The sequence below is a fragment of the Caulobacter sp. 17J80-11 genome, assembly GCF_014349105.1.
Lineage (GTDB): Bacteria > Pseudomonadota > Alphaproteobacteria > Caulobacterales > Caulobacteraceae > 17J80-11.
Window position 1 is genome coordinate 1 of the sequence record NZ_JACSJI010000018.1, and the last position, 55,218, is coordinate 55,218.

At 70.3% G+C, this 55,218-nt stretch carries 55 protein-coding genes and 2 pseudogenes (1 of these 57 only partly in view); 27 read left to right on the forward strand and 30 right to left on the reverse strand.

Going from position 1 to position 55,218, the window contains the following annotated elements; translation table 11 throughout:
- Positions 1-638, reverse strand: a pseudogene (locus tag H8B08_RS15890) (hypothetical protein); the annotation flags it as partial.
- 209 nt (positions 639-847) lie between these two features.
- Between H8B08_RS15890 and H8B08_RS15895 the strand changes: the two are divergent.
- On the forward strand, positions 848-1,243 hold the full coding sequence (locus H8B08_RS15895) for an NADH:ubiquinone oxidoreductase subunit NDUFA12 (RefSeq protein ID WP_187451173.1): 396 nt from the start codon (positions 848-850) through the stop codon (positions 1,241-1,243).
- A gap of 11 nt (positions 1,244-1,254) precedes the next feature.
- Entirely contained in the window at positions 1,255-1,869 is a 615-nt protein-coding gene (locus tag H8B08_RS15900) for a DUF2155 domain-containing protein (protein WP_187451174.1), read from the forward strand.
- On the opposite strand, the gene aat is transcribed toward H8B08_RS15900, so the two are convergent.
- The 4 genes from aat to H8B08_RS15920 all read right to left on the reverse strand — a co-directional run bounded on the left by aat (position 1,836) and on the right by H8B08_RS15920 (position 4,898).
- A complete protein-coding gene (gene aat, locus H8B08_RS15905; protein WP_187451175.1) occupies positions 1,836-2,486 on the reverse strand; it encodes a leucyl/phenylalanyl-tRNA--protein transferase in 651 nt (216 codons plus the stop codon). The genes H8B08_RS15900 and aat overlap by 34 nt on opposite strands.
- Before the next feature lie 104 nt (positions 2,487-2,590).
- Positions 2,591-3,934: an acetyl-CoA carboxylase biotin carboxylase subunit gene (gene accC / locus H8B08_RS15910; protein WP_187451176.1), complete on the reverse strand. Its 1,344-nt coding sequence runs from the start codon at positions 3,932-3,934 to the stop codon at positions 2,591-2,593.
- Between the two features lie 3 nt (positions 3,935-3,937).
- Positions 3,938-4,429 (reverse strand): acetyl-CoA carboxylase biotin carboxyl carrier protein, encoded by a 492-nt coding sequence (gene accB, locus H8B08_RS15915; RefSeq protein ID WP_187451177.1) that lies wholly within the window; start codon positions 4,427-4,429, stop codon positions 3,938-3,940.
- A 16-nt stretch (positions 4,430-4,445) separates the two neighbouring features.
- Positions 4,446-4,898, reverse strand: coding sequence for a type II 3-dehydroquinate dehydratase (locus tag H8B08_RS15920; protein WP_187451178.1), 453 nt, complete (start codon positions 4,896-4,898; stop codon positions 4,446-4,448).
- A 77-nt stretch (positions 4,899-4,975) separates the two neighbouring features.
- On the opposite strand from H8B08_RS15920, the gene thiS reads away from it, so the two are divergent.
- Positions 4,976-5,173 (forward strand): sulfur carrier protein ThiS, encoded by a 198-nt coding sequence (gene thiS / locus H8B08_RS15925; RefSeq protein ID WP_163263031.1) that lies wholly within the window; start codon positions 4,976-4,978, stop codon positions 5,171-5,173.
- The gene (locus H8B08_RS15930) at positions 5,173-5,961 is read left to right on the forward strand and encodes a thiazole synthase (RefSeq protein ID WP_187451179.1); all 789 of its coding nucleotides are present in this window, start codon (positions 5,173-5,175) and stop codon (positions 5,959-5,961) included. The genes thiS and H8B08_RS15930 overlap by 1 nt, the downstream gene beginning before the upstream one ends.
- A gap of 171 nt (positions 5,962-6,132) precedes the next feature.
- Here H8B08_RS15930 and H8B08_RS15935 read toward each other — a convergent pair whose 3' ends face one another.
- From H8B08_RS15935 to H8B08_RS15945, 3 genes are all read right to left on the reverse strand, one after another.
- Entirely contained in the window at positions 6,133-6,840 is a 708-nt protein-coding gene (locus H8B08_RS15935) for a DsbA family protein (RefSeq protein WP_187451180.1), read from the reverse strand.
- A gap of 15 nt (positions 6,841-6,855) precedes the next feature.
- Positions 6,856-8,247 carry a M48 family metalloprotease gene (locus tag H8B08_RS15940; RefSeq protein WP_187451181.1) on the reverse strand — a complete coding sequence of 464 codons (1,392 nt, stop codon included), beginning with the start codon at positions 8,245-8,247 and terminating at the stop codon, positions 6,856-6,858.
- A 79-nt stretch (positions 8,248-8,326) separates the two neighbouring features.
- On the reverse strand, positions 8,327-10,846 hold the full coding sequence (locus H8B08_RS15945; protein WP_187451182.1) for a ribonuclease E/G: 2,520 nt from the start codon (positions 10,844-10,846) through the stop codon (positions 8,327-8,329).
- 394 nt (positions 10,847-11,240) lie between these two features.
- Between H8B08_RS15945 and H8B08_RS15950 the strand changes: the two genes are divergently transcribed.
- From H8B08_RS15950 to H8B08_RS15965, 4 genes are all read left to right on the forward strand, one after another.
- A complete protein-coding gene (locus H8B08_RS15950; protein WP_187451183.1) occupies positions 11,241-12,455 on the forward strand; it encodes an N-acetylmuramoyl-L-alanine amidase in 1,215 nt (404 codons plus the stop codon).
- Between the two features lie 111 nt (positions 12,456-12,566).
- Positions 12,567-14,966 (forward strand): penicillin-binding protein 1A, encoded by a 2,400-nt coding sequence (locus tag H8B08_RS15955; RefSeq protein ID WP_187451184.1) that lies wholly within the window; start codon positions 12,567-12,569, stop codon positions 14,964-14,966.
- A 127-nt stretch (positions 14,967-15,093) separates the two neighbouring features.
- Positions 15,094-16,210, forward strand: a protein-coding gene (gene prfB / locus H8B08_RS15960; RefSeq protein WP_187451185.1) for a peptide chain release factor 2 whose coding sequence is annotated in 2 segments (ribosomal slippage) — positions 15,094-15,162 and positions 15,164-16,210 — 1,116 coding nt in all. Because the reading frame shifts where the segments join, the coding sequence is not laid out codon by codon here.
- Between the two features lie 82 nt (positions 16,211-16,292).
- Positions 16,293-16,814 (forward strand): GNAT family N-acetyltransferase, encoded by a 522-nt coding sequence (locus H8B08_RS15965; protein WP_370545502.1) that lies wholly within the window; start codon positions 16,293-16,295, stop codon positions 16,812-16,814.
- A 46-nt stretch (positions 16,815-16,860) separates the two neighbouring features.
- On the opposite strand, the gene H8B08_RS15970 is transcribed toward H8B08_RS15965, so the two are convergent.
- From H8B08_RS15970 to H8B08_RS15990, 5 genes are all read right to left on the reverse strand, one after another.
- Positions 16,861-17,508 (reverse strand): glutathione S-transferase family protein, encoded by a 648-nt coding sequence (locus H8B08_RS15970; protein WP_187451187.1) that lies wholly within the window; start codon positions 17,506-17,508, stop codon positions 16,861-16,863.
- A gap of 162 nt (positions 17,509-17,670) precedes the next feature.
- Entirely contained in the window at positions 17,671-18,117 is a 447-nt protein-coding gene (locus H8B08_RS15975; RefSeq protein ID WP_255500893.1) for a polymer-forming cytoskeletal protein, read from the reverse strand.
- A 100-nt stretch (positions 18,118-18,217) separates the two neighbouring features.
- Complete coding sequence (locus H8B08_RS15980) at positions 18,218-19,369, reverse strand: peptidoglycan DD-metalloendopeptidase family protein (protein WP_187451189.1); 1,152 nt, start codon at positions 19,367-19,369, stop codon at positions 18,218-18,220.
- A gap of 270 nt (positions 19,370-19,639) precedes the next feature.
- The gene (locus tag H8B08_RS15985; RefSeq protein WP_222934529.1) at positions 19,640-20,788 is read right to left on the reverse strand and encodes an alpha/beta fold hydrolase; all 1,149 of its coding nucleotides are present in this window, start codon (positions 20,786-20,788) and stop codon (positions 19,640-19,642) included.
- Positions 20,789-21,008: 220 nt separating this feature from the next.
- The gene (locus H8B08_RS15990; RefSeq protein WP_187451190.1) at positions 21,009-21,485 is read right to left on the reverse strand and encodes a peroxiredoxin; all 477 of its coding nucleotides are present in this window, start codon (positions 21,483-21,485) and stop codon (positions 21,009-21,011) included.
- Positions 21,486-21,580: 95 nt separating this feature from the next.
- Between H8B08_RS15990 and H8B08_RS15995 the strand changes: the two genes are divergently transcribed.
- The gene (locus H8B08_RS15995; protein ID WP_187451191.1) at positions 21,581-25,675 is read left to right on the forward strand and encodes a DUF3971 domain-containing protein; all 4,095 of its coding nucleotides are present in this window, start codon (positions 21,581-21,583) and stop codon (positions 25,673-25,675) included.
- Between the two features lie 9 nt (positions 25,676-25,684).
- Here H8B08_RS15995 and tyrS read toward each other — a convergent pair whose 3' ends face one another.
- Complete coding sequence (gene tyrS, locus H8B08_RS16000) at positions 25,685-26,947, reverse strand: tyrosine--tRNA ligase (protein WP_187451192.1); 1,263 nt, start codon at positions 26,945-26,947, stop codon at positions 25,685-25,687.
- A gap of 236 nt (positions 26,948-27,183) precedes the next feature.
- On the opposite strand from tyrS, the pseudogene H8B08_RS19645 reads away from it, so the two are divergent.
- From H8B08_RS19645 to H8B08_RS16015, 4 genes and pseudogenes are all read left to right on the forward strand, one after another.
- Positions 27,184-27,327 (forward strand): annotated as a pseudogene (locus H8B08_RS19645) (hypothetical protein); the annotation flags it as partial.
- A 20-nt stretch (positions 27,328-27,347) separates the two neighbouring features.
- Positions 27,348-27,881 (forward strand): DOMON-like domain-containing protein, encoded by a 534-nt coding sequence (locus H8B08_RS16005; protein WP_187451193.1) that lies wholly within the window; start codon positions 27,348-27,350, stop codon positions 27,879-27,881.
- Positions 27,882-27,889: 8 nt separating this feature from the next.
- Positions 27,890-29,092 carry an exo-beta-N-acetylmuramidase NamZ domain-containing protein gene (locus H8B08_RS16010; protein ID WP_187451194.1) on the forward strand — a complete coding sequence of 401 codons (1,203 nt, stop codon included), beginning with the start codon at positions 27,890-27,892 and terminating at the stop codon, positions 29,090-29,092.
- A 443-nt stretch (positions 29,093-29,535) separates the two neighbouring features.
- A complete protein-coding gene (locus tag H8B08_RS16015) occupies positions 29,536-29,793 on the forward strand; it encodes a hypothetical protein (protein WP_187451195.1) in 258 nt (85 codons plus the stop codon).
- Here H8B08_RS16015 and H8B08_RS16020 read toward each other — a convergent pair.
- A complete protein-coding gene (locus tag H8B08_RS16020) occupies positions 29,757-30,407 on the reverse strand; it encodes an alpha/beta hydrolase (protein WP_187451196.1) in 651 nt (216 codons plus the stop codon). The two genes, H8B08_RS16015 and H8B08_RS16020, sit on opposite strands and share 37 nt — an antisense overlap.
- Before the next feature lie 165 nt (positions 30,408-30,572).
- On the opposite strand from H8B08_RS16020, the gene H8B08_RS16025 reads away from it, so the two are divergent.
- The 10 genes from H8B08_RS16025 to H8B08_RS16070 are packed head-to-tail and all read left to right on the forward strand — an operon-like array spanning position 30,573 to position 38,078.
- Positions 30,573-31,016 carry an Rrf2 family transcriptional regulator gene (locus H8B08_RS16025; RefSeq protein WP_187451197.1) on the forward strand — a complete coding sequence of 148 codons (444 nt, stop codon included), beginning with the start codon at positions 30,573-30,575 and terminating at the stop codon, positions 31,014-31,016.
- Entirely contained in the window at positions 31,016-32,152 is a 1,137-nt protein-coding gene (locus H8B08_RS16030) for a cysteine desulfurase family protein (protein ID WP_187451198.1), read from the forward strand. Before H8B08_RS16025 ends, H8B08_RS16030 begins: the two co-directional genes overlap by 1 nt.
- A 9-nt stretch (positions 32,153-32,161) precedes the next feature.
- Positions 32,162-33,631 (forward strand): Fe-S cluster assembly protein SufB, encoded by a 1,470-nt coding sequence (sufB, locus tag H8B08_RS16035; protein WP_187451199.1) that lies wholly within the window; start codon positions 32,162-32,164, stop codon positions 33,629-33,631.
- The gene (locus H8B08_RS16040) at positions 33,631-33,987 is read left to right on the forward strand and encodes a hypothetical protein (protein ID WP_187451200.1); all 357 of its coding nucleotides are present in this window, start codon (positions 33,631-33,633) and stop codon (positions 33,985-33,987) included. Before sufB ends, H8B08_RS16040 begins: the two co-directional genes overlap by 1 nt.
- Positions 33,984-34,286, forward strand: coding sequence for a hypothetical protein (locus H8B08_RS16045; RefSeq protein ID WP_187451201.1), 303 nt, complete (start codon positions 33,984-33,986; stop codon positions 34,284-34,286). Before H8B08_RS16040 ends, H8B08_RS16045 begins: the two co-directional genes overlap by 4 nt.
- Positions 34,279-35,028 carry a Fe-S cluster assembly ATPase SufC gene (gene sufC / locus H8B08_RS16050; protein ID WP_187451202.1) on the forward strand — a complete coding sequence of 250 codons (750 nt, stop codon included), beginning with the start codon at positions 34,279-34,281 and terminating at the stop codon, positions 35,026-35,028. The genes H8B08_RS16045 and sufC overlap by 8 nt, the downstream gene beginning before the upstream one ends.
- Complete coding sequence (sufD, locus tag H8B08_RS16055; protein WP_187451203.1) at positions 35,025-36,062, forward strand: Fe-S cluster assembly protein SufD; 1,038 nt, start codon at positions 35,025-35,027, stop codon at positions 36,060-36,062. Before sufC ends, sufD begins: the two co-directional genes overlap by 4 nt.
- Positions 36,059-37,303 carry a cysteine desulfurase gene (locus H8B08_RS16060; protein WP_370545501.1) on the forward strand — a complete coding sequence of 415 codons (1,245 nt, stop codon included), beginning with the start codon at positions 36,059-36,061 and terminating at the stop codon, positions 37,301-37,303. The genes sufD and H8B08_RS16060 overlap by 4 nt, the downstream gene beginning before the upstream one ends.
- 35 nt (positions 37,304-37,338) lie before the next feature.
- Positions 37,339-37,695 (forward strand): SUF system Fe-S cluster assembly protein, encoded by a 357-nt coding sequence (locus H8B08_RS16065; protein ID WP_255500899.1) that lies wholly within the window; start codon positions 37,339-37,341, stop codon positions 37,693-37,695.
- Complete coding sequence (locus tag H8B08_RS16070) at positions 37,695-38,078, forward strand: iron-sulfur cluster assembly accessory protein (RefSeq protein ID WP_187451205.1); 384 nt, start codon at positions 37,695-37,697, stop codon at positions 38,076-38,078. Before H8B08_RS16065 ends, H8B08_RS16070 begins: the two co-directional genes overlap by 1 nt.
- 179 nt (positions 38,079-38,257) lie before the next feature.
- On the opposite strand, the gene H8B08_RS16075 is transcribed toward H8B08_RS16070, so the two are convergent.
- From H8B08_RS16075 to H8B08_RS16085, 3 genes are all read right to left on the reverse strand, one after another.
- Positions 38,258-38,848, reverse strand: coding sequence for a putative glycolipid-binding domain-containing protein (locus H8B08_RS16075; RefSeq protein WP_187451206.1), 591 nt, complete (start codon positions 38,846-38,848; stop codon positions 38,258-38,260).
- Positions 38,849-38,880: 32 nt separating this feature from the next.
- On the reverse strand, positions 38,881-39,654 hold the full coding sequence (locus H8B08_RS16080; RefSeq protein WP_187451207.1) for an arginyltransferase: 774 nt from the start codon (positions 39,652-39,654) through the stop codon (positions 38,881-38,883).
- Between the two features lie 69 nt (positions 39,655-39,723).
- A complete protein-coding gene (locus H8B08_RS16085; protein ID WP_187451208.1) occupies positions 39,724-40,635 on the reverse strand; it encodes a flagellar motor protein MotB in 912 nt (303 codons plus the stop codon).
- A 229-nt stretch (positions 40,636-40,864) separates the two neighbouring features.
- Between H8B08_RS16085 and H8B08_RS16090 the strand changes: the two genes are divergently transcribed.
- Positions 40,865-41,341: a flavin reductase family protein gene (locus H8B08_RS16090; RefSeq protein WP_187451209.1), complete on the forward strand. Its 477-nt coding sequence runs from the start codon at positions 40,865-40,867 to the stop codon at positions 41,339-41,341.
- A gap of 2 nt (positions 41,342-41,343) precedes the next feature.
- On the forward strand, positions 41,344-42,207 hold the full coding sequence (locus tag H8B08_RS16095; protein ID WP_187451210.1) for an NAD(P)-dependent oxidoreductase: 864 nt from the start codon (positions 41,344-41,346) through the stop codon (positions 42,205-42,207).
- Here H8B08_RS16095 and H8B08_RS16100 read toward each other — a convergent pair.
- The 5 genes from H8B08_RS16100 to H8B08_RS16120 all read right to left on the reverse strand — a co-directional run bounded on the left by H8B08_RS16100 (position 42,204) and on the right by H8B08_RS16120 (position 46,797).
- Positions 42,204-43,220, reverse strand: a complete 1,017-nt coding sequence (locus H8B08_RS16100; RefSeq protein WP_187451211.1) for a S1/P1 Nuclease — start codon at positions 43,218-43,220, stop codon at positions 42,204-42,206. The two genes, H8B08_RS16095 and H8B08_RS16100, sit on opposite strands and share 4 nt — an antisense overlap.
- 99 nt (positions 43,221-43,319) lie before the next feature.
- Positions 43,320-44,198, reverse strand: coding sequence for a hypothetical protein (locus H8B08_RS16105; protein WP_187451212.1), 879 nt, complete (start codon positions 44,196-44,198; stop codon positions 43,320-43,322).
- Between the two features lie 40 nt (positions 44,199-44,238).
- On the reverse strand, positions 44,239-45,036 hold the full coding sequence (gene mazG, locus H8B08_RS16110) for a nucleoside triphosphate pyrophosphohydrolase (RefSeq protein ID WP_187451213.1): 798 nt from the start codon (positions 45,034-45,036) through the stop codon (positions 44,239-44,241).
- Between the two features lie 11 nt (positions 45,037-45,047).
- Positions 45,048-46,418, reverse strand: coding sequence for an MFS transporter (locus H8B08_RS16115; protein ID WP_187451214.1), 1,371 nt, complete (start codon positions 46,416-46,418; stop codon positions 45,048-45,050).
- 100 nt (positions 46,419-46,518) lie between these two features.
- Complete coding sequence (locus H8B08_RS16120) at positions 46,519-46,797, reverse strand: hypothetical protein (protein WP_187451215.1); 279 nt, start codon at positions 46,795-46,797, stop codon at positions 46,519-46,521.
- Between the two features lie 247 nt (positions 46,798-47,044).
- Here H8B08_RS16120 and H8B08_RS16125 point away from each other — a divergent pair, with 247 nt between their 5' ends.
- Entirely contained in the window at positions 47,045-47,989 is a 945-nt protein-coding gene (locus H8B08_RS16125; RefSeq protein WP_255500894.1) for a M15 family metallopeptidase, read from the forward strand.
- Here the strand turns inward: H8B08_RS16125 and H8B08_RS16130 are convergent.
- From H8B08_RS16130 to H8B08_RS16145, 4 genes are all read right to left on the reverse strand, one after another.
- On the reverse strand, positions 47,961-49,295 hold the full coding sequence (locus tag H8B08_RS16130; RefSeq protein ID WP_187451216.1) for a PepSY domain-containing protein: 1,335 nt from the start codon (positions 49,293-49,295) through the stop codon (positions 47,961-47,963). The two genes, H8B08_RS16125 and H8B08_RS16130, sit on opposite strands and share 29 nt — an antisense overlap.
- 12 nt (positions 49,296-49,307) lie before the next feature.
- Positions 49,308-51,368: a TonB-dependent receptor gene (locus H8B08_RS16135; protein WP_187451217.1), complete on the reverse strand. Its 2,061-nt coding sequence runs from the start codon at positions 51,366-51,368 to the stop codon at positions 49,308-49,310.
- A gap of 169 nt (positions 51,369-51,537) precedes the next feature.
- Positions 51,538-51,951 carry a DUF2946 family protein gene (locus H8B08_RS16140; RefSeq protein WP_255500895.1) on the reverse strand — a complete coding sequence of 138 codons (414 nt, stop codon included), beginning with the start codon at positions 51,949-51,951 and terminating at the stop codon, positions 51,538-51,540.
- A gap of 120 nt (positions 51,952-52,071) precedes the next feature.
- A complete protein-coding gene (locus H8B08_RS16145) occupies positions 52,072-52,401 on the reverse strand; it encodes a hypothetical protein (protein ID WP_187451218.1) in 330 nt (109 codons plus the stop codon).
- A 70-nt stretch (positions 52,402-52,471) separates the two neighbouring features.
- Here H8B08_RS16145 and H8B08_RS16150 point away from each other — a divergent pair, with 70 nt between their 5' ends.
- A complete protein-coding gene (locus H8B08_RS16150) occupies positions 52,472-53,461 on the forward strand; it encodes a YafY family protein (RefSeq protein ID WP_187451219.1) in 990 nt (329 codons plus the stop codon).
- 100 nt (positions 53,462-53,561) lie between these two features.
- On the opposite strand, the gene H8B08_RS16155 is transcribed toward H8B08_RS16150, so the two are convergent.
- The 3 genes in view from H8B08_RS16155 to H8B08_RS16165 are tightly spaced (at most 19 nt apart) and all read right to left on the reverse strand, a layout consistent with a single transcriptional unit that may run on beyond the window.
- Positions 53,562-54,374 (reverse strand): MBL fold metallo-hydrolase, encoded by an 813-nt coding sequence (locus tag H8B08_RS16155; protein WP_187451220.1) that lies wholly within the window; start codon positions 54,372-54,374, stop codon positions 53,562-53,564.
- Complete coding sequence (locus H8B08_RS16160) at positions 54,371-55,150, reverse strand: TatD family hydrolase (protein ID WP_187451221.1); 780 nt, start codon at positions 55,148-55,150, stop codon at positions 54,371-54,373. Before H8B08_RS16160 ends, H8B08_RS16155 begins: the two co-directional genes overlap by 4 nt.
- Positions 55,151-55,169: 19 nt before the next feature.
- Positions 55,170-55,218, reverse strand: partial view of a DNA polymerase III subunit delta' gene (locus H8B08_RS16165; RefSeq protein ID WP_187451222.1) — the 3' end only. Its footprint extends 944 nt past the window's final position; the window shows 49 of its 993 coding nt (coding positions 945-993); its start codon lies beyond the right edge, outside the window; its stop codon occupies positions 55,170-55,172.

A 55,218-nucleotide genomic window follows, 5' to 3' on the forward strand; every position in this document is an offset into this window, starting at 1 on the left:
GCCCAGGCGGCGCGCGCCAGGGCCGGGTTGCGGGCCGGATCGGCGCAGGCGTCCGTGCCGCCCCCGCAGCGGGCGACCGCGTCGCGCACGGCGTCCAGCCGCTCTGCCAGACGCTCGGCCGCGGCCGAGGCCAGGTCGGCGGCGCGGCAGGCGGCCAGGCGGGCTTCCAGGGCGGGACGGAACTCCACGCCGTCCAGGCGGAGCACCGGGGTGTCGGCCACGGCCGGCAGGCGGTCGTCGGCCACCGGGTGGACGCGTTCGCCGCCGGCGCGCTGGGCGGCCGGGGCGGCCAGGCCCGCGGCGATCACGGCCCAGAGCTCTTCGGCGAACAGTTCGGCGTCGGCTTCCTGGGCGAACAGGCCGGTGGCGTAGCCCCAGGCGGCCAGGCGACGGGCGTAGCGGTCGGGCCCGCCGGCCAGCAGCGGATCGAACGGCTTGTCGGGCGACAGGCTGGCGGGGGCGTTGGCCGGCCAGTCCCCGGGCAGGCTCGCCGCCCAGTCCAGCCAGGCCTCGACCCGGGCGTTGGTCCAGTCCTGCGGGGCCTCGACCTCGACCACCCCGCGCACGGTCTCGATCCGCCGTGACTGGCGTTCGAACCGAAGGCTTTCGGGGCGCGTGAACAGTTTTTCGAAACGCATGGCCGATTCCGTCGAGAGCGCTCTCGACCCACGGTAGAAGTGTTAATCGAGGGTTGGCAATAAACCTTGAGGCCGCGGAGCCAGTTACCCACAATATCTAGCGTGGCCGCGCCCTTCCTCGACGGCTGGACGGGGCGGGGGGCGGCGCCTATAGTCCGCGTCGCGCGGCCGCCCGGCGCGCGCCTTGGTTTTTCTCAGGTTTCAGCGACGTGTTGGACAAGATCTTCACCTGGTGGAACGGCGCCACCCTCGGCACCCTGTTCACGGTCAAGCGCCGCGGCGTGTTCGTCGGCCAGGACGAGTTCGGCAACCGCTACTACGAAGCCAAGGACGCCAAGTGCTCGTACGACGGGCGCAAGCGCCGCTGGGTCCTGTTCAACGGCTACGCCGAGGCGTCCAAGGTGTCGCCCGATTGGCACGGCTGGCTGCACTACACCTTCGCCGAGCCGCCGACCCGTGCGCCTTTGCCGCGCCGCCGCTGGGAAAAGGAACATCTCCCCAACCTGAGCGGAACGCCGTACGCTTATCGTCCGAAGGGCTCGCTGGCCCGTGGCGGCAAGCGCGCCGCGGCCACCGGCGACTACGAGGCCTGGAAGCCGGAGTGAGGGGTGGCGGCATGCGGATGCTGAAGGCGGTCGGCGCGGCGGCGCTCCTGGCGTCGCTGGGCGCGGGGCTGGTGCAAGCCCAGACTGTGCAGCCGCCCGCGCCGCAGGCGCCCCAGCCGACGGCCGCGCCCCAAAACGATTCCTCGGAAGAGCCGCCGCCGGCCCCGGGCGAGGTGACTCCGCCGGCGGCCTACAAGCAGCCCGTTCCGACCCCGATCTATCCGGAAGAGCCCGAGCCGCCGGTCCAGCCGGAGAAGAAGGCCGAGGCTCCGCCGCCCGCGCCCGAGACGCCGGTCGCCCCGGACAAGCGGGCGCGCCACCAGGCCGCCGTCATCCAGGCTCTGGACAAGATCACCGCCGAGACCATGCGCTTCGAGGCCAAGGTCGGCGTGCCGGTCCGCTACAAGGGGCTGGTGTTCACCGTGCGCGCCTGCGAGACCAGCGCGCCGGACGAGCCGATGAAGGACACCGCGGCCTATATCGAAGTGCGCGCCGAACCGCGCGCCCAGGCCGAGCAGCGGCCCTCGCGTCAGGTGTTCAAGGGCTGGATGTACGCCAGCTCGCCGGGCCTGAACCCGTTCGAGCACCCGGTCTACGACGCCTGGCTGATCGCCTGTAAGGCCTGAGCCCCGCCCGAACGGGTGGGCAGGGCGAAGAAGTCCCCCTCGACCTGAATGGCGCGCGCCAGCCGGCGGCGGTATTCCGCGCGCCCGATCTCCTGAGCCCCGAACTGGGCCAGGTGCGAGGTCATGAACTGGGCGTCCAGCAGCTGGAAGCGCCCGGCGGTCAGGCGGCCGATCAGGTGGACCAGCGCCACCTTGCTGGCGTCGCGCTCGCGCGAAAACATGCTTTCGCCGAAGAAGGCCCCACCCAGCGCCACGCCGTACAGGCCGCCGACCAGCCGACCCTCGCGCCAGCATTCGACGCTGTGGGCGTGGCCTCGCGCGAACAGGGCCACGTACAGCTCCTGGATCGGGCGGTTGATCCAGGTCTCGTCGCGTTCCTCGGTGGGGGCCGCGCAGGCCTCGACGACCTCCTCGAAGGCGGTGTCGATGCGCACCTCGTAGCGGTCCGAGCGGACCGTGCGGGCCAGGCGTCCGGGGATATGGAAGGCGTTGAGCGGCATGACCCCGCGACGCTCGGGGTCGATCAGGAAGACGCGCTCGTCGTCGCGCGCGTCGGCCATCGGGAAGACGCCCCGCGCATAGCAATCGATCAGGTCGTCGACGGTGAAGGCCTGCACGGTCGGTCCGCTCGGGCGTCCTAGGCTTCCAACGCTTCGGCCGGGATGGCGGCCGTTCAAAGGCGACAGCCCTCCCCGCGAGGGGAGGGCTGCTCAACAGCGCGTCAGCCGCCCTGTTTGATCCAGTTTTCCAGCCAGTGGATGTTGTACTCGCCCTTCAGGATGTCGGGCTCGACCAGCAGGTCCTGGAACAGCGGGATGGTCGTGTCGATGCCGGCCACCACCATTTCGCCCAGCGAGCGCTTCAGGCGGGCGATGCACTCGGCGCGGTCGCGGCCGTGCACGATCAGCTTGCCGGCCAGGCTGTCGTAGTAGGGCGGGATCGAATAGCCGGTGTAGAGCGCGCTATCGAGGCGCACGCCCAGGCCGCCCGGGGCGTGGAAGTCGGTGACCAGGCCCGGCGAGGGCGTGAAGGTGCGCGCGTTCTCGGCGTTGATGCGGCACTCGATGGCGTGGCCTTCGAACACCACGTCGTCCTGGGTGAAGCTGAGCTTCTCGCCGGCGGCGATGCGCACCTGCTCGCGGACCAGGTCGATGCCGGTGATCTGCTCGGTCACCGGGTGCTCGACCTGCAGGCGGGTGTTCATCTCGATGAAGAAGAACTCGCCGTCCTCGTACAGGAACTCGATGGTGCCGACGCCGAGGTAGCCGATCTTCTTGATCGCATCGACGACGGTCTTGCCGATCTTGGCGCGGGCGGCGGCGTCGATGACCGGGGAGGGGGCCTCCTCCAGCACCTTCTGGTGGCGGCGCTGCAGCGAGCAGTCGCGCTCGCCCAGGTGCACCACGTTGCCGTAGGCGTCGGCGATCACCTGGATCTCGATGTGGCGCGGCTTCTGGAGGTAGCGCTCCATGTAGACCGTGCCGTCGCCGAAGGCCGCGGCGGCCTCCGCCTGGGCGGTCGACACCGCTTCGGCCAGGCTTTCGCGGTCCTTGGCCACCTTCATGCCGCGGCCGCCGCCGCCGGAGGCGGCCTTGATCAGCACGGGGAAGCCGATCTTCTCGGCCGCCGCCATGGCTTCCTCGACCGTGGCGACGCCGCCGTCGGAACCCGGAACGACGGGAATGCCGGCTTCCATGGCCGTCTGCTTGGCGGTGATCTTGTCGCCCATGATCCGGATGTGCTCCGGCTTCGGGCCGATGAAGGTCATGCCGTGCGCGCCGACGATCTCGGCGAAGCGGGCGTTCTCGGACAGGAAGCCGTAGCCCGGGTGGATCGCCTGGGCGCCGGTGATCTCGGCCGCCGCGATGATCGACGGGACGTTCAGGTAGCTTTTGGCGGCAGGGGCGGGGCCGATGCAGACGCTCTCGTCGGCGAGGCGCACCCACATGCCGGACGCGTCGGCCTCGGAGTGGACCGCCACGGTGGCGATGCCCATTTCCTTGCAGGCGCGGTGGACCCGAAGCGCGATCTCGCCCCGGTTCGCGATCAGAACCTTGTCGAACATGGCCTACTCGATCACGACCAGCGGTTCGCCGTACTCGACCGGCTGGGCGTCGCCGACCAGCACCTCGAGCACGACGCCGTCGCGCGGGGCGGGGATCGGGTTCATGGTCTTCATGGCTTCGACGATCAGCAGGGTCTGGCCGGCCTTCACGCGGTCGCCCGGCTTCACGAAGGAATCGGCGCCCGGCTGCGGCTGCAGGTAGACGGTGCCGACCATCGGCGACTTCACCAGATCGCCCTTGGCCGGAGCCTCGGCGGCCGGCGCGGCGGCGGCGACCGGCGCGGCCGCCGGAGCCGGCGCGGCCATCGGAGCGGCCATCGGCGCGGCGGCGTACATGGCGGGAGCCGCGGCCACGGCGCCTTGGCGGGCGACGCGAATCTTCAGTTCGCCCTGCTCGACCTCGATCTCGGTGAGCTCCGTATCGCGGAGGATGTCGGCGAGCTTGCGCACGAGACGTGCGTCGATCTGATCGCCAGGAGCTTTACCGTTGGACATGCAAGAAACCTTAGGCTTACGCCGCGCGGACCGCGCCGCACAGGCGCAGCGCCGCGTCGACGGCGAGTTCGTAGCTGAGCGGGCCGAAGCCCGAGATCGTCCCGGCGGCCGCCAGGGCGACAAACGAATGCCGCCGGAAATGTTCCCTAGCGGCAGGGTTGGACAAATGACACTCCACGACCGGAATAGGCAAGGTCCGGAGCGCGTCCAGGAGGGAAACCGAGGTGTGGCCGTAGCCCGCGGGATTGAGGACCAGGGCGCAGGCCTGCTCACGCGCCTCCTGAACCCAGTCGATCAGCTCCCCCTCGTGATTCGTCTGGCGGAACACCACCTTGCGTCCGAAGGCGTCGGCCCGCGCTTCGCAGAGCTCGCGCACCTGCTCCAGCGTGGCCTTGCCGTAGACGGTCGGCTCCCGGACTCCCAGCAGATTCAGGTTGGGCCCGTTGAGCACGTAGATGGGTTTGGACATTCGCCCCCCGCGCAAACGCCGGGCACTTGTATCGTCGGGCGTCCGGGGTCACAAGCTCCGCTCCCGGAGTGAGCCTTATGAAGCTTCTGATCAACGGCGAGGAACGCGAGGTGGCCGCGGCCGACGTGGCGGGCCTGGTCGAGGAGCTGGGCCTGGACGTCCGCAAGGTGGCGGTCGAGCGCAACCTGGCCATCGTGCCCCGCTCGACCTACGCCATGACCGGCCTGACCGAAGGCGACCGGATCGAGATCGTGCAGTTCGTAGGAGGCGGTTGATGGACGGTTCTATGCAGACCCAGGACACCTGGACGGTTGCGGGCCGGACCTTCCGCTCGCGCCTGATCGTCGGCACCGGCAAGTACAAGGACTACGCCACCAACGCCGCGGCGGCTGAAGCCGCCGGCGCCGAGATCGTCACGGTGGCGGTGCGGCGGGTGAACCTGTCGGACGTCAGCCAGCCGATGCTGACCGACTTCGTGAAACCGGACCGCTTCACCTATTTGCCCAACACGGCGGGCTGCTTCACCGGCGAGGACGCCATCCGCACCCTGCGCCTGGCGCGCGAGGCGGGCGGCTGGAACCTGGTGAAGCTGGAAGTGCTGTCGGACGCCAAGACCCTCTACCCGGACATGGAGGAGACGCTGCGCGCCCTGAAGCTGCTGGTCGCCGACGGCTTCGACGTGATGGTCTACTGCTCCGACGACCCGGTCTATGCGCGCAAGCTGGAGGACGCGGGCGCCGCGGCCATCATGCCGCTGGGCGCGCCGATCGGCTCGGGCCTGGGCATCCAGAACCCGGTCAACATCCGCCTGATCGTCGAGCAGACCACCGTCCCCGTGCTGGTCGACGCCGGCGTCGGCACCGCCTCGGACGCCGCGGTGGCCATGGAGCTGGGCTGCGACGGCGTCTTGATGAACACCGCCATCGCCGAGGCCAAGGACCCGATCCGCATGGCCAACGCCATGAAGCACGCGGTCATCGCCGGCCGCGAAGCCTATTTGGCCGGCCGCATGCCCAAGAAGCGCTACGCCGACCCGTCCAGCCCACTGGCGGGGCTGATCTGAGCCCATGCGCCTTCTCCCCTTGCGGGAGACGGTGGCCGGCGGAGCCGGCCGGATGAGCGGTGTTCGCGCCAAGGCGTCAGAATCGAGTGGGTGAGAGGGGCAAGCGTCGCGCTTTCACCCATGATCCGACTCGCTTCGCGCGCCACCTTGTCCCGCTAGGGGAGAAGGAAATCAGGTCGATTTCTTCTTCGCTTCCGCGATCGCCGCGGTCAGGGCCGGCATGTCGGCGCCGTGGACGATCTGGTCGCCGACCACGAAGGCCGGCGTGCCGTCGATGCTGAGGTCGGCGGCCAACTTCTCGGTCTCCAGGATCTGGGCATCGGCCTTGGCCCCGGCCTTGGCGATCATCGCCGCGGCGTTGAGGCCGTGGGCTGCGAACACCCGGGCGAGCGCCTCGTCGTCCAGCGACTTCTCGGCCATCAGCGCCTTGTGCAGCTCCAGGTACTTGCCGCTGTCCTTAGCCCCGATCATGGCCTTGGCGGCCCGGTCGGAGACGTCGCCGAAGATCGGGTACTCCTTGAACACGAACCGCACGTTCGGGTCGGAGCGGATCAGCTCGGCGATCTGCGGGGTGGCCGACTTACAGAAGCCGCAGCGGTAGTCGTAGAACTCCACGACCGTGACCTTGCCGTTCGGGTTGGCCACGAAGTCGCGCTTGTCGGCGGTCAGCTCCTTGGCGTGCTTGCGCAGCAGGTCGCCGGCCTTGGCCTTGGCCTCGACGGTGCGCTTCTCCTGCAGCTTGACCACCGCCTCCTCGATCACCTCGGGATGGGTCAGCAGGTAGGCGCGGACCTTGTCGCCGAAGTCCTTCTCCACCGCCGGCTCGCGCGAGCAGGCGGCCAGCAGCAAGGCGGCGGAGAGGGCGGTCGCAAGGCGCATGGGCTCAGGTCCGGGTCAGTTGGAGGGAGACGGGCCGCGGTCCTCGCGGGCGATCGTCTTCAGGTCGTCGTCCGACGGGTCCGACACCAGCACGATGTCGGTGGCGCGGCGCCAGTCGGGGGTGTTCTTCTCGAGGTGCTCGCGGGCGCGCATGGCGAACACGCGGGCTTCGCGCAGTTCGCCCACGGCGTAGTGGTACTCGGCCGCGGCCAGACGGGCCTGGCCGGGCATCCCCTTGGAATCGAAGGCTTCGGACAGCAGGCGCCAGGCGAAGGCGTTGTCCTTCTCGGCGGTCAGCGCCTTGCCGAGCTCCTGGATGGCCTGTTCGGTCTTTTCCGGAGTGTTCTCGGCCAACAGGGTCTGGGCCAGGTTGATGCGCAGCAGCGGCGCGTCGGGCTTCAGCTCCACCGAGCGACGGTGGGCCGGTTCGGCGTCGCCTGCGCGGGCGCTCTCGAACAGGATCTGCCCCTTCAGCTCCCACAGGTACGGGTTGTTCGGCTGCTCGGCCAGCAGGGCGTCCAGCGACTTCAGCGCCTTCTCAGGCTCGGTGGCCTGGTAGTAGGCGATGGTGCGCGCGTAGCGGGCCGGGAAGGAGGTGTCCTTCTCCGAGTACTTGATGAAGATCTGCTGCGGCGGGCTCAGGAAGGCGTCGAGCTTGGCCTTCATCAGCGCGTGGGCGGCCATCGCCTCGGCGGAGTCGGTCTGGTCGTAATGCGGCTGCGCCTCGACCCGCCGGCGCAGGCCCTCGATGCGTTCCGACGACAGCGGGTGGCTGCGGAAGAACTGGTAGCGCTTCGCTTCGGAGAAGACTTCCTGGTAGCGGAAGTTGTCGAAGAACTCGACCAGGCCGCGGCCCGACAGGCCGGCCTTTTCCAGCGCGGCCACGCCCGCCTGGTCGGCGGCGGCTTCCTGGACGCGCGAATAGTTCAGGGCGCCCAGGGCGCCGAAGTACTGCGAGCTGCCGATCAGGGCCCCGGCCGCGTCCGGCGCGCCCAGCGCCGCGGCCAGCACGCCCAGGCCCATGGTCAGCAGGAAGGGCTTCATCCCGGCCCGGTTCATGTCGCCGGAGCGGATCATGTGGCCGCCGGAGATGTGGCCGGCTTCGTGGGCGATGACGCCCAGCAGCTGGTTGGGGTTCTCCGTCTCCTGGATCAGGCCGGTGTGGATGAAGATGTTCTGACCGCCGGTGACGAAGGCGTTCAGCTCCTTATCGGCCACCAGGTAGAAATCGACGTCGTCCGCGTTCAGGCCGCTGGCCGTGAGGACCGGGTTGGCCTCCTTGCGGATGATCTCCTCGATCTCGGTGTCCCGGATCATGTTCATGGCCTGGGCGGCCGGCGCCGCCAAGGCGACGCCGACCATCAGCAGGCCGGCCACGAGCTTCGACGCGCGCTTGGAGGAAATCATGGGCGATTTTAGCTCCTGCTTTCCCCTAACCGCGCCGTTGCGGCATTCAACACCGCGCCTCGTGGCCGAATTTAGTCCGTCAGCCGCGGCCGCGCCACCAGCCGCGTTTGGGCGTGGCCGGCGGGGCCGAGATCTGGTGCGGATCGGGTTCCGGCGCGGCGACCGGCTCGATCGTAGTCGGCGGCGTCTCCAGCACGACCGGCTGGAAGTGGGCCAGCACGACCGGCTCCTCGACCGGCTGGGCCGCCGGCTCGGCGACGGCTTCGACCGTTTCGACCTCGACCTCGGCGACGAGCGCTTCGGGCGCGGCTTCGGTCGCGACCGGGGCGGCGGCCTTGCGGCGCACGCGGCGACGCTTCGTCGGCGCCTCCTCGGCGACCGGCTCCGGCGCGGCTTCGATCGGTTCGGCGGCCTTCTCGACGACCGCCGGGGCGGAGGTCTCGACCACGGTCAGCACCGGCTCGCGCCGGGGCTGGCGTTCGCGCTCGCGCTCGCGTTCGACCGGGGCAGGGGCCTCGCGGGCTTCCTGGCGCTCCAGCGGGTCGAACCAGACGTACGGGTCCTCCAGCGACGGCGTGCGGGCGCGGGTCCAGGTGTAGGGATCGCGCGTGCGGCCTTCCTCGCGCATGCGACGCCCGCCGCGGCGACCGCGACGGCGACGGCGGCGACGGCCGTCCTCGTCCTCGTGCTCGCCGGCGACCGCTTCGCCTTCTTCCTCTTCCTCGCCTTCGTCTTCCTCGCCGGCTTCGGCTTCGGCTTCGACGAGGCGCGGACCGCGAGCCTCGAACTCTTCCCGGCGACCGCCGCGACGGCGACGGCGACGACGACCGCGGCGGCCTTCGGCCTCGCCGGAGACGGCGGCGGCGGCGCGCTCTTCGCCCTCGGCCTCGGCCTCGGCCTCGGCCTCGTCCTCGGTTTCGTCCTCTTCTTCCTCTTCCTCGACCTCTTCGATCTCCGGCGCCTCATAGAGCTGGCGGACCGGCGCGGCCTCGATCAGGGCCGGCGGACGTTCGGAGGTTTCGGTGCGCTCGATAGCGTGTTCGGCGTGGGCGAGGTTGTCGTCGACCACCACGCTGACGAACAGGCCTTGGGTCTGATGCAGGCGCATCAGGAAGGCGCGCTTCTCGTTCAGCACGTAGAGGGCCACGGCGGCCGGCAGGCGCAGCGTGATGGCCCCGGCGCCGCCGCGGACGGACTCGATCTCGACCGCGCGCAGCGCCTGCAGCGCCGCGGACTCGGCCGAGCGCACGCGACCGGCGCCCTGGCAGTGTTCGCAGACGTGGGTGGTGCCTTCCAGCACGCCGGTGCGGCGGCGCTGGCGGCTGATTTCCATCAGGCCGAAGGGCGAGATCTTGCCCATCTGGATGCGGGCGCGGTCGTCCTTCAGGGCGTCCTTGAGCCGCTTCTCGACGGCCCGGTTGTTCTTCGACTCCTCCATGTCGATGAAGTCGATGACGATCAGGCCGGCCAGGTCGCGCAGACGCAGCTGGCGGGCGGCTTCGTCGGCCGCCTCCAGGTTGGTCTTCAGCGCGGTGGCTTCGATGTTGCGTTCCTTGGTCGCGCGGCCGGAGTTCACGTCCACGGCGACCAGGGCTTCGGTCTGGTTGATCACCAGATAGCCGCCGGACTTCAGCGGCACGACCGGCGAATAGATCTGCGCCAGCACGTCCTCGACCCGCTCCTTCACGAACAGCGGGGTCGGCTCGCGGTAGTGCTGAACCTTCTTGGCCTGCGAAGGCATCAGCATGCGCATGAAGTCGCGCGCTTCCTTGTAGGCCTCGTCGCCCTCGACGAGGACCGCGTCGATGTCCTTGTCGTACATGTCGCGGATGGCGCGGCGGACGAGGCTCTCCTCCTCGTAGATCAGCGCCGGGGCGATCGAGTGCAGGGTGGTCTCGCGGATGTTCTCCCACACCCGCAGCAGGTAGTCGTAGTCGCGCTTGATCTCGGCCTTGGTGCGGGCCGCGCCGGCGGTGCGCACGATCAGGCCCATGCCCTGCGGCACTTCGAGGCTCTGGACCACGGTCTTCAGGCGCTTGCGGTCGGTGGCCTGGGTGATCTTGCGGCTGATGCCGCCGCCGCGGGCGGTGTTGGGCATCAGCACGCCGTAGCGGCCGGCCAGCGACAGGTAGGTGGTCAGCGCCGCGCCCTTGTTGCCGCGCTCTTCCTTGACGACCTGCACCAGCAGCACCTGGCGGCGCTTGATCACTTCCTGGATCTTGTAGCGCTTCATCATCCGACGGCGCAGGCGCGCCTCTTCGGCCGGAAGCTCTTCGTCCTCGTCCTCGCCGCCCGCCTCGAGGTCGTCGTCCTCGTCGTCGGCCTCGGCCATCAGCGCTTCCCGGTCGGCGACCGGGATCTGGAAGTAGTCGGGGTGAATTTCGTTGAAGGCGAGGAAGCCGTGCCGGTTCCCGCCGTACTCGATGAAGGCGGCCTGGAGGCTGGGTTCGACCCGCGTCACCTTGGCCAGATAGATGTTGCCGCGCAGTTGCTTCTTGGCGCGGCTTTCGAAGTCGAATTCCTCAACCCGGGGACCGTCCACCACGGCGACGCGGGTTTCTTCCGCATGCGCCGCGTCGATCAACATGTTCTTGGGCATTCAAAGGGTCTCCACGGCGCGCATCGGGCACGAGGGCCGGGCGCCGGTGTTGCTGTCGGAGGGCGCGCGCACGGTCCGCCCCGCCGCGCGGTGCGCGGTCGGCGTCAGGCCGGAGATGAGCGGGTGCGACGCTGCCCATAAGGCTCAAAGTTTCCCTGTCGCGCCGGTCGGCGCGTCGGATGAAAGTGGGCGTCGAGGTGTGCTTTGGAAAGTACATACGACGCGGGTGCGCGCGCTTCAGCGGCGGATTACGCCTCAGCCGGTCGCGCGCCAGGTGACTTTAGCAACACTCGCGCGGAAAATGAAAGCGCCTCGGCAACCGCGCCGTGTGTTAACCCATTATGAATCCGCCTGAGCCATCTATGCTGGCTCCAGCGACTTGTCGGAGCGTGGGATGTTCGGCCGGCTGAGGCCCCTGTTCGGCGGAGGTGGGCGACTTCTCGCCGTCGTCGCCGTAGCGGCCGCTGTCGCCCTGGGCGTCGGCGCGGGTCGCGGCTCGGCCTCCGGCGGCGTGCTCAAGGTGCGCCTGGGCGGCGACGCCGTCAGCACGCGCGTCGTCGTCGACCTCGACCGTTCCGTCAAAGGTCAGATCGTCGGGGCCGATCCGCGCAGGGTCGTGTTGTCGCTGCCCGGCGTCGACGCGCCCGGCGCGCTGCAGGGCAGGGGGACCGGCCTGGTCAGCGCCTGGTCGGTGGAACGCGCCGGCGGGGCGGCCCGCATCAACCTCTCGCTGTCGCGCGACGCCGTGGTCAAGCGGCGCTTCCTGCTGCCGCCCGGCGACGGCGTGGACGTCTATCGCTACGTCGTCGACCTGGAAGCCCGCCCGGGCTCGCAGCCGCGCGTCGCCGCCGCCGCGCCCGCGACGGTGCAGACCAGGGCGTCGGCCGTCGCCGCCGACCCGCGTCCGCGCTCGACCCGCCGCGTGGTGGTCATCGACCCCGGCCACGGCGGCAAGGACCCCGGCGCGCACGGCGCGGCCGCCCGCGAAAAGGACGTCACCCTGGCCGCCGCGCGCGAGCTCAAGGTGCGCCTGGAGCGCACCGGCCGCTATCGCGTGGTCATGACCCGCGAGAGCGACGTCTACATCCCGCTCGAGACGCGCGTGGCCCAGGCCCGCCGGGCCGAGGCGGAGCTGTTCATCTCGATCCACGCCGACGCCGGCGACAGCGCCTCGCTGCGCGGGGCCAGCGTCTACACCCTGTCCGAGCAGGGCTCCGACCGGGCCGCCCGGCACGTGCTGAACGGCGAGAACTGGGTGCGCGACGTCAACCTGCCCGGCCGCGACGCCTCGGTGAACCGCATTCTGCTGGACCTGACCCAACGGGCGACCCGCAACCGCTCGGCCGCCTTCGCCCGGGTGCTGCTGGAGCGAATCGGCGACCGCACGGCGCTCCTGCAGCGCAGCCACCGGGACGCCGGTTTCGTGGTGCTGCTGGCCCCCGACGTGCCGGCCGTGCTGCTGGAAATGGGCTTCCTGACCAATCCGGACGACGAGCGCGCCCTGAACGATCCGAAGCGCCGCGCCCGCCTGATGGACGGCGTGGGCGACGCGATCGACGCCTATTTCGAGCACGAATCCCGCTACGCGGCGGTTTCCAGCGGCCAGTGACAGGCCGCTGAGCGGTCGGCGGCAGGGCGCGGCGTCGCGCCCTAAGGACGCGGACCTCTTTGCCTCTTACGCTGGACCCGGTAAGACCCTTAGGGGGCGTCCTCTCGGAGGTTGTGGGTGAAGTCTGCCGAACGTTGGTTCGCCATGGCGGGCGTCGCGGTGATGAGCGTGGTGGCCGTGGCCGGCCTGGCGCTGGCCATCTACGCCGCCTGGCTGTTCCACGACATGCCCGATGCGGGCGAGCTGGCCGAATACCGGCCGGCGACGGCGACGCGCGTCTACGCCTGGGACGGCACGCTGATCGGCGAATTCTCGCGCGAGCGGCGAATCTTCGTGCCCTATGACGAGATCCCCCCGGTCGTGGTGCAGGCCTTCCTGGCCGCCGAGGACCGCAACTTCTTCCAGCACGGCGGCATCGACGTCGGCGGCATGGGCCGCGCCGTGGCCAAGGCGCCGCTGAACGTGGTGCGCGGCCGCCGCCTCGAAGGCGGCTCTACCATCACCCAGCAGGTCGCCAAGAACGTCCTGCTGTCCAACGAGCCGACCCTGAGCCGCAAGCTCAAGGAAGCGATTCTGGCGCGGCGCCTGGAGGCGACGCTCGAGAAGAAGCAGATCCTCGAGCTGTATCTGAACGAGATCTTCCTCGGCTACCGGTCGTACGGCGTGGCCTCGGCCGCCTACAACTACTTCGGCAAGCCGCTGAACAAGCTGACCATCGCCGAAGCCGCCTACCTGGCCGCGCTGCCGAAGGGCCCGAACAACTACCATCCGATCAAGCACAAGGCGCAGGCCAAGGCGCGCCGCGACTGGATCATCGGCGAGATGGCCCAGATGGGCTGGATCACCCGCGAGCAGGCCAGGGAGGCCATCGCCCAGGATTTGGTGGTCGAAAGCGCCCCCTCGCGCGCCAAGTACAAGGACGCCGACTTCTTCGTGGAGGAGGTCCGCCGCCGTGCGCTGGGCCTCTTGGGCGAGGAGGTCAACAAGGGCGGCTACTACATGCGCACCACCCTGGATCCGCGGCTGCAGACGGCCGCGCGGGTGGCGCTGATGGACGGGCTGGAGAACTACGACCGCCGCCACGGCTGGCGCGGCGCCTGGGGCAATGTCGAGATCGCCCCGGGCTGGGAGAAGCAGGCCCTGGCTAAGAAGCCGCCGGCCGAACGGCCGGACTGGCGCGCCGCCATCGTCGAATCCGCCGGCGCCGACGTTCGCGTGCGCCTGCCCGAGGGGGCGAGCGGCCGACTGGAGCCCCAGGACGTGACCTGGGCGCGGGCCGGCGCTGGCCTGAAGCACGGCGACCTGATCTTCGTCCAGCCGGCCGGCGGCGGCGTCTACCGCCTGCGCCAGGTGCCCGCCGTCAACGGCGCGCTGGTGGCGATGGAGCCGTATTCCGGCCGAGTGGTGGCGATGGTGGGCGGCTACAGCTACTCGCTGTCGAACTTCAACCGCGCGACCCAGGCGATGCGTCAGCCCGGTTCGGCCTTCAAGCCGTTCGTTTACGCCACGGCGCTGGAAAATGACTTCACGCCGGCCAGCATCGTGCTGGACGCGCCGATCTCGTTCACCGACCGCGCCGGCAACGTCTGGTCGCCGGAGAACTACCACAAGAAGTTCTACGGCCCGCAGACCCTGCGCAAGGGGCTGGAGCTGTCGCGCAACGTCATGACCGTGCGACTGGCCCAGCAGGTCGGCATGAAGAAGATCCGCGAGAACGCCATCCGCTACGGCGTGGTCAAGGACATGGCGCCGGTGCTGTCCATGGCGCTGGGCGCGGGCGAGACCACGCCCTACGACCTGACCGCGGCCTACGCCATGTTCAGCAACGGCGGACGCAAGATTCAGCCGCACATGATCGAGCTGGTCGCCGACCGCGACGGTGAGATCGTGCACAAGGCCGACGCCCGCCGCTGCCCCGGTTGCACCCGCGGCTTCTCCGGCGACGAGAGCCCGCGCATCGCCGCTGGCGGCGAGCAGGTGATGGACCCGATCACCGCCTACCAGATCACCTCGTATCTCGAGGGCGTGGTCCAGCGGGGCACCGCCGTGCAGGCGCGCGTGCTGGGCCGTCCGGTGGCCGGCAAGACCGGCACCACCAACGAGTACCGTTCGGCCTGGTTCGTCGGCTACACGCCCGACCTGGTGGTCGGCGTGTTCATCGGTTTCGACGACAACCGTTCGCTGGGCGAGGGCGAGGCCGGGGCGGTGACCGCCGTGCCGGTGTTCGTGAACTTCATGACCGACGCCATGAAGGGCAAGCCGGTCCAGGAATTCCCCAAGCCGAAGGACGCCAAGTTCGTCATGGTCCGCGGCATCGAGGAGGCCTTCCGCCCCGGAACCGAGCCCAAGCCGCGGGTGTTCGAGCCGGACGCCGGCGTGGCCTCCGGCCCGCAGGCCTATGACGACGTGTGGCGCGACGGCCAGGTGACCGGCGCCGGCAGCGCCGGCGAGGCGACCCAGCCCAAGCCGCCGCCGAAGAAGGTGCCCGAAGACCTCAACGGTCTGTACTGACGCGGTTGTGGCGCGGGGCGTCCCGCGCTATCTCCCGCGACCCTGCGTCGGGCCTGAGAAGGCCCGCCGCTTGATTTGAGCGAAAGCGACGGCGCGGCCTCGGGCCCGCCTGTCAGGAGCGAAGCTGATGCGCGCGGATGTCGAGGCCATGGCGGCCGACATCGAGCAGTCCGTAGGACTGCTCAGGAGGCGACTTTGACTGGGATGTCGCCCTTAGACGTCTCGACGAACTGAACGCCCGGGTCGAAGACCCGACCCTGTGGGACAAGCCTGAGGAAGCCCAGGCCGTCATGCGCGACCGCACCCGCCTCGGCGGCCAGGTCGAGACGGTCCGCGCGCTTGAGCGCGAGCTGGCCGACGCGATCGGCTACGCCGAGATGGCCGACGAGGAAGGCGACGAGGCCTCGCTCGAAGAGGCCCGCGCGCAGCTGCGTTCGATCAAGGAGCGCTCCGGCCGGGCCGAACTGGAAGCCCTGCTGAGCGGCGAGGCTGATTCCAACGACGCCTATCTGGAAGTGAACTCCGGCGCCGGCGGCACCGAGTCCTGCGACTGGGCCTCGATCCTGCTGCGCATGTACACCCGCTGGGCCGGCGCCCACGGCTACGAGGTCGACTTCATCGAAGAGACCGGCGGCGAAACCGCGGGCATCAAGTCGGCCACCATCCAGATCAAGGGCCCCAACGCCTACGGCTGGCTGAAGACCGAGTCCGGGGTGCACCGCCTGGTGCGGATCTCGCCCTACGACTCCAGTGCCCGGCGGCACACCAGCTTCGCCTCGGTCTACGTCTCGCCCGTGGTGGACGACACCATCGAGATCGAGATCAACCCGGCCGACGTGCGCACCGACACCTACCGGGCCTCCGGGGCCGGCGGCCAGCACGTCAACAAGACCGACTCGGCCGTGCGTCTGACCCACATCCCGACCAACACGGTCGCGGCGTGCCAGACCGAGCGCTCGCAGCACCAGAACCGCGACAAGGCGTGGAAGATGCTGCGCGCCAAGCTTTACGAACTGGAGCTTCAGAAGCGCGAGGCGGCCGCGGCCGCCCTCGAAGAGCTGAAGACCGACATCGGCTGGGGCCACCAGATCCGCTCGTATGTGCTGCAGCCGTACCAGATGGTGAAGGATCTGCGCACCGACGTGGAAACCTCGGACACCCAGGGCGTTCTGGACGGCGACCTCGACCCGTTCATGGCCGCCTCCCTGGCCCAGCGCGTCGGCGCCACCCGCGACGCCGCCTGACCGCGGCCGCAGCCTGAATGAACGAGCCCCGCCGGAGCGATCCGGCGGGGCTTTGTCTTGTGGGCCCGTGGCGAGCGGCTTGGTGCTGGGCTATGCCGTTAGTGCAATGACCTCGCTCACGCTGCGCCCGATCGATCTCGCGCGAGATGCTGATCTCGTCATCCGCTTCGTGCGCGAGGTGTTCGCCCTCTCGTTCGACGACGACCGGTTCACGCGCGAGTTCGGCGCGGACGGCGCGGGGTATCTCTCCTGGCTGGAAGATCGGCTCGCCGGAGATCCGGCCCAGGCGAACTTCGCTCTCGACGGGAGCGAAGACGTCGGCCTGCTGGTGACCGGCCGTTTCCATGGGGATCCGGCGGTCGGCTACGTCTACACCTATTATCTGGCGCCCGAGGCGCGCGGGCGGGGCCTCGGCGAGGCCCTGGACGAGCATGCGATGGCGGCGCTGCGTGCCCGCGGCTACGCCCGGGCGCGTCTCAGCGTCGCCGAAAAGAACCTGCCGGCCATGAGGTTCTACTCCAGGCGCGGCTGGGCGCCGGTCGGGCCCCGTCCGGACCAGCCCGGCGTGATCTACATGGAAAAGGCGACCGGGTCCGGTTCGTAAGCGAGCCCCGCCGCCCGCGGAGGCTGTGGACCTTCCCGCGCGGTCGTCAGCCGGCGGCCGCCTCGAAAACCGCCAGCTGGGCGGCGAAGGCCCGCTTGAAGGCCGGCCGCGCTTCGCCGTTGGCGACGTAGGCGAGTAGGTTCGGATGCTCTTCCAGCAGGCCCGAGCCGTTCAGCCGGCGCAGCACCGTCACCATCAGCAGGTCGCCGGCGCTGAACTCGCCGTCCAGCCAGTCGCGGCCGGCCAGGCGATCTGAGAGCTCGCCGAGCCGATCGCGGACCCGATCCTCGAGCATCGGCAGGCGTTCCGCGTGCCAGGGTTTGTCGGCTTCGAACAGGATCGCCATGCCGCGCTCGACGATCGGCGGCTCGATCGTGCTCTTCGCCGCGAACATCCAGGCGGTGGCGCGCGCCCGGGCGTCGGCGTCGGCCGGCAGCAGGCCCGCATGACGCTCCGCGATATGGAGCACGATGGCCCCGGACTCGAACAGGACGAGGTCGCCGTCCTCATAGGTCGGGATCTGTCCGAACGGGTGAAGCGCGCGATGCGCGGGCTGCTTCATCTCGGGGAAGGACAGAAGCCGGACGTCGTACGGCTGGCCGGCTTCCTCGAGCGCCCAGCGGACCGGCATGTCGCGCGCCAGCCCCCGTCCGCGATCGGGCGACCGCTCGAAGGCGGTGATGGTCGGGATCATGGGGCGAGCTCCTGCCTCTTAGCTTCTCCGCCCCAGAGGACGAACGGGGCGCGGGCCTGGCGACAGGCCGTCTGAACTTTCTTCGCGGGTCAGGGCGGAACGAGAAAGCCCCGCCGGATCGCTCCGGCGGGGCTTCGCTTGTCTTCGTGGCTCGATCGCGGCTTAGGCCGAGGCCGGCTTCAGCTCGATCAGCTGGCCCGCGTCGACCGGGGCCGGCGCGGGCACCGGCTGGGCGTAGGACGGGGTGCTGAAGCCCATCGACCCGGCGGCTTGCGGGTGGTGCGAGACCGGGGTCGGTTCGCCCTTGCGCACCTGCAGGCAGCGGCCCTGGAAGTAGGCGCCGACGTCGATCGACAGCTGTTCGTGGCTGATGTCGCCGTCGACATAGGCGGTGCCGAGCAGCTTGACCTGCTTGCCGACCACCGCGCCGACGATGCGGCCGCGGACTTCGACGATGTCGGCCTGGACGCCGCCTTCGACATTGCCGGTCTCGCCGACGGTCAGCCGGCCGACCTTCACGTCGCCGCGGACGGTGCCGTCGATGTGCAGATCGCCGGCGCCCGAGACGTTGCCCTCGAACACGAGATCGGAGGCGAGGACGGAGGCCATCTTGGCGGCCGTCGGCGTGGGAGCCTTGCGCGGGGCTTGAGCGTTGAGGTCCGGCAGCGGCGGGACCGGAACGGGAGCGCTTTCCTGGCGAACGGGCTTGCTAGTCTTGCTGAACATAGTCTCCGGCCTTCACGAAGCGAGCGGGGTTTTGAGGACGACCGTTCACCCAGATTTCGTAGTGCAGGTGAACGCCGGTGGAGCGGCCGGTGGAGCCCATCGCGGCGATGCGCTGGCCCACAGCCACACGCTCGCCCGGGCGGACCGAAAAGGCCTGCAGGTGGGCGTAGCGGGTCTTGAACCCACCCCCGTGGTCGATCTCGACGGTGTTCCCGTAGCCCGAGCGCACGCCCGTGAAGGACACGACGCCCGGCGCCGTGGCCCGGATGGGGGTCAGGAACGGTCCGGCGAAATCCAGGCCCGAGTGCAGGGCCGGGTGGTGGTTGAACGGATCGAAGCGCAGACCGAAGCCGCTGGTCTGGCGCACGTCGTAGGCGGGGCGCGCCAGCGGCAGCTTTTCGGCCGCGGTCGCCAGCGAACGCATTTCGGACAGGTTGTCGGCCGCGTTCTGGATGCGCGCGGCGAAGCCCTCGTCGACATCCAGGATGGAGGCCAGCGCCTTGGGATCGCGCGCGTCGACCAGCGGGCCGCCCAGGCCCGTGGCCCCGCGGCCGGCGTAGGAGCCGGGGTTCAGGCCGGCCAGGCGGAAGGCCAGGCGCAGGCGCTCGGCCCGCGAGGTGGCGAAGTTCTCGGCCTTGGCGAGCAGGCGCTCCTGGTCCATGCGCACCGCCAGCACGCGCTCGGCGGCCGGGCGGGTCTCGGGCAGGGGCGGGGCGGGGGCCAGGGCCTGCTCGGCCCCGGGCACGCCCTTGAAGTTGGCCATGACCATGGCCAGGGCCGCATGGCGGTGCTCGACCGCCTGGGCCAGTTCATCGACCGAGCCGGCGGTTTCGCTGAGCCGGGCGACGGCGCCGTTCAGGCGCGCCTGGCGGTCGGCCATCAGGCGTTCGTACTTGGCGGTCACGCGAGCGATCTCGCGGTCGGCGCTGGAAGACGCCAACGAGGTGAACACCATCGACCCGGTGGAGAGAATCATCCATGCTCCCAGCACGGACGCCGTCCCGGCCAGCATGATCTGTTTGCGCGTGCTGAGGATGTAGCCCCGGGTCTCGCCCCCGGAGCGTAGGTAGACATGCCGTTCGGGGAACAACCGTTCCACCCAATGACGCATACGCGTCACGCGTGCGCTGTCCATGTCTGGAACCCACCTCGTCCGCCTGAAATATGCCTTAAACGGCTCCGCTCGCGCAAGAGCTACGGCTCGGGTTAACCACGATCCGTCGGCGCACGCCTGTCAGGCTATGCGGTGGGCGGGATTCTTCGCCGGAGGAGGGTAAATCGCGGCCTCCGGCGAGGTTCCCGCTCTAATGCCGGCTCAAAGAACAGCGAAATGGTTGCGAAGTCGCTAACGCGACAGCGGCGGCGGCTCGAACTGGGACACCGACGCGCCAGTCGGCCCGGCGTCTCACTCGCCAGGCGGCAGGTCCCGTCCGGCCAGCGGGCGGACGCGGGTCAGCAGCGTCTGGAACGTCCGCCCGGGCTCCTCGATCATCGGCAAGTGGGAGCTGTTTTCGAACCAGACGACTCTTTTCCGCGGCGCCTTCACACGCTGCAGCCAATCCGCCGCGATTTCGGACGGCGTGGTGGTGTCATGGCGTCCTAGGAACAGGAAGACTGGCACGTCGAGCGTGTGGACGTCCTCGAAGGACAGGCCGGCCAGCTTCGGCCACATGGTCGTCATGCTGAAGTCGCTGCCCGCGTCCCACGCCTTACGGTCGTCCAGGCCGTATTCCGGCGAGAGGCGGCCCATGTGGATGTAGAAGTCGCTGTCGCGGCGGCCCGCGGCCAGGCCGCCGTAATAGACGGACCATTTGCGCTCGACTCCCGTTTTGGCGACGTCGAAGTCGCCTGGGCCGGGATAGGGGGCGATGCCCTCGAGCTCCTTCACCGCCTCGGTGTTGCCGTCGCGCCGGGCTTGGTCGAGCACCGTCGCATAGCTCTGCTTCTCGTTTTCCTGGAAATCGATCAGCTGGCCCATGCCGATGTAGGCGTAGAGCAGGTCCGGGCGTTTGACTGCGACGGACAGCCCGACCGCCGAGCCCCAACTGTGCCCGAGCAGGAAAATCTTCCGCTTGCCGTAACGCTCGCGCAGGAGCTCGATCAGCTCGATGGCGTCGTCGCGATAGCGGTCGGGCGTCAGCGTCGGCGCCATCGCCTCGGGATCGTTGAGTCTGAAAGACTTCCCGGCGGCGCGCTGGTCCCACTCCACCACAGTGAAGTAATCCTCCCACGGCCGCTGGAACGACCATGAGATCGGCAGTTCGACCGAGGCCGGGCCGCCGTGGACGTAGAGCAGGATCGGGTTGGCCCGGTCGGCGCCGCGCACGCTGACGTACTGGCGGGCGCCGCCGAGCGTGGCGATGAAACTCTCCTGCACGCCGTTGGGGGCGACGATGCGATCGAAATCAGTCACCAGAGCGCGGCCCGGCGAATAGGCGTCGGCGGGGATGCTGGGCGTCACTGGCTCGACGGCCGAGGGCGCCTGGGCGGCCGCCGCTGAGGCGAACAGAGCCGCCGCGACGGCCGCGAGTGCGCGATAAGGCGTCTTGTCCACTCCTGTTTCCCCTTTGCGTAAGCTCGGCGCGCCTTTGTCAGAAGCGCTTCTTTTTGAAAGGTCGGGATGAGCCCGTGCTCGCCCGCGAGGCGATGTGAGCGTCGCGACCTTAGCGCGGTGAGGGCAAATCGAAGCCCCCGGCGGATGACCCGCACTAGTGTGGTGGGTCAGAGAACGACGAAATGGTTGCGGAGTCGCTATTGCGGGGTCGGGCCGGCGTTCAGGCGCGGTTCAACTCCTGTGCGGCTTTAAGGACCTCCGCCACGTGCCCCGGGACCTTCACCTTGCGCCACGCCTTTCGGATCACGCCGTCCCTGTCGATCAGGAAGGTCGAGCGGTCGATCCCCATGTACTTGCGCCCGTACAGGCTCTTCTCGACCCAGGCGCCGTACGCTTCGACGGTCGCGCCTTCCGGGTCCGCGGCCAGGCGCACGTTCAGCTGATGCTTGGCCTTGAACTTGTCGTGCTTGGCGGCGGTGTCCTTGGACAGGCCGATGACGATCGCCCCGGCGGCGGCGAAGGCGTCGGCGGCTTGCGTAAAGTCGATCGCTTCTTTTGTGCAGCCCGGAGTGTCGTCCTTAGGATAAAGGTAGAGGACGACGGTGCGGCCGCGGAGCTCGGACAGCTTCAGCCGACCGCCGCCGTCGGCGGGGAGGTCGAAATCGGGGGCTGCGGAGCCGGGGTGGAGCTCGCTCATCGTGCTCTCCTGAACGGGGTTGTCGCGCGCGGCGGAACATACCGTCGCGCTGACGCACGTCCACACGTCGGACGCGCGCGGATGGCGCTCGCCTCATGAAATTCGCCCGGCCGAACTTCAAGGCGCTGGCGCGCCGCCTGTGCGGGCGCAATCCGCTGACCGCCCTGGCCGCCGCCGGGGTGGCCGGCCTGGCTGTGGCGGCCGTCTGCGTGCGGCTGTCGTTCGGGCCGATGCCGGCCGATTGGCTGGCGCCGCTGCTGGAGCGCGGCCTCGCCCGCCAGGTCGAGGGCGGCCGGGCCGACATCGGCAAGGTCGGGCTGGTCTGGTTCGACGACGCCGGGGCGCTGGGCCTGCAACTGGAGAACGTGCGGCTGACGGACGGAAAGCGGCGGCCGGTGCTGCTGGCCCGCCGGGTCCAGGCCGCGGTCGCGCTCGATTCTCTGTTCGCCTTCACCACCGCGCCGGGCCGGATCGCCGCTCAGGACTTCTTCGCCGCCGTGTCGGTGTCGCCGAGGGGCAATTACGAGCTGGGCTACGACGCCGACGGCGCGCCCGGCGTCGTCACCGGGCTGGACCGGCTGTTCGCCGACATGACCGGCCGCGCCCGTATGGGCCGACCGATGAGCTTCCTGCGCCAGCTCGACCTGGAGAACGGCCGCCTGGCCCTGCGCCAGGTCGGCGGCGGCGTGAACTGGGTGGCCGAGGTCCGCGAGGTCGAGTTCCAGAAGACCGACGGGCGCCTCACAGCCCGCGCCGACCTCGAAATCCGCGATCGCGTCCAGGGTACGGCCGGGCTGCAGGCCCAGGCGCAGGGCTCGGTCGGCCTCAAGGACGCCTTCGTCCGCGCCGAGCTGCGCGACCTGACGCCGGCGCGGGTGTTCCCGTCGGTCGGGCCGACCCGCTCGCTCTCGGCGCTGGACGCCGTGGTCCGCGGCCGCGGCTCTCTGGCCTACGGGGCGGAGACCGGCGTGCGCGCGGCCGACGCGGCCTTCTCCGCCGGCAAGGGCGCGCTGCGGTTCGGCACGACCCGTCAGGGCTTCGAATCCGCCCAGGTGGTGGCTGGCTACGACCCCCGGACGCGCGACGTCGAGATCCAGACTCTGCAGCTGGCGGCCGAGCGCACGCGGCTGGACCTGGCCGGGCGGCTGCGGCTGGTCCCCGAAGACCGAGCCAAACACGCGCCCGCGCGCCTGGAGTTCGACGTGCACGGGCCGCGGGTACAGGGCGCGCTGGCGGCCGACGCGCCGCCGCAGGAGCTGACCGACGTCGCCGCCCAGGGCCGCTACACGCCTGAACTGCGCCGCATCGAGATCGCCCACGGGCGCGCCCGCGTGGCCGGCGCGCCGCTGACGGCCAAGGGCGTGCTGTTCCAGAACAAGCGCGGCGCCTGGGGCGCGGACCTGACGGCGCGGCTGGAGGGCGCGGTCGGCCGTGACCAGGTCTTCGCCTTCTGGCCCACACACCTGGGCGGCGGCGCGCGTACCTGGCTGGCCAAGGCGGTGCTGGACGGCCGCTACTCGAACGCGGTCCTGACCCTGAAGGCCCCCGCGGGCGCCTTCGACCGCAAGGTCCTGCGCGACCAGGAGCTGAAGCTCACCTTCGACTTCCAGAACGCCGCCCTGCGCTTCATGGACGGCCTGCCCGCCGTGTCGGCCGGGCAGGGCTCGGCGGTGCTGCAGGGCAACCGCTTCGACCTGGCCATGACCGGCGGGCGGCTCGACACCATCGCGCTCAGCGAAGGGACGGTGGAGATCCCCCGCCTGAAGGGCGACGGGGCGCGGGTGGACATCCGCGCGCGCGGCAAGGGCGACGCCCAGGCCATGCTGCGCGTCGTCGACGGCACGGAGAGCCGGCTGCTCACCAGCCATGGCTTCGCGCCCGAACGGCTGACGGGGGCGGCCGACGTGCTGTTCGAACTGGGCCGGCCGCTGGGACGGAAGGTCGAGTTCAAGGATTACGACATCCGCTACGCCGGGGTCGTGCGCGGCGCGTCGGTGTCCAGGGCGGCGCTGGGCTGGGACCTGCAGGACGGCGAGATGGCCGTCGACGGCGACACCAGGGGCGTCGACGTGAAGGGCACCGGCGAGGTCGGCCCCTATCGCGGCCGCATCGAGTTCGCCTCTGTGTTCTCCAGGGACGGGGCCGAGACGGTGGACCTGGACGGCGCGGTGCGCGCGGCGACCTTCGGCGGCCGGACCGACCGTACCGTCGCCCTGACCGGCCGCTTCCGCACCCGCGGCGGCCACGGGGAGGGCAGCTTCCGCTCCGCCGCCGGCGACGGCCGGGTGGAATGGAGCAAGCAGGCCGGCGGCGAGCGTTTCACCCTGCAGGGCCAGGCCGACGCGCCCGGCCTGCGCGACGCCGGCGCGCCCTTCGTCGACGGCCTGCCGGACCATTTCCCGGTGGAGGTGACCCTGGGCTCAACCGGGGCGACCTGGACCGGCGTGGTGGAGGCCGACGCCCTGTCCGGCGACCTCGCCTACACCCCGGGGACCCGCCCGCATCTGCTCTACCGCGCCCAGGTGACGCCGCTGGAGGCGCGCCGGCTGGGGTTCGGCCGCCTGCCGCTGTTCGAGGAGACCCGCCCCGTCGTGGTCGACGCCGCATGGTCGGGCGGCGACGGCGCGGCGGAGGTGACCGCCGGCGGGCTGGAGCTGGCCATGAGCTGGACCCGCGCCGCCGACGGCGCGGTCGAGCGGCGCCTGCGCTCGGCCCTGTCGCCGGCCGATCTGGACGCGCTGGGCCTGCCCAACATGCTCAGGCCCGGAACTACGCTTCCGGTGTCGCTGGCCTGGCGGACGACCCCGGAGGGGATGGCCGGAACGGCCGACTTCGCCGGCACGCCGGCCCGCTTCCAGGCCGGGCCGCTGCGCGCGGGCGCGCGCCAGTTCGTGGTCTGGACCACCCTCGACCCGCAGGCCCTGCGCCGCTGGGGCGCGCCGGACCTGGTCGACTTCGACGGCGAGGCGCCGGTCTCGGTCCGCTGGACCCAGGTCGAGGACCAGCCGCTGACCGGCCGTCTCGACCTGGATCTGACCGCCGCCTACGTCGGCGTGCCGCGCAGCGAGTGGCGCAAGCCCGCGGGCCAGCCGGCCCGGCTGGCCGTCAGCTTCCTGCGCGAGAGCGACGGGGACCTGCGCCTGTCGCGGGTGACCGGCGAGGGCGAGGACTTCGAGCTGTCCGGCTCGGCCGCCATGACCGCCGACGGCCGACTGGTGTCGCTGGACCTGACCAAGGCCAAGCTGGACGGCCTGATCGACGGCGCCCTGCGGCTGTGGCGCGAGCCGACCGGCTCGGTCCTAAACGTGCGGGTCGACGGCCGCTGGCTGGATGCGCGCCGGCTGTTCGACCGCCTGTCGGCGCCGGCCTCGGGCGGGGCGGGCGAGGGGCGTTCGGCGTCGGTGAAGTTCGACGCGGCGGTGGCGGGCCTGCGCCTGACCGACGACGCGGTTCTGCGCGACGTGCGCGCCAGCGGCCAGTGGGGCGAGGCGGCGGTCCGCCGGATGGAGCTGGCCGCCCGGACCGGCGGCGGCGCGCGCCTGAGCGGGCGGCTGTTCCCGCTGGCCGGGGTGACGGGCCTGAGCTTCGAGACCGACGACGCCGGCGATCTGGCCAAGACCCTGTTCGACGTGGAGAGCCTGCGCGGCGGCTCCGCCAGCGTGACCGGCCGGCTGGTGGCCGGCGGGGCCGACCTGGACGTCGACATCAACGACGTGCGCCTGATCCGCGCCCCGACCGTCGCCCAGATCCTGACCGTCGGCTCGCTGCAGGGCATCGCCGACACCCTGAACGGGGAAGGGGTGATGTTCACCCGTGTGGTCGCCCCGGTGCAGGTCCGCGGCTCGAAGATCACCATCGGCGACGCGCGCGCCACCGGCCCGGCGCTCGGCCTGACCACCAAGGGCGTGGCCGACCTGAAGGCCGACACCCTGGACTTTGAAGGCACGATCGCGCCGGCCTATTCGATCAACTCGGCGGTCGGCGCCGTGCCGGTGCTGGGCCAGCTGCTGGTTTCGCGCCAGGGCGAGGGCGTGGTGGGACTGGGCTATGCGGCGCGCGGCTCGTTCGGCAAGCCGCAGGTGACGGTCAACCCGCTGTCGCTGGTGACGCCGGGCATCCTGCGCCGCCTGTTCGAGACCCCGGCCCCCGCGAACCGCCCGAAACGGACGGCGACCCGCGGGAGCCGGTGATCCTCAGTCTCAGACCGGCTTGACCAGCACGATCTTCTTCTTGCCGGCGGCCAGCTTCAGCACGCCGTCGGCGTTGAGGTCGGCGAGCGTGACCAGCTGGTTGCCGTCGGCGATCTGCACGTCGTTCAGACGCAGGCCCCCGCCCTGGGCCAGTCGGCGGGCCTCGCTGCGCGAGCCGGCCAGGCCCGCGTGCTCGGCGGCGAGCGCGGCGACCGGCAGGCCCGCCTCCAGCTCGGCGCGGGCGATCTCCACCGTCGGCAGGTCGGCCGACAGCTTGCCCTGCTCGAAGGCGGCCTGGGCCGCGGCGCGGGCGGTCTCGGCCGCCTCGCGGCCGTGCAGCAGGGCGGTGGCCTCGTCGGCCAGCACCTTCTTGGCCTCGTTGATCTCCGCGCCCTGCAGGGCTTCCAGCCGCGCGATCTCGTCCATGGGCAGGGTGGTGAACAGCTTCAGGAAGCGGCCCACGTCCTTGTCCTCGGCGTTGCGCCAGAACTGCCAGTAGTCGTAGGCGCTGAGCATGTCGGCGTTCAGCCACACGGCGCCGGACGCGGTCTTGCCCATCTTGGCGCCTGAGGCGGTCGTCAGCAGCGGCGTGGTCAGGCCCCAGGCCTCCGCGCCCGCCAGGCGGCGCACCAGGTCGGCGCCGGAGACGATATTGCCCCACTGGTCCGAGCCGCCCATCTGCAGCACGCAGCCGTGGCGCTTGTAGAGCTCCAGGAAGTCCACCGACTGCATCAGCATGTAGTTGAACTCGAGGAAGGTCAGCGGCTGCTCGCGCTCCAGCCGCAGCTTGACGCTGTCGAAGGTCAGCATGCGGTTGACGGTGAAGTGCGGACCGAAATCGCGCAGGAACTGGATATAGCCGAAGCCGTCCAGCCATGACGCGTTGTCCAGCATCATCGCGTCGGTCGGGCCCTCGCCGAAGCTCAGGAACTTCGTGAAGACCTGGCGGATGCCGGCGATGTTGGCGGCGATGCCGGCGTCGTCCAGCATGGAGCGCTGGGTGTCCTTGCCCGACGGGTCGCCCACCTTGGTGGTGCCGCCGCCCATCAGCACGATCGGCCGGTGGCCGGTCTTCTGCAGCCAGTGCAGCATCATGATCTGCACCAGCGAGCCGGCGTGCAGGCTGGGCGCGGTGGCGTCGAAGCCGATGTAGGCGGTGATCGGGCCCGCCGCGGCCTTGGCGTCCAGCGCCGCCAGGTCGGTGACCTGGTGGACGAAGCCGCGCTCGTGCAGCACCCGCAGGAAATCGGAGCGGTACTGGACGTCGGACATGGCGCGGCTCTCCTGGAAATCGGCGGGCGCGTTTAGCACGGCCGCAGGGCGCGGCCCAAGATCGGAAGCGGGGAGGGAGGTCATTCGGCGGGCTCCTGGGAGGCTTTTCGGGCCGGAGACCGCCTGTTCGATGCACGTCGCCGACCGGGTGGCGGCGCGTGATCGGTGTGATCGAACAGCCCGCTCGCTATGACAGCGAGCGGTAATACGACGACGGATTGGCGGCGCGTTCGAACATGGCTTCAGGGTGGGGTGCGCGGGCGCGGGCGTCAAGGCAGCCCGAAATCCTCGTCCTTCGACAGGCTCAGGATGAGGATTTCTACTGCGGCCTCAGTAGCCCTCATCCTGAGCTTGTCGAAGGACGAGCGCGGCCCACGCGGAATCCCGGTAGAAAGTGCGGATGCGCCTGGCCCTGAGTCCGCACCCCGACACCCCGCCCGCGAGCGGCCTCGCCATCGAGGTCGAGGTCGAGCGCCGCGCGTCCACTCTCGAGCTCCGCTACCTCGTGACTGGTGCGATCGACGACATCCGCCTGCCGGCGCCGGCCGCGGAGGGTCGCGCCGACGAGCTGTGGAAGCACACCTGCTTCGAGGCCTTCATCGGCCGGGCGGACGGCGGCTACTACGAATTCAACTTCGCGCCCTCGACTCGCTGGGCCGCCTACGGCTTCAGCGGCTATCGCGAGGGCATGGCCGACGCCGACGTCGACGCGCCCGTTATTCAGGCGCACGCCGACGAGGGGCGGTATGAAGTTCGCGTGAGCCTGCAGCTTGACCGTTTACCCGGCCTGCCGGCCGATCAAGTATGGACGCTCGCCCTGACGGCGGTGATCGAGGACACAGACGGCGCCAAGTCGTACTGGGCCCTGCGGCACGCCCCCGGGCGGCCCGATTTCCACCACCGAGACGGCTTCGCCTGCGAGCTCACTGCCTAGGACCGACCATGAAATTCGGCATCGATCGACTGATTTCCGATCCGGCCCTGCGCGCGCCGCTGGCCGGCAAGCGGGTGGCCCTGCTGGCCCATCCGGCCTCGGTGACGGCCGATCTGACCCACTCGCTGGACGCACTGGGCGCGCTGAGCGACGTGAAGCTGACCGCCGCCTTCGGGCCGCAGCACGGCCTGCGCGGCGACAAGCAGGACAACATGATGGAGAGCCCGGACTTCAACGATCCGGCGCTCGGCGTTCCGGTGTTCAGCCTCTACGGCGAGGTGCGCCGCCCGACCGACGCGTCGATGGCTGCGTTCGACGTGATCCTGATCGACCTGCAGGACCTGGGCTGCCGCATCTACACCTTCATCACGACGCTGCTGTACGTGCTGGAGGCCGCCGCCAAGCACGGTAAGGCGGTGTGGGTGCTCGACCGCCCCAACCCGGCCGGCCGACCGGTCGAGGGCCTGACGCTGCGTCCCGGCTGGGAGAGCTTCGTCGGGGCCGGGCCGATGCCCATGCGCCACGGCATGACGCTCGGCGAACTGGGCCTGTGGTTCATCGAGACCTTCAAGCTCGACGTCGAGTACCGGGTGATCGAGATGGAGGGCTGGAAGCCGGACGAAGGCCCGGGCTACGGCTGGCCGCTCTACGAGCGCGCCTGGATCAACCCCAGCCCCAACGCGCCGAACCTGTGGATGGCTCGGGCCTACGCGGGCACGGTGATGCTGGAGGGCACGACCCTGTCCGAAGGCCGCGGCACCACCCGCCCGCTGGAGCTGTTCGGCGCGCCTGACATCGACGCCCGCGCGGTCATGGCCGAGATGCAGGCCTTCGCCCCGCAGTGGCTGCAGGGCTGCCGCCTGCGCGACTGCTGGTTCGAGCCGACCTTCCACAAGCACGTGCACCAGCTGTGCGCCGGCGTGCAGATCCACACCGAAGACCCCAGCTACGACCACGAGGCGTTCAAGCCCTGGCGGTTGCAGACCCTGGCCTTCAAGGCGATCCGCCGGCTGTACCCCGACTATGAGCTGTGGCGCGATTTCCCGTATGAGTACGAGTTCGGCAAGCTGGCCATCGACGTCATCAACGGCGGCCCAGCCCTGCGGGAATGGGTGGACGACGCCGGTTCGACGCCGGGCGACCTCGACGCCCTGACCGTGCCAGACGAAGAGGCGTGGGTCGAAGAGCGCAAGCCGCACCTGCTGTACTAGGGCGCTTTCGGTTTTCAGGGTTCGTCACCCTCGGGCTTGTCCCGAGGGCCCAGCATTCCGTTCGCACGATCCGTTGGAGTCGAGGTGGCGCGGTCAGCGGCTGCGAACTGCCTGGCGTGGCGTAGCTGAGCCCTGGGCCCTCGGGACAAGCCCGAGGGTGACGAATAAGGGCAGGCGTCCCGCCACGCTCGCCCGCCCCGCTTGCCGTCTCCCGACCGGCCCCCATCTGCCTGAAACGGGTCCGGGCCCCTCTGGCGGCCGCACGTGTCGCCGTGATGTCGGACCCCTCCTGACGGCGGGACGTCCGATGACCGACGCGCCGCTGTGGCTCTGGGTCGGATTCAACGCCTTCATTCTGATCCTGCTGGCCTTCGACCTGGGCGTCTTCCACCGCAAGGCCAAGGTCGTCGGCATGGCCGAGGCGCTGTGGCTGAGCGCCGCCTATGGCCCTGCTGTTCAATCTGGGCGTCCTGTGGCTGTTCGGGCCGGACAAGGCGCTGGAGTTCCTGCCCGGCTATCTGATCGAGCGGGCGCTCAGCCTCGACAACGTCTTCGTCATCGCGCTGGTGTTCTCGACCCTCGGCGCGGCGATGCTCGCGTCGGTCCTGAAAACGCGAAAGGCCCGCCGGAGCGGGCCTTCCCTGGACGTTTCCTCGGACGAGGATCAGGCCGGCTCGGCCTCGAGCCGCTTGTCGAGATAGTTCCCGACCCGGGTCTCCACCTCGTGCAGCTTGTCGACCCAGAAGTGGTTGGCGCCCGGCACCACCTCGTAGTCGATGGTGATGCCCTTCTGGGTGCGCAGCTTGGCGACCACGCGCTCGACCTCGTTCGGCGGCACGATGGTGTCGTTCTCGCCGTGCAGGAACAGGCCCGAGGCCGGGCAGGGGGCGAGGAAGCTGAAGTCGTACATGTTGGTCGGCGGCGACACCGAGATGAAGCCGTCGGTCTCGGGGCGGCGCATCAGCAGCTGCATGCCGATGTAGGCCCCGAACTGGTAGCCGGCGACCCAGGTCTGGGTGGCGGCCGGGTTGTTGGCCTGCAGCCAGTCCAGCGCCGAGGCCGCGTCGGCCAGCTCGCCCATGCCCGAATCGAATTCGCCCTGGCTGCGGCCCACGCCGCGGAAGTTGAAGCGCAGGACCGCGAAGCCGCGCTTCATGAACAGGTGGTAGAGCTGCACCGCGACGGGATTGTTCATGTGCCCGCCGGCCTTCGGATGCGGGTGCAGGATCAGCGCGATCGGCGCGTTTTCCTTCTTGCCCGGCGAATACCGACCTTCGATGCGGCCGGCCGCGCCGGTCAAAATCACCTCAGGCATCCGTCACCCCTACCTAAATCCCAGCCCGACCGCGGCGGGAAATACTTGACCGCCCTAGTCGGTTTTCCTATCTCCCGACCGCGAAGGCGGCCGCCCCCGGCCCGCGAGGGGGCGGTTTTTAGCACAGGCCGCCGAAAACGCGCGCATATTCTGAAGGACCGGCCCATGCGGCTCTCCACAAAAGGGCGGTACGCGGTCATGGCGATGGCGGACCTGGCCCGGAACGGCCGTGATCGGCCGGTCAGCCTGGCCGAGATCGCCGAGCGCCAGGAAATCTCGCTGTCCTATCTGGAGCAGCTGTTCGCGCGCCTGCGCCGCGGCGGCCTGGTGAAGAGCGTGCGTGGCCCCGGCGGCGGCTATCGCCTGGCCAAGGGCGCCGATCAGACCTGGGTCGCCGAGATCGTGCTGGCCGTGGACGAGCCGATCCGCGCCACCCGCTGCAGCCACCAGAGCAAGGGCTGCATGATCGGCGGCGAGCGCTGCCTGACCCACAATCTGTGGGAGGGCCTGGGCCGCGAAATCCACCGCTATCTGTCGTCCGTGTCCCTGGAGGACGTGGTCGAGAACCGCGTGAACCGCGGCCAGCCGGCGGAGGTCGTCGCCGCCTGATGAACACGCCCGTCTACCTCGACTATAACGCCACCGCGCCGATCCGCCCCGAGGCGGCGGAAGCCGTGGCGCGCGCGCTGGCCATCGGCGGCAATCCGTCGTCGGTGCACGCCGCCGGCCGCGCCGCGCGCGCGGCGGTCGAGGACGCGCGGGCCCGGGTCGCGGCGCTGGTCGCCGGCGATCCGGCCAACCTGGTGTTCCTGAGTGGCGGCACGGAAGCCAACGCGCTGGCCATCGACAGCGCCGCCCAGCTGGCCGACGTCTCGTCCCTGATCGTCGGCGCCACCGAGCACGACGCGGTCATCGAGAGCGCGCGGGCCGCCGGCAAGCCGGTGGAGGTCCTGCCGGTCGACACCGACGGCGTGGCCGACCTGGACCGGCTGGAAGCGCTGCTGAAGGTCGCGACGGGGCGCCCCTTTGTCGCCCTGATGCTGGCCAACAACGAGACCGGCGTGATTCAGCCGGTCGCCGAGGCGGCGCGCCTGGTGCGTGAGGCCGGCGGCTGGCTGCACGTCGACGCCGTCCAGGCGGCCGGCAAGATCGAGGTCGATTTCGAAGCGCTGGGCGCCGACACCCTGGCCCTGTCCGCGCACAAGCTGGGCGGGCCGCACGGGGTCGGCGCGCTGCTGTACGGCGAGCGGGCGGTGCTGTCGCGCCGGCTGCACGGCGGCGGGCAGGAGCGCGGCCGCCGGGCCGGCACCGAGAACGTCGCCGGCATCGTCGGCTTCGGCGCGGCCGCCGACGCGGCCGTGCGCGATCTGCCGACGGTTGGTGCGCAAGCCGCCTGGCGCGACGCCGTGGCCGCACGGCTGAAGGCGGCCGGGGCCGTGGTGGCGGGCGGGGGCGCGTCCCGAGTGGCGGGCACGCTGTGCGTGGCCGTCCCCGACTGGACGTCGGAGCTGCAGGTGATCGCGCTGGACCTGGCCGGGGTGATGGTCAGCGCCGGGGCGGCCTGTTCGTCCGGCAAGGTGAAGCCGAGCCGGGTGCTGAACGCCATGGGGCTGGAAGCTCTCGCGGCGGGCGGCCTGCGGGCCTCCGGCGGCTGGGCCTCGACCGAGGCCGACTGGAATGCATTCGCCGACGCGTGGCTCGCCGCCCGCGAGCGGCAGGTCGCGCGCAAGCGCAGCGCGGCGTGAGGTGAGTTGATGAGCGTCTCCCAGGAAACCATCGAAACCGTCGCCGGGCTCGAGAAGTACAAGCACGGCTTCGTCACCGACATCGAGCAGGAGTTCGCGCCGAAGGGCCTGAACGCCGACATCGTCCGCTTCATCTCCGAGAAGAAGGGCGAGCCCGAGTGGATGCTGGAATGGCGCCTGGCCGCCTTCGAGCGCTGGCAGGCGATGGAGGAGCCGACCTGGGCCAAGGTCGAGTACACGCCGGTCGACTACCAGGACCTGCACTACTACGCCGCGCCCCGCACGAAGGCGAAGCCGAAGAGCCTGGACGAGATCGATCCGGAGATCCTGGCGACCTACGAAAAGCTCGGCATCCCGCTGAAGGAACAGATGGTCCTGGCCGGGGTGGAGGGCGCGCCGAAATACGCGGTCGACGCCGTGTTCGACAGCGTCTCGGTCGTGACCACCTTCCGCGAGGAGCTGGCCAAGTCGGGCGTGATCTTCATGTCCATGTCCGAGGCGCTGCGCGAGCACGGTGATCTGGTGCGCCAGTACCTGGGTTCGGTCGTGCCGGTCTCGGACAACTACTTCGCGGCGCTGAATTCCGCCGTGTTTTCCGACGGTTCGTTCGTCTACATCCCGCCGGGCGTGCGCTGCCCGATGGAGCTGTCGACCTATTTCCGTATCAATGCGGAGAACACCGGCCAGTTCGAGCGCACCCTGATCATCGCCGACAAGGGCAGCTACGTCAGCTACCTTGAGGGCTGCACCGCCCCCATGCGCGACGAGAACCAGCTGCACGCCGCCGTGGTCGAGCTGGTCGCCCTGGAGGACGCCGAGATCAAGTACTCCACCGTCCAGAACTGGTGGCCGGGCGATCCGGTGACCGGCAAGGGCGGCATCTACAACTTCGTCACCAAGCGTGCCGACTGCCGCGGCGACCGCTCCAAGGTGTCGTGGACGCAGGTCGAGACCGGCTCGGCCGTCACCTGGAAGTACCCGTCCTGCATCCTCAAGGGCGAGGGCTCGGTCGGCGAGTTCTATTCGATCGCCATCACCAACGGTCGCCAGCAGGCCGACACCGGCACCAAGATGATCCACCTGGGCGCCAACACCCGCTCGCGGATCATCGCCAAGGGCGTGTCGGCCGGTAAGTCGGTCTCGACCTACCGCGGCCTGGTCTCGGCCCACCCCAAGGCCAAGGGCGCGCGCAACTTCACCCAGTGCGACAGCCTGCTGATCGGCAAGGACTGCGCCGCGCACACGGTGCCCTACGTCGAGGCCCGCAACGGCTCGGCCCAGTTCGAGCACGAGGCGACCACCACGCGCCTGTCGGAAGATCAGCTGTTCTACGCCATGCAGCGCGGCCTCTCCCAGGAGGAGGCGGTGCAGCTGCTGGTCAACGGCTTCGTGCGCGAGGTGCTGCAGGAGCTGCCGATGGAGTTCGCCGTCGAGGCCCAGAAGCTGGTCGCGATCTCGCTGGAAGGGAGCGTGGGCTGATGGGCCTGAAGGACGCCTACAAGGCCGAGCTGGATCGCAAGCGGGCCGCCGAAGACTCCGCGCGTGCGCCCTACGAGCAGGCCCGCGAGCGGCTGCGCGCCTTCTATCGCGAGATCCGCGACGACCGTGAGCTGATGGATCAGATCCAGGCCGAGGTCGAACTGTTCGACGACGAGCTGAAGATCGATCCGGGCCCGATCATGATCACGGTCCAGGTCACGCCGGAAGGCAACTTCACCATGAACTACGAGGTGAAGCGGGCCGACGACTACCGCATCACCGAGGTGCCGGTCCGCTCGATCGAGGACATCGAGCAGGCGCTGGCGAAGCTCCTGGTGGACGGGAGCCTGGGGTGAGGGACGTGGCCACAGAGGCGCGCTTCGGTCTCTCCCTCGAGGAATTCGAGTACGCGAGGGAGCTTGCATTCCACGCGGGCGCCGGCGCTTGGGCGACCAACAGGTCCATCGTGGAGCGCAGCAAGGCGCTTCTCGACGGCCGAGTGACCGACCAGAACGAGCTCAAAGAGTTGCTGACGGAGCTGCTCCGCTTGGCTGCTTACGACCCCGACCACGAGTGGGAAGCGCCGATCCTGACGGGACAGCCGACCCAATTCGCCGTCGCGGCATTTCAGAAGATTTCGGACCGCCATGCTTAAGATCGACAACCTGCAAGTCTCCGTCGCCGACAAGCCGATCCTGAAGGGGCTGTCCCTGGACGTGCCCGCGGGCGAGGTGCACGCGGTCATGGGGCCGAACGGCGCCGGCAAGTCGACGCTCGGCTACACCCTGGCCGGGCGCAACGGCTACGAGGTCACCGCGGGCTCGGCTTTCCTGAACGGCGAGGACCTGCTGGCGCTGGAGCCGAACGAGCGGGCCGCCAAGGGCCTGTTCCTGTCCTTCCAGTACCCGCTGGAGATCCCCGGCGTGCCGGCCCTGACCTTCGTGCGCACGGCGCTGAACGCCCAGCGCAAGGCGCGCGGGGAAGGGGAGGTCTCGGCTCCGGAATTCCTCAAGCTGGTCAAGCAGAAGGCCAAGGACCTCCGCATCGACTTCGACATGCTGAAGCGACCCCTCAACGTCGGCTTCTCCGGCGGCGAGAAGAAGCGGATGGAGGTTCTGCAGATGGCGCTTCTGGAGCCCAAGCTGCTGATCCTCGACGAGACCGATAGCGGCCTCGACATCGACGCCCTGCGCATCGTCTCGGAAGGCGTGAACGCGCTGCGTGCGCCCGACCGCTCCATGCTCGTCATCACCCACTACCAGCGCCTGCTGGACTACATCCGCCCCGACAAGGTGCACGTGCTGGCCGCCGGCCGTATCGTCGCCTCGGGCGGGCCGGAGCTGGCGCTCGAGCTGGAGCGCACCGGCTACGACCGCTACGCCGCGGAGGCCGCGTGAACGCCCCCGTACGCCTCGACCTCCGGGACGCCTCCACCTTCCCGACCCGCCGGGTGGAGGACTGGAAGTGGAGCGACCTGAAGCGCTTCCTGCGTGACGCGCCGGCCGTGTCGGCGGCGCTCGCCGTCGCGCCGGGCGGACCGTTCGCGGCCCTGGGCGGCAGGGAGATCGCGTTCGGCAACGGCGTGACAGCCGACGGCGCGGCCGAGGCCCGCTTCGAGGGCGCCGGGACGCTTCGCCTGCGCTTCGTGTCGGAGGCTCAAGCCACCGGCCACCAGGCGCGTGCGACCGTGGTCGTGCCGGCCCGGGCTGAGCTGCTGGTGCTGGAGAGTTATGAAGGCGCCGGCAGCGCCTACGCGTCGAACGTCACGCTCGGCTTCGAGCTGGGGGAGGGCGCGCGCCTGACCCGGATCGTACTGCTGGAAGAGCCCGACGACGCCATCTCGGTGTCCGCCGCGGAGGTGAAGGTCGCTCCGCACGCGCACTACACCCAGACCGTGCTGGCTTCCGGCGCAAAGCTGCAGCGCCACGAGACCCGGGTGAACCACCCGGGCCACGGCGCCTCCGTGCGCCTGGACGGCCTCTACGTGCTGTCAGGTTCGCGCCACGCCGACCTGACCACCGTGGTCGACCACCAGGGCGTGGAGGGCGTGACCTCGCAACTGACCAAGGGCGTGGTCGCCGACAGCGCGCGCGGCGTGTTCCAGGGCCGCATCGTGGTCGACCGCGGGGCCGACAAGACCGATGCGCGCATGGGCCACCATGCGCTGATCCTGTCGGACAAGGCCGAGGTCGACGCCAAGCCGGAGCTGGAGATCTACGCCGACGACGTCTCCTGCGCCCACGGCAACACGGTTGGCGCGCTGGACGAAAACGCCCTGTTCTACGCCTGCGCCCGCGGTATCCCCGAGCACGAGGCCCGCGTGATGCTGACCCAGGCCTTCCTGGGCGAGGTCACCGACCGCATCGAGCACGACGGCGCGCGCGAAGCCGCCCAGGCCTGGCTGGTCGACCGGCTGGAGGCCCTGCTGTGACCGCCCTCGCCCCGAACCTGACCGCCGCCTTCGACCCGTATGCGGCCAAGGCCCAGTTCCCGATCCTGTCGCGCCAGATCAACGGCAAGCCGCTGGTCTATCTGGACAGCGCCGCCTCGGCCCAGAAGCCGCGCGCGGTGATCGAGGCGCTGACACGGGCGATGGAGACCTCCTACGCCAACGTCCACCGCGGCCTGCACACGCTGGCCAACGAAACCACGCAAGCCTACGAGGAGGCCCGCGAAACCGTCGCGCGCTTCCTGAACGCCAAGGCCTCCTCGGAGATCGTCTTCACCAAGGGCGGCACGGAAGCCGTGAACCTTGTGGCGGCGTCGCTGGGCCAGTCCATCAAGCCGGGCGACGAGATCGTCGTCACCGAGATGGAGCACCACTCCAACATCGTGCCCTGGCACCTGCTGCGCGAGCGGCGCGGCGCGGTGCTGCGCTTCGCGCCGGTGACCGACGACGGCTTGCTGGACCTGGAGGCGCTGCGGGGCCTGATCGGCGAACGTACGAAGATCGTCGCCGTCACCCACATGTCCAACGTGCTGGGCACCATCAACCCGATCAAGGCCGTGGTCGAAGCCGCCCACGCCGCCGGGGCCAAGGTGCTGATCGACGGCTGCCAGGGCGCGGTGCACGCCGCCCCCGACGTGCAGGACATCGACTGCGACTTCTACGTCTGCACCGGCCACAAGCTGTACGGCCCGACCGGCATCGGCGTGCTGTACGGCAAGGCCGAGGTGCTGGCCGACATGCCGCCCTACCAGGGCGGCGGCGAGATGATCGCCCAGGTCACGCCCGACCTGTGCACCTGGGCCGAGCCGCCGGCCCGCTTCGAGGCCGGCACGCCGCCGATCCTGGAGGCGATCGCGCTGGGCGCGGCGTTGAACTGGCTGTCGCAGTTCGACCGCGACGCCGTGCACGCGCACGAGAAGGCGCTCTACCAGCGCGCCCTGGAGCGGCTGGAAGGGCACAATTGGCTGCGGGTGATCGGCCAGGCGCCGGGCAAGGGGGCGATCCTGACCTTCACGGTCGCGGACGCCCACGCCCACGACATCGCCCAGATCCTCGACAAGTACGGGGTGGCGGTACGGGCGGGCATGCACTGCGCCGAGCCGCTGATGCGGCGTTTCGGCCTGACCTCGACCGCCCGGGCCTCTTTCGCCCTATATAACACGGTGGAGGACGCCGACGCCTTCGCCGACGCGCTGATCAAGGCGCGCAGCTTTTTCGCGTGACGAGTATGGACGACGGAACGATCAAGGCCGCCGAGATGGAACTGGCCCCTGAAACCGAAGCCGCTTCGGCCCTGTCTCCGGAGGAGCTGGAGACGCTCACCGAGCGGCTGATCGAGCAGTTCAAGTCGGTGTTCGACCCGGAGATCCCGGTCGACATCTACGAGCTCGGCCTGATCTACAAGGTCGACGTGTCCGACGACCGCGACGTGGTGGTCGACATGACCCTGACCGCGCCGGCCTGTCCCGTGGCCGGCGAAATGCCGGGCTGGGTGCACGACGCGGTGATGAAGATCGACGGGCTGCGCTCCTGCACCGTCAACCTGGTGTTCGATCCGCCGTGGGAGTCCTCGCGCATGAGCGACGAGGCCAAGCTTCAGTTGAACATGTTCTGATGGAAACTCAGGTCCAGCCCCGTCCGCGCCGCCCGAGGCCCAAGGTCGTCACCCTGACCGAGGCCGCGGCCGAGCGCGTCAAGGCGATCATGGCCCGCGCCGACAAGCCCTACGTGGGCCTGCGCGTCGGCGTGAAGAACGGCGGCTGCGCCGGCCAGGAGTACATCCTCGAATACGCCGAGACGGCCGCGCCGCTGGACGAGGTGGTCGAGGACAAGGGCGTCACCGTCCTGATCGACCCCAAGGCCGTGCTGTTCCTGATCGGTACTGTGATCGACTACGAGACCACCCAGCTGGCCTCCAAGTTCGTGTTCAAGAACCCGAACGAGACCGACGCCTGCGGCTGCGGCGAGAGCGTGACCATCAAGCCCGCGGAGGAATAAGCCGCTTCCTTCTCCCCTTGCGGGAGAAGGTGGCGCGCGGAGCGCGTCGGATGAGGGGTGTCTGCGCGACCTTTCTCATTGAACTCCGATCGCGCCCCATCCGGTGTGCGTAGCGCCGGCACCCCTCATCCGTCCGGCTCCGCCGGACACCTTCTCCCGCAAGGGGAGAAGGGAAGGGGTTAGTTGCCCGGCAAATCCGCGATCCGGCTCCAGATCCCCTCGTACTCCACCGGCAGGCCGTCCTCGTCCACCTCGAGCTCGGCCGTGAAGTCGGTGGCGAGCCCGCTGTAGCGCCAACGCCGCTCGCCCAGGCGCTCGTAGCGCTGCGGCGTGGCCACGATCTCCAGCGACGGAAACTGCACCCAGGCGGCCTGGATGTCGGCGCTGGCCCCGACCTTCAGGCCCAGGCGCCGGATCGGCAGGACGTTGGTCGCCGGCGTGATCGCCAGGTCGATGTCCATGCAGCTCGACAGATCCACCCGGTCGTGCGCGCCCACCCACCATTCGTCGTCGACCTTGGCCATCTGCATGCGGCGGGTGACGCCGTCGTAGTTCTGGGTCACCTCCACCTCGCGCGAACGCCAGCCGTTGCAGGCGCGCAGGCGGTAGTCGACGGTCAGCGGCTTGCCCTGTTCAGCCACGATCACCCGCCCGACCAGGTCGAAGCCGCCGGGCGCGTCGTACAATCGGAAGTGCTCGAAGCCGGCGTCGTCCTGGCGTCGCCAGATCAGGCTTCGCTTGGGCGAAGCCGTCTCGTCGGAGGGGCTCATGCGAGTGTCCTCCCGGTGCGCGGTGGGGCCGCCTATTCCTGCTCGTCGGAAAGCTCGGGACCCTCGACCGGTTCCTCGTAGGCGACCCAGCCGCCGGGGCGCAGCACCTCCAGCGGGCGGTAGCGGGCCTTGTAGGCCATCTTCTCCGACCCGCGGACCCAGTAGCCGAGATAGACGTAAGGAACGCTCTGCAGCTTGGCCTGGACCACGTGGTCGAGGATCACGAAGGAACCGAGGCTGAGCTTGGGCTGGTTCGGATCGTAGAAGCTGTAGACCAGCGACAGGCCGTCGGCGAGCAGGTCGACCAGGACGCAGGCGACCAGGTCGCCCGGGCCGCCGTCGGCCGAGGTCGTGCGGTACTCCACCAGGTGGGTGCGTACGGCGGTGTCCTCGACCATGGCCACGTAGTCGGGCCAGGTCATGTCGCTCATGCCGCCGTGGGCGTGGCGGGCCATCAGATAGCGGCGGAGCAGGTCGAACTGCTCCATCGTGGCCTCGGCCTCGACGATGTGCCGGGTCAGGCCCTCGTTGCGCTCCAGCACCCGGCGCTCGGACTTCGAGAACTGGAACTGTGGGACGACGATTCGGGCCGAGACGCAGGCGTCGCAGGCCTCGCAGGCCGGGCGGTAGGCGATGTTCTGGCTGCGGCGGAAGCCGACCTGGGTCAGGGCGTCGTTGACCTGGGCCCCGTCGGACAGCGGCAGATGCGCGAACACCTTCCGCTCGTCGCGGCCGGGCAGGTACGGGCAGGGCGACGGCGCCGTCAGGAAGAACCGGAGCTGGCGTGTCGGAAAGTGCTGGGTCACCGCTGCGGCCTGAAAGGTCTCACTCGAGATTAGCGCTCACTTCGGAAACGCCCGCAAGGCCGATCCGCTTCACAGGCTCGTCTCGGACGGCAAAACGGGGGCTTCGCGCAACAGCACGATGGCGATGCGGCGGTTACCGGCCAGGGTGGGGTCGTCCGGATACAGTGGATCGGAGGCCGCCTTGCCGGCCACCTGGTAGACGCGGTCCGCGTCCACGCCCGAGCCCTGCAGGATCTGGCGCGCGGCGTTGGCGCGGGCGCCCGACAGGGTCCAGTCGCCTTCGTTCTTGCCACGGTCGGCGCTCGCGCTGGTGTGGCCGGTGATGGTGATCCGGTTCGGCAGCTGGTTGATCACCCGCGAGATGGCGCGGAGCAGCAGGCGGGCGCGCTCGTTCGGCTTGGCGGAGCCGGTCTCGAACATGGAGCGGCCCTCCTGGTCGACCATCTGGATGCGCAGGCCCTCCGGGGTCTGGTCGATCATGATGTTCTTCGAGAGCTCGGCCAGCTCCGGCATGTCCTGCATGGCCTGGCGCAGCGACTGGGCGGCGCTCTGGAAGGCGGCCTCCTCGCGGGCGGCCAGTTCCTTGCGCAGCGCCGCTTCGCTGGCGTCGGAGACGTCGACGGCGCCGATGTTGGGGTTGGTGCCCTGGTCGTCGGGCGCGGTCGGCGGGGCTTCGGGGGCCATCTGCTGGATGACCGACATGGAGCCCTCGGACTTCACGCCGTCCTCGCCCAGCGCCGTGCCGGCCAGGATGCCGCCCGAGCCGCTGGTCGACTGACTGACGCTGGCGGGAGCGAAATAGTCGGCGATACCGCGCTTCTGCTCGGGGCTGGTCGTGTTGATCAGCCACATCAGGAGGAAGAAGGCCATCATCGCGGTCACGAAGTCGGCGTAGGCGACCTTCCAGGCGCCGCCGTGGTGAGCGTGGGCGCCGCCCTTCTTGACCTTCTTGATGAGGATCGGGCGTTCGTTCATCGCCATCGACGCAGCACCTTTCTAGCGCGTGCGCGACCATGGGGCGAACAAGGTTAAGGCGAGGTTGCAATCGCCGCGGTTGCGCCTAAGCGCGGCTGGGCCAGAGCGTGGCAGCTAATGTGGTGGCCGGTTTCGGCGCCTGCCGCGCTACAACTTTGCATTGGAGCCTTCTCTTCCGCTTCGGATGCTTCCATCCGAAGCGGGAAGGCTCTAGGCAGGCGCGCAAGGAGCCGCCGTGGACTCAGATACTTCGCTTTCCTTCCGTAGGGCTTTGGGGACCTTCGCCACCGGCGTGGCCGTGATCACGGCCGAGGACCAGGCCGGGGTGATGGGCCTGACGGTGAACTCCTTCACCTCGGTGTCGCTGGAGCCGCCGCTGGTGCTGTGGTGCCTGGGCGACGAATCCGATCGTCGCCACGTGTTCCACACGGCCGAGCGCTTCACCGTGAACGTGCTGGGGGCCGAGGACCAGGACCATTCGGAACGCTTCGCCTTCGGGGCCTGTCGGCTGGCGCCGGAGGAGATTGAGCGCGGGCCCGAGGGCGCGCCCATGCTGGCCGGGGCGATGACCCGCTTCGAGTGCGTCACCCACGAGCGCATCCAGATGGGCGACCACGTGATCATCGTCGGGCGCGTGGTGGCCTTCGACAGCCGCCCGGGCGACGGGCTTCTGTATTTCCGCGGCCGCTACGGCCGAGCAGTAGGGGACTGAGCATGAAGATCGCCTTCGCCGGCATGGGCGTCATGGGCGCGCCGATGGCGGGCCACCTCAAGCGCGCCGGCCACGACGTGACGGTCTTCAACCGCTCCCCGGCCAAGGCCGAAGCCTGGGCTGCGGCCCACGGCGGCCGTTGGGCCCCGACGGCGAAGGACGCGGCCGAGGGCGTGGAGCTGTTCGTGCTGTGCGTCGGCAACGACGACGACGTGCGCCAGGTGGTCACCGAGGCCCTGCCGGTGCTGGCCCCTGGCGCGGTGATCGTGGACCACACCACCACCTCCGCCAAGGTCGCCCGCGAGATGGCCGAGCTGGCCGCCGCCAGCGGCCGCACCTTCCTGGACGCGCCGGTCTCCGGTGGTCAGGCGGGGGCGGAGAACGGGACGCTGACGGTGATGGCCGGCGGCGACGCGGCCGCCTTCGCCCGGGTCGAGCCGGTGCTGGGCGCCTACGCCAAGGCGACGCGGCTGATGGGCCCGGCCGGCGCGGGGCAGCTGACCAAGATGGTCAACCAGATCTGCATCGCCGGCGTGGTCCAGGGCCTGGCCGAGGCGGTGCACTTCGCCAAGTGCGCGGGCCTGGACACCACCGCGGCTTACGAGGCGGTCAGCAAGGGCGCGGCCCAGTCCTGGCAGATGGACAACCGCTGGAAGACCATGGCCGAGAACCGCTTCGACTTCGGCTTCGCGGTCGACTGGATGCGCAAGGACTTAGGGTTGGTGCTCGACGAGGCGCGCGCCAACGGCGCGAATCTGGCCCTGACCGCCCTGGTCGACCAGTTCTACTCCGAGGTCCAGGCGATGGGCGGGAGCCGCTGGGACACGTCCTCGCTGGCGGCGCGGCTGGAAGACCGGCGGCGCTAGTCCGTCCCGTACAGGAAGTCGTACGGGTCGATCTGACCGGCCTCGATCGCCTTCACTGACACCTCCGGCCAGCCGACCTTGGCCTCGGCGCTGGCGCGCCAGGCGTCGACGGTGAAGTCGCGCAGGGCCGAGGCGCCGGCCGCCAGCCGCTCGGTCGCGAACGCCTTGCCGCGCGCGTCGCCCGGCTGGAAGCCGCCGGCCTTTTCCAGCGCATAGAACGGCACGACGGTGGCGTTGGTCGCCTTCAGCAGCGTCGCCACGCAGGCCTTGAACGGGCCTACGCAGGCCTTCGGTTCGGCCATGCCGCCGCGCACCTGGGCCAGGGCGGCGTTGTCGAACACGAACTTGCCCTCGAACGGGCCGTGCACCCTGGCGTTGGTGAAGCCCTCGGGATTGGGAAAGTCGCCCCAGCCGTTGAAGTGCACCGAGGTGTGGTGCGGCTGGCTGGCGTCGCCGACATAGTGGGCCCAGGTCCCCAAGTCGCGGATGATCAGCTGTTCGCGGCGCGCGCGGTCAGCGGCCAGCCAGGCCTTGCGCGCCGGGTCCGTGGCGAACCGCTCGCCGGCCGCCGCGGCGCGCCATAAGGCGAAGTCGCGCACCAGCTGCTGCCAGCCGTCCACCATCGCGTAGGACAGCCAGCCCGCCTTGACCGGATCCTGACCCGCGGCGCGAAGCGCGCCGTCGTAGTCGTTGAAAAGGTTGGGCAAGTCGTCGAGCGAAGGGCCGCCCAGGACGCGGCCGTCATCGTCCAGGTCGATGAAGTGGGCGGGGTCGCGCATGCCGTCGTGCGGCTGGCCCGCGCCCTTGGAGCGGTCGGGCTCCCGCGCCAGTTCGCCGATCTGGGCGGCCACGCCCGGCGCGCGCAGGAAGGCGGGGACCTCGGCGGGCAGGGCCTGCGCGCCGGCCGTGCCGATCATGCGGTGACCGGCCGCGCCCCAGGCCAGGGCCGCGCCCGGGCTCGAAGCGACCACTGCGACCAGCGCCGTCGTCGCGGCGAACGTCCGGAAATTCATCACTCGAAACCCTGGCTGAAAGACCGCTGTTTTCTGTCGCGCGGCCACGGTTCGTCCGCAAGGCCGAGCTGAGCAGAAAACCGTGACGCCAGCGCGACGTCAGCGCCCGGCGGTGCGCGCGAAGGTCATGCCGCAGCCGGTCTCGCCGGGGCTGCCCAGCCACATGTCGTCCAGGCGCAGCACGCCGCCGCCGTCCACCTCGTACCGGCCGTCGAAGTCGGCCCCGTCCGGGACGCGGCCGTCGCCGTCGATGATCAGCAACAGGTGGCCCGTCTCCGGATCCGCCCGCCAGACGCCGGCGTAGTCGGCCGACGGCTCGACGTGGGCGAAGCTCGCGCTGAACCGGCCGTCGGTGCGGAAGGTGAGGGCGCGCAACGGGACCTGGGTCGTCCAGCTGCGCTCGCCCGTGCGGCCCCCGTCGGCGCAGTCGTAGGCCATTTCCAGCCGCCAGGTCCCGACCAGGGGCGGGGTCGAGCCGGCGTCGGCCTTGAAGGCGTCGCCCCGGGCGGCAGTGAGGCAGCGGGCCGCCTCGTTCCTGATCTTGCGGGCTTCGGCGCGGTAGACCGGCTGGTCGTCCAGCGCCCGATCGAGCGACAGGCGCAGGGCGTGGGCGCGCGACCCGCCCCGGCCGACGCACGACATGGCGACGGTATGCTCCGGGCCGGCCGGGTCCAGCACCATAACCACCTGCGGCGTCCCGCCGGGCGTGGCCTCCAGCACGTCGCGCAGGCAGGCGAGTCGCGCGTTTCCGCTCCGCGCCAGGCAGTCGCGGTAGGCGGCGGTCGACAGGGCCGGGGGCACGGTGTCGATCGTACCGTCGCGCGCCATGGCGGCCACCAGCCGCTCGCCGATCTGCACCAGCGCCCCGTTGGCCGAACCGGGCGAGGTCACGACCACCGCGGTCGGCGGCGGCGCGGCCAGGGCGGCGGTCGGCAGCAGGAGGGCCAGGGCGGCGACGGCGGTACGGAACGCGATCATCCGGCGAAGATCGCCGGGCAGGCTGAATCCAGGGTGTACGCTAGCGCGTCTTGTCGGCCGCGCGCGCCTCGTTCCAGAAACCGTCCATCTCTTCCAGGCTCGACTGTTCGGGCGAGCGCCCGGTTTCGGCCAGGCGGGCCTCGATGTGGTGGAAGCGGCGGACGAACTTTGCGTTGGCGGCGCGCAGGGCGTCTTCAGGCTCCACATCCAGTTTGCGTGCCAGGTTCGCGACGACAAACAGGAAATCGCCGAGTTCCTCGCGGGCCTTGGCCATGTCGCCGGCCTCGATCTCGGCCTCCAGCTCGGCGATCTCCTCGCGCAGCTTCTCCAGCACCTCGGCGGTCGTCGGCCAGTCGAAGCCCACGCGCGCCGCGCGCTTGGTCAGCTTCATCGCGCGGGTCAGGGCCGGCAGGCCGACGGGGACGTCGTCCAGCACGCCGTGCTGCTGCTTGGCCTTCCGCTCGGCCGCCTTCTGGGTCTCCCAGGCGATCGTCTGCTCGTCGGCGGTGCGGCTGTCGCCGCCGCCGAACACGTGCGGGTGGCGGCGGATCAGCTTCTCGGCCATGGCCTCGGCCACGTCGTCGAACCTGAACAGGCCCTGCTCCTCGGCCATGCGGCTGTGGAACACCACCTGGAACAGCAGGTCGCCCAGCTCGACCTTCAGCTCCTTGAGGTCGTTGCGCTCGATGGCGTCGGCGACCTCGTAGGCCTCCTCGACCGTGTAGGGCGCGATGCTGGCGAAGGTCTGCTCCACGTCCCAGGGACAGCCGCCCACGGGATCGCGAAGGCGGGCCATGACGTCGAGCAGGCGCTGCATGGGGGAGGGGGCGTCGGTCATGGGCGAAGCGTCTACCCGGCCGTCGACCCGGCTTCCAGCGCGTCGCGCGCCCGCAGGCCGGCCAGGACCTCGGCGTGGCTTTCACGGGTCAGCGGATAGCGCTTCAGCGACCACGCGGCCAGCAGCAGCAGCAGGGTCGGCGCCCCCAGGAACAGCACCTGCAGGACGGTGAGCGCCTGGCCGCTGTTCACCGCGCCCTCGCTGGTGTCGAAACCCGCGAGGCCGAGGATGTAGCCGGCGACCGCCGAGAGGGCGTAGCCCAGCTTGGTGGTCAGGCTCAGGAAGGAGAACAGCAGCCCCATGCGGTCCTGGCCGGTCTCCAGCCGGACCTGGTCGCCGATGTCGGCCATCATCGCCCGCAGCAGCAGCAGGCCCGCCGCATAGGGCAGGCCGGCCACGAACAGGGCGGCGGCGGTCAGGTTGAAGTTTCCGGCCGGCACGAAGCCCACAGTCAGGTAGACGATCGCGTAGACGATGCTGGCGATCTGCAGGGCGCGGTCCTTGCCGACCCGCGTCGCCAGCCAGCTCCAGAACGGCGCGCCGATCAGGCCGGCGACGAAATAGATGACCAGGAACATCTGGCTCTGCGAGCGCTCGAAGCCCTTCACGCTCTCGAAGAAGTAGTAGAGCAGGGCGCCGGTGATGCCCGGGGCGAGGCCCAGCAGCAGATCGCAGATCAGGATCTTTCGCACCGCCGGCCGGCGGAACAGCTGGAGATAGGCCGACAGGCCGCCGTGCGGGGTCTCTTTCTGCGGCTTGGGCTCGGGCACGAACAGCAGGTTGGCCGCGAGCGTGACCGGCAGGGCGACCAGGATGAACCAGCCCATGGCGTGCACCCCTTCGGTGAAGGAGCCGCCCATGACCTTCATCACCACCACCGGGATGAACAGGGCGATCAGCACGCCGACGATGTTGGCCGCCTGCCACCATCCGTAGGTGCGCGAGCGCTGGTCGTAGTCCGGCGACAGCACCGCCGCCCAGGCCAGCTGGGCCAGGGTGCAGATCGAGAATCCGGCGTAGAGCACCAGCAACCAGACGAACAGGTAGGCGAAGCTCGCCCCCGGCTTGACCATGAAGATCATCCAGGTGGCCAGCATCAGGATCGGCGTGCCGGCGGTGATCCAGGTGCGGTACGGCCCCCAGCGGTTGCGGGTCCGGTCCATGCCCCAGCCGACGATCGGGTCGAAGAAGATGTCGATGCCGCGCACGGCGAAGAAGGCCAGGCTGGCCATGGTCAGGGGCAGGCCCACCGCGTCGCTGGCGTAGTAGTTCAGCAGCACCGCCGCCAGCGGCAGGCCCAGCGCCGCATAGGGCAGGCAGGGCAGGGAGAAGGCGGCCAGCACCCAGTTGCTGCGACGCGCGGGGGACGAGGGCTGCGACATCGGTCGCTCCTGACAAGGGGCGACTCAGGCCCGTTCGGGCCGATCAGAGCTTCGCAGGAGCGCGGCGGCAAGGCTCAGGCGGGCGCGCGCCGCCGAAGGCTCAGTCGCGGAAGGGGGAAACCGGCGCGCGGCGGTCGCGCACGCGCAGCGGGACCGGCACGAGTTTGGGCGGCGGATTGAGCGCCATCCAGGCGGCGGCGAGGCTGAAGCCCGCGGCGGCCACCAGGGCGACCGAGCCGCCGGCGGCGAGCACGGCGCGCGGCATGACCAGAAGAGCCGCGACGGCGGTGAACAGGAGTCCGGCAAGGGTCGCTGTCCGCGCCACGCCCGCCCCCCGGGCTTCCTTGCGATCAATCCTGTCCACCGCCGTCGTCCCCATGGCCCGTTCGGTGAGGACGAGGTACCCGCCCGCCCCACAATCGGGAATTGTGCCCATCCGCCGCAGGGAGAGCGCTGCTATGCCAAACCGGTGCGGAATCTGGGCGTAGTCATTCGCAACGCGAGGGGCAGTGCGGCGCCCCGCCGCAGTCGCGACAATTTGTCAGCTGCCGCCGAACGCGGGTCGCCTGGGGGTTGTTTTCTTCTCCAGCCACGGTTCTTCTGGCTGGATGCAGGCTTTGTTCGCGATGACCAGGCTCGGTGCGGCGGTGTTGGCGGTCCTCCTGTCGGCGGACTCCGGCGCCTGCGCGCCGCTGGGCCCGGTCGCCCCGGGGGCGCCGATCGCGGCCATGGCCACCGCCACGGTCCCCGCCGTCACGCGCAAGTACGCCTCCTGCGGCGACGCCGAACCCCGCTTCCGCGAGGCCGCCCGCCACAACGCCGAGAAGCTGGACACCCTGGTGTGGGCCCCGTTCGGGGTCGAGGAGCACGGCTGGGAGGCCTACGCGCCCCTGATGGGGCACGAGATCGGCACGACCTGCGGCTTCGGCACGCCGGCCTTCGCCCAGGCGCTGGCGACCTGGCAGCTGCGCTACAACCTTCCGGCCGACGGCGAATTCGGGCCCGACACCTTCGAGGTGCTGAAAGGCGTGCTGCAGGAGCGCCGGCCGTTCGTCATGGCGCGGCTCAACGGTGAATGTCCGGAAGGCCCGACCCAGGTCCAGCTGGTGGCCATCCCGCCTGCCGAGGAGACCTTCGCGCGCGAAGGCCGCCAGCTGCGCCCCGAAGTGCTGTCCGCCTGGCGTCGCATGGTCGAGGCCGCCCGCGCCGAAGTGCCGGCCGTCCGCAACGATCCGACCGCCCTGACCCTGTTCTCGGGCTATCGCGATCCGGCCTCGGACGAGGCGCGCTGCACCGCCGAGGGCAATTGCGACGGCGCACGCCGCGCCGCCTGCTCGCCGCATCGCACCGGCACCGCCGTCGACGTCAACGTCGGCTGGGTCGAGGGGCAGACGGCGGACTCCGTCACCTTCGAGAACCGCCTGCACCAGACCCGCTCGCCGGCGTACCGCTGGCTGGTCGAGAACGCCCACCGCTTCGGCTTCGTGAACTACGTGTTCGAACCCTGGCACTGGGAATGGGTCGGCCCGGCCGACAGCACGGTCACGGCCGCGGCCAGCCCGCCGCCCTGAGCCGGCTCCAGCTCCACTCCGCCGCCAGGGCCGCAAGCAGGGAGGCGCCGACCAGCGGATAGAACACCGCGATGGGCGCGATCACCGCCAGCAGGCCGTGGCCGACACGCGGGTCGGCCGGCGCCGGCGGCACGGCCAGGCCGGAGCCCTTGGGCCTACGCTTCCACCACATCACCGGCGCGGTGACGGTCAGGGTCAGCAGGCCGAGGCATCCGGCCAGCATCAGCAGCTGATTGGCGCGGCCGTACTGCTGGCCCTGGTGGACCGAGATCCCCCACTCGATGGCCTTGGCGGCGGGGCCGTACGCGCGATAGCCCACGTCGCCCAGCACGCGCCCGTCGTACTGGTCGACATAGAGGGTGCGGGTGTCCTCGACCCGATCCGGCCGGTAGGCGAGGGCGTAGACGCCGTCCGGCCCCTTGGGCGCGTTGATCGCGAACGGCTTGGGCAGGCCGACGGCCGTCCCGATCGCCGCGGCCCGCGCGAAGCCGATCGGATCGCCGGGGGGCGATGATATCGGCGTCGGCCGAGCCTCCAGCGCCCAGGGCAGGTCGGCGTGGCCGTCGTGGTTGGAGGTCGAGGCGCTGGGCGCGTTCGGACGGCCGAGGCCGGCTTCCGTACTGATCCGCTGGACCTGCTTTCCCCAGACCGCCGACCAGGGCATGCCGGTGACCGCCAGGAACACCACGAAGGCGCCCGCGAACAGGCCGGTGACCGCGTGCAGGTCCCGCCAGAACACCCGGCGCTTCGGCGTGGCCCGGACCGTCACGACCCCGCCTCTCTGGCCGCGCGGCCACCATAGATAGACGCCGGTGGCGACCAGCACGACGGCCCAGCCGGCGGCGATCTCGATCAGGCAGTTGGCCCAGAATCCGAACTGGTCGAGGCTGTGGATCCGCTTGATCAGGTCCATGACCCCGCCCTCCGGCGTCGCGCCGATCAGGTGCGCGTCGTAGGGATCGACGTAGGCGCTCAGCCGCTCGCCGCCGCCGACGTCCACGATCAGGCGCGCGGCCTCGGTCGGGCGTTCGGGCGGCGCGACCTGAACCACACGCCCGTCCAGCTCGGCGGCGGCGCCGGCCGCCCAGTCGTCGGGCGTAAGGAACGGGGCGCTCTGCGCGGGCACGGTCGCCAGGTCGCGGTAGAGGACGGCGTTGATCTCGTCCTTGAACAGGTAGAGCCCGCCGGTAATCGCCAGCGAAGCCAGGAACGGCAGGACCAGCAGGCCGGCGATGAAGTGCCAGCGCCAGACCGCCCGGTACAGGGCGCCGGCGGGGGCGTGAGCGTCTGGGGGCAGCGTCGTCATGGGCTTTCCCCGTCAGAACCGGTAGCGGAGGCCGCCGAACACGCCGCGCCCTTCACCTGGGTAAAAGACCGCGCTGGCCGTCGTGGCGACCGGCACGGCGCTGAACTCGGCGACGTAGCGCTCGTCGGTCAGGTTGCGGGCGTCCACGAAGGCGGTGACGCCGTTCTGGAAGTCCCAGCCGGCGTTCAGCGACCAGACCGTGTAGCCCGGCGCGCGGAAGGTGTTGGCGTAGTCGACGTAGACGCCCTTCGGCCGCCACTGGACCGCCGGCGCCAGGAACCAGCCGGACGGGTGGTTGTAGGTCAGCTCGGCCTGGTACTGGTGCTCGGGCACGACCGGCAGGCGGTTGTCGCCGTAAACCGGATCCGCGTCGAAGCGGAAGTCGCTGTAGGTGTAGGTCTGCTGCAGCGACAGGCCGCCGACCGACGAGGCGGGGAGGGGGATGCGCCAGTCCAGCGCCGCCTCGACGCCCTGGTGGATCATGTTCCCGGCGTTGAAGGTGGCGGCCGGGATGTTCTTGGCCGGATCGACGACGAAGTTCAGCATCTCGCCCTCGATCTCGGAGCGATAGATCGCCAGGTCCCAGGTGATCCGCCCCTGGCGGCCGCGCGTGCCGAGCTCGGCGGTCCAGGCCTTCTGCTCGTTCACGGGCACGAAGCTGGCCGCGGTCCCTTGCACCAGCGCCCCGAAGGTCGGCGGCTCCACGGAGCGGGTGATGTTGGCGTAGACCTGCGGCCCGCTCTCGGCCTGCCACATCACGCCGATGCGCGGCGCGAACCACTCGAAGTCCTTCGACGCGGAGAACGGCGTCGGGAAGCGGCGGTCGAAGTCCCGCGAGGCGTGGCCCCACGAGCCGCCGGCCACCAGGGCCAGCTCCGGCTGCACGAACAGCCGGCCCTCGGCGAACAGGTCCAGCCCCGAGGCCTCCTGCGTGGCGTCCACCGTCTGGGCGCCGCGGTCGCCGGCGACATTGACGAACTGCTTCGCCTTGAGATCGCCCTGCCGGTAGAAGCCGCCCCAATAGAGGTCGGCCTTGAGCCCGGCGAACGTACCCGCCCAGTCGAACCGCCCGAAGGCGCCCTGCGACTGGCTCTCCTGGTCGACCACCTGGAAGATCGGGTGGAACAGGCTCTTGGTCGTGCCGTAGACCGCGCCCTGGAAGCTGAGGTCGTCGCTCAGCCGCCAGGTCGTCTGCAGGGTCGTGCGCAGGAAGCTCTGATCACGCGCGTTGTCGTTGACGATGTTGGTCAGCGGCGCGGTCCGGGGTGCGTTCAGGGCCTGGAACAGGTTGAGGGCGCCCGGCGCCTCCTGCTGGATGTCGGCGCCGTAGACGATCAGGCGGACCTCGCCGTTTTCGCCGAACGCCCGGCCGATGTTGGCGGTGGCCCGGGCCTGGGTCTGGCTGCTCTGGTCGCGCCAGCCGTCCACGGTCATGGCGTCGAGGTTGGCGTAGACGTCCCAATCGCCGCTGACCTGCGCCACCGAGCCCTGCGCACGGAGGGTGCCGAACGAGCCGCCCTCCAGCCGCAGCAGGTAGTCCGACTCCGCCGTCCGGCCGGTCGGCGTCACGATGTTGACCGTGCCGCCCAGCTGGGAGCCGCCGAAGCGCAGCGCGTTGCCCCCGCGATAGACCTCGATGTAGCGGGCGGTGAGGGGATCGATCCCCTGGAAGTCGGAGAAGCCGTCCGGATCGGCGAACGGCACGCCGTCCTGGGCCAGCAGCACCCCGCGCTGGTGGAAGCCCTGCCCGACGCCGGAGCCGCGGATCGAAATCCGCGACTCCTCGCCGTAGCGCTTCTGGGTCAGCACGCCGGGTACGTCGCGCAGCATGTCGGCGAGGCCCTGGGCGGTGCGGTTCTCGAAGGTCTCGTCGGCGACGACGGAGACCGCGCCGGGCGTGCGCGACAGCCGCTCGCGCGCGGCCGCCACCACCGGCGGATCCATGGGATTGCGCGTGGCGGTGACGATGACCGTGTCGACGCTCGTCGGTTCTTCAGGCGGGGCCTCGGCGGCCGCCGCGGCGGTGTGGGCCAGCAGGGCGAAGCTGGCGCCGGTCAGCAGGAGACGTTTCATGTGTGCCGTTCGCCGGCGGCTTCAAGCCTTTGCCGGACCTTCGGAATTCTGATCAGGCGCGCCGCGTCGGCGGGACGGGCGCGGCGCCGTTAACCATGCCGGAGCGGGACTCGGGCCAGGGTCGCGGACGCGGCGGCGCGCTCCGGCGACGGGGCCGAAGCGCGGGCGGTCAGATCCGGAAAGGCGGCGCCTGGGACGGCGGCGGCGGCGCGGCCAGACCGCGGCCGGGCGCGGGAGCGCTCGGGGCGTCGAACCGGTGGGCCGGGAGAGCCACGCCGGCGTAGGCGAACGGCGCGGCGACCGGCGTGAGCGGCGAGGCCGCGTGGCCGGTGAAGGCGCAAGCGGCGTCGTGGGGCGTCTTGCCGCCGTGGTCGTCGTCGCTCGGCGGGGCCTGGTCGGCGTCGATGTGGACGACCTTGGCGCCGTAGGCGGTGCAGAGCACGATCGGCACGACGTCGGACCTGGCGTCGGTCGCCAGCATGAAGCCGGGCGGGACCAGCACCTTCAGCGCGATGGCCACCGCCGCCAGCGTCAGGAACGCGGCGTGAGGGAGATCGGCGAAGCGGAAGGACCCGATGCGCATCGGCGCGGCCTGTAGGACGGCGGGGAGCCGGACGCAACGCATAACAGCACAGCCGGCGGTCCAGTTCGCCACACCCGTTTATCGCCTAAGATATATTATGCGAAATTACGATTATGGGGCTCAGGCGCAGCGCGCCTCGAGCCACAGGTCGTCTTCTTCGCTCCAGCACTGGAAACGGTCCTCGCGGATGTCGAGGATTTCGTCTTCGCGTTCGTCCCAGATCACGCTCAGCGCCTGCAGCCGGCGCACGTCGGCGCCGGGCGTGCGGCTGACCTGGTCCAGACGGTTGCGGCTGAAGCGCAGCCGAACCCGGCCGTCCCCCAGTTCTTCGCGCCGGTCGCCCAGGCGCACCACGACGGCGACCTCGGCCGTCGTCAGGCCGCGGCGGAAACGCAGGCCCGGCCACAGCGTGTGGCTGGCGAGGCCGGCGGTTTCGATCTGGCGGGTCATGGCGAAGGCTCCTTGCCGTCTGATGCTGACAAGCTAGGCTCCGGTTGCGTCAGATTCGGTCGCAGGTTTCATGCGCCACGAGAAGGCTGAGATTCTACTTCAACTGGCCCGCCGGCTGGCGGCCAGCGCCGAGGGCCTGACCCTCGACGAAATGGCCGAGGCCGCTGGCGTCGGCCGCCGCACGGCCGAGCGCATGCGCGACGCGCTCTGGCAGCTGTTCCCGCAGATGACCGAGAGCCCGGACGGCTCTTCGAAGCGCTTCCGCATCCCCGGCGGCCTGGACGGCTTCCTGCAGGGCCCGACCGCCGAAGAGCTGGTGTCGCTCGGCGCCGCCGTCGACGAGTTCGAACTGCGCGGCGCGACCGACCGGGCTGAAGCGCTGCGCACGTTGGATCTGAAGGTGCGCAGCGCCATGCGGGCGGCCGACCGTCGGCGAATGGCGCCCGACATCGAAGCGTTGATGCGGGCCCAGGCCGCCGCCGTGCAGGCCGGGCCGCGCTCGACCGAGGATCAGCGCGTGGTCGCCACCGTGCGCCACGCCCTGATGGCCATGAAGGCGGTTCGCTTCGTCTATCGCGGCGGCTCCGCGCCCGGAACGTGGCGGACAGTGACGCCCTACGGCCTGATCTTCGCGCGGGTGAACTATCTGGTCGCCGCCGACCAGGGCTCGACCGAACCGAAAACCCGCCGGCTGGACCGCATCGAGCAGATCGAGGTGCTGGAGGACGTGCCGGCCGCCCCTCCCCCCGACTTCGATCTGCAGGCCTTCGCCGACCGCTCCTTCGGCATCTACCAGGACGCCGTCGAGGACGTGGTCCTGCGCGTCCGCCCCGAAAAGGCCGAGGACGCCTACGCCTGGCGCTTCCACTCGACCCAGACCTTGGAGCCGCAGGATGACGGCTCGGTCCTCGTGCGCTTCCACGCCAGCGGCATGCGCGAACTGGCTTGGCACCTGTTCAGCTGGGAAGACCAGATCGAGATTTTGGCCCCCGCTTCCCTGCGCACCCGCATGATCGAGCTGCTGCGCGGCGCCCTGGCCCGTCACGAGGGGACGGCGTAGGGCCCGCCCTCGTCCTTCGACGGGCTCAGGATGAGGGCTACTGAAGCGATAGTAGAAATCCTCATCCTGAGCTTGTCGAAGGACGAGGATTTCGGCCCCGCTACAGCTCCACCTCGAACCGCAGCCCGTCGAACGCCGGTTCCACCCCCGCCGGCAGGCGCGCGGCCAGCATCTCGTAGTCGAGGTCGACGTGCAGGTTGGTCAGGATGGCGCGGCGCGGCTTCACCTCGGCGATCCAGGCCAGGGCCTTGTCCACGTGGGCGTGGGTCGGGTGCGGGGTCCAGCGCAGGGCGTCGACGATCCAGACCTCCACCCCCGACAGTGCGATCAGGGCGTCGGGGCCCAGGGCCGAGACGTCCGGCGAATAGGCCAGCGGCCCGAAGCGATAGCCGACCGAACGGATCGCCCCGTGCTCCTGGTCGAAGGTGCGCACCGGGATCTCGCCGGAAGGGCCGTCCACCGCCCAGGCCTCGCCGTGCGGCGGGATCTTGTAGGCGTCGCAGATGGCCGGATAGCCGGCCTGATCCTGAAAGATGTAGTCGAAGCGGGTGATCAGGCTGGCGTGGGTGGCCGCGTCCATGAAGCACGGCACACGCCGGCGCATCTTGCCCGCGAAGCAGCGCAGGTCGTCGATCCCGTGCACCTGGTCGGCGTGGTCGTGGGTGTAGAGGGTGGCGTCGACCCGCTTGGCCCCGGCCGCGGCGGTCTGGCTGCGGAAATCCGGCGAAGTATCCACCACCACGGTGGTGGCCTGCATCGGGTCCGGAAACGGCGTCCGGCGCAGCATCAGCGAGCAGCGCGAGCGCCGGTTGCGGGGATCGTTCGGATCGCACAGGCCCCAGTCGCCGTCCGCGCGCGGCACGCCCCCGGAGGAGCCGCTGCCCAGGATGGTGACCTCGAGGCCGCCGCTCACGGGCGCGGGATCCGGTCGAACAGGTTGAAGAAGGCGTCCTCGGTCCGCGCTTCCGCCTCCTCGCGGGTCCAACCGCGGATCTCGGCCAGCTTGTCGAGGATGTAGGGGATGTAGGCCGGCTCGTTCTTGCGCCCGCGCATGGGCACCGGCGCCAGGTACGGACAGTCGGTCTCGACGATGATCCGGTCGGCCGGGAAGTGGCGGATCACGTGGCGCACGCCGTCGGCGGCCTTGAAGGTGGCGATCCCCGAGACCGAGAACCAGGCGCCCAATTGTGCAGCCTTTTTCGCGAGTAGCGGGCCGGAGGTGTAGCAGTGCATGAGGAGCTTGAACGGGCCCTTCGCGTGCTCCTCCTCCAGGATCTCGGCCATGACGTCGTCGGCCTCGCGGGTGTGCACCACCAGCGGCAGGCCGGTCTCGCGCGCGGCGTCGACGTGGGCGCGGAACACCTGGGCCTGCACCTCGCGGGGGCTGAGGTCGTAATGGAAGTCCAGCCCGCACTCGCCGATGCCGACGACCTTGGGACGGGCCGCCAGCGCGACCAGCTCGGCGGCCGTCAGGTCCGGGTTCTCCTTGGCCTCGTGCGGATGGGTGCCGACCGTGCACCACATGTCGTCGTGCGCCATGGCCAGGGCGTGGGTCTTGTCGAAGGACGAGACCTTGTCGGAAATCTCCACCATCAGCCGGATCCCCGCCTCGCGGGCGCGGGCGATCACCTCGTCGCGGTCCTCGTCGAACTGGGCGGCGTGGAGGTTGACGTGGCTGTCGATGAGCATGGTCGTCTTTAAGCTGGGATCAGGCGCGCAGGGCCTTGAGGTCGGCGATCGCCGACCAGAACAGGTCG

Bases quoted from the DNA above. Each gene is read 5' to 3' on its own strand.
- H8B08_RS16070 (WP_187451205.1), top strand. From the start codon at position 37,695: ATGGAAACTCAGGTCCAGCCCCGTCCGCGCCGCCCGAGGCCCAAGGTC.
- H8B08_RS16145 (WP_187451218.1), bottom strand. From the start codon at position 52,401: ATGACCCGCCAGATCGAAACCGCCGGCCTCGCCAGCCACACGCTGTGG.
- H8B08_RS16130 (WP_187451216.1), bottom strand. From the start codon at position 49,295: ATGACGACGCTGCCCCCAGACGCTCACGCCCCCGCCGGCGCCCTGTAC.
- accC (WP_187451176.1), bottom strand. From the start codon at position 3,934: ATGTTCGACAAGGTTCTGATCGCGAACCGGGGCGAGATCGCGCTTCGG.
- H8B08_RS16010 (WP_187451194.1), top strand. From the start codon at position 27,890: ATGAAATTCGGCATCGATCGACTGATTTCCGATCCGGCCCTGCGCGCG.
- mazG (WP_187451213.1), bottom strand. From the start codon at position 45,036: ATGACCGACGCCCCCTCCCCCATGCAGCGCCTGCTCGACGTCATGGCC.
- H8B08_RS15990 (WP_187451190.1), bottom strand. From the start codon at position 21,485: ATGAGCGAGCTCCACCCCGGCTCCGCAGCCCCCGATTTCGACCTCCCC.
- H8B08_RS15900 (WP_187451174.1), top strand. From the start codon at position 1,255: ATGCGGATGCTGAAGGCGGTCGGCGCGGCGGCGCTCCTGGCGTCGCTG.
- H8B08_RS15950 (WP_187451183.1), top strand. From the start codon at position 11,241: ATGTTCGGCCGGCTGAGGCCCCTGTTCGGCGGAGGTGGGCGACTTCTC.
- H8B08_RS15935 (WP_187451180.1), bottom strand. From the start codon at position 6,840: ATGCGCCTTGCGACCGCCCTCTCCGCCGCCTTGCTGCTGGCCGCCTGC.
- sufB (WP_187451199.1), top strand. From the start codon at position 32,162: ATGAGCGTCTCCCAGGAAACCATCGAAACCGTCGCCGGGCTCGAGAAG.
- H8B08_RS16105 (WP_187451212.1), bottom strand. From the start codon at position 44,198: ATGATCGCGTTCCGTACCGCCGTCGCCGCCCTGGCCCTCCTGCTGCCG.
- H8B08_RS16125 (WP_255500894.1), top strand. From the start codon at position 47,045: ATGACCAGGCTCGGTGCGGCGGTGTTGGCGGTCCTCCTGTCGGCGGAC.
- H8B08_RS15995 (WP_187451191.1), top strand. From the start codon at position 21,581: ATGAAATTCGCCCGGCCGAACTTCAAGGCGCTGGCGCGCCGCCTGTGC.
- H8B08_RS15930 (WP_187451179.1), top strand. From the start codon at position 5,173: ATGGACGGTTCTATGCAGACCCAGGACACCTGGACGGTTGCGGGCCGG.
- H8B08_RS15945 (WP_187451182.1), bottom strand. From the start codon at position 10,846: ATGCCCAAGAACATGTTGATCGACGCGGCGCATGCGGAAGAAACCCGC.
- H8B08_RS16140 (WP_255500895.1), bottom strand. From the start codon at position 51,951: ATGCGCATCGGGTCCTTCCGCTTCGCCGATCTCCCTCACGCCGCGTTC.
- H8B08_RS15970 (WP_187451187.1), bottom strand. From the start codon at position 17,508: ATGATCCCGACCATCACCGCCTTCGAGCGGTCGCCCGATCGCGGACGG.
- H8B08_RS16030 (WP_187451198.1), top strand. From the start codon at position 31,016: ATGAACACGCCCGTCTACCTCGACTATAACGCCACCGCGCCGATCCGC.
- thiS (WP_163263031.1), top strand. From the start codon at position 4,976: ATGAAGCTTCTGATCAACGGCGAGGAACGCGAGGTGGCCGCGGCCGAC.
- H8B08_RS16040 (WP_187451200.1), top strand. From the start codon at position 33,631: ATGGGCCTGAAGGACGCCTACAAGGCCGAGCTGGATCGCAAGCGGGCC.
- H8B08_RS16005 (WP_187451193.1), top strand. From the start codon at position 27,348: ATGCGCCTGGCCCTGAGTCCGCACCCCGACACCCCGCCCGCGAGCGGC.
- H8B08_RS16020 (WP_187451196.1), bottom strand. From the start codon at position 30,407: ATGCCTGAGGTGATTTTGACCGGCGCGGCCGGCCGCATCGAAGGTCGG.
- H8B08_RS16150 (WP_187451219.1), top strand. From the start codon at position 52,472: ATGCGCCACGAGAAGGCTGAGATTCTACTTCAACTGGCCCGCCGGCTG.
- tyrS (WP_187451192.1), bottom strand. From the start codon at position 26,947: ATGTCCGACGTCCAGTACCGCTCCGATTTCCTGCGGGTGCTGCACGAG.
- accB (WP_187451177.1), bottom strand. From the start codon at position 4,429: ATGTCCAACGGTAAAGCTCCTGGCGATCAGATCGACGCACGTCTCGTG.
- H8B08_RS15940 (WP_187451181.1), bottom strand. From the start codon at position 8,247: ATGATTTCCTCCAAGCGCGCGTCGAAGCTCGTGGCCGGCCTGCTGATG.
- H8B08_RS15975 (WP_255500893.1), bottom strand. From the start codon at position 18,117: ATGGCCTCCGTCCTCGCCTCCGATCTCGTGTTCGAGGGCAACGTCTCG.
- H8B08_RS16065 (WP_255500899.1), top strand. From the start codon at position 37,339: ATGGAACTGGCCCCTGAAACCGAAGCCGCTTCGGCCCTGTCTCCGGAG.
- H8B08_RS16135 (WP_187451217.1), bottom strand. From the start codon at position 51,368: ATGAAACGTCTCCTGCTGACCGGCGCCAGCTTCGCCCTGCTGGCCCAC.
- H8B08_RS16025 (WP_187451197.1), top strand. From the start codon at position 30,573: ATGCGGCTCTCCACAAAAGGGCGGTACGCGGTCATGGCGATGGCGGAC.
- H8B08_RS16095 (WP_187451210.1), top strand. From the start codon at position 41,344: ATGAAGATCGCCTTCGCCGGCATGGGCGTCATGGGCGCGCCGATGGCG.
- H8B08_RS16120 (WP_187451215.1), bottom strand. From the start codon at position 46,797: ATGGGGACGACGGCGGTGGACAGGATTGATCGCAAGGAAGCCCGGGGG.
- H8B08_RS16100 (WP_187451211.1), bottom strand. From the start codon at position 43,220: ATGAATTTCCGGACGTTCGCCGCGACGACGGCGCTGGTCGCAGTGGTC.
- sufC (WP_187451202.1), top strand. From the start codon at position 34,279: ATGCTTAAGATCGACAACCTGCAAGTCTCCGTCGCCGACAAGCCGATC.
- H8B08_RS16085 (WP_187451208.1), bottom strand. From the start codon at position 40,635: ATGGCGATGAACGAACGCCCGATCCTCATCAAGAAGGTCAAGAAGGGC.
- H8B08_RS15980 (WP_187451189.1), bottom strand. From the start codon at position 19,369: ATGGACAGCGCACGCGTGACGCGTATGCGTCATTGGGTGGAACGGTTG.
- H8B08_RS16160 (WP_187451221.1), bottom strand. From the start codon at position 55,150: ATGCTCATCGACAGCCACGTCAACCTCCACGCCGCCCAGTTCGACGAG.
- H8B08_RS16015 (WP_187451195.1), top strand. From the start codon at position 29,536: ATGGCCCTGCTGTTCAATCTGGGCGTCCTGTGGCTGTTCGGGCCGGAC.
- H8B08_RS15920 (WP_187451178.1), bottom strand. From the start codon at position 4,898: ATGTCCAAACCCATCTACGTGCTCAACGGGCCCAACCTGAATCTGCTG.
- H8B08_RS16115 (WP_187451214.1), bottom strand. From the start codon at position 46,418: ATGTCGCAGCCCTCGTCCCCCGCGCGTCGCAGCAACTGGGTGCTGGCC.
- H8B08_RS16075 (WP_187451206.1), bottom strand. From the start codon at position 38,848: ATGAGCCCCTCCGACGAGACGGCTTCGCCCAAGCGAAGCCTGATCTGG.